This window comes from Microvirga makkahensis (assembly GCF_009830105.1).
GTDB classification, from domain to species: domain Bacteria; phylum Pseudomonadota; class Alphaproteobacteria; order Rhizobiales; family Beijerinckiaceae; genus Microvirga; species Microvirga makkahensis.
Window position 1 is genome coordinate 52,455 of the sequence record NZ_WURB01000008.1, and the last position, 55,719, is coordinate 108,173.

The following is a 55,719-nucleotide window of genomic DNA, read 5'->3' on the forward strand; positions in this document are numbered from 1 at the left end:
GCGCCATTCGCACGCCGATCAACAGGGAAGCCTGGGAGACGCCGGAGGGGCTTGAGAAGCTGCTCAGGCTGATCCCCTATGGGCGCATCGGCGAGCCTGAGGATGTGGCCAAGGCCGCCGTCTGGCTCGCATCCGATGAGAGTGACTACATCACCGGCACGAGCCTTTTCGTCGACGGAGGCATGACGCTCTACCCCGGCTTCGAGGATAACGGGTAAGCCGGAGGCGCCTGCCTTCTGATCTCATGTGACCGTTGTGCTAGGGAGAACCTAAGCCGAGGAAATCATCCTGACCCGGTATCACTTCGCAGCTCTCGTCCTGATCGCAATCGGCCCGCTTCTGGCGCTTTCGCGCCTGATCCGTGTGCCGGAGTCGCTCCTGCTGTTCGCGGTGGGCGTCCTCTCGGCCTTCATCCCAGGGCTGCCGGAGCCCAACATCGATCCGGATCTGATCCTGACGCTCTTTCTTCCGCCCTTGATCTATGCTTCGACGGTTCGGGTCTCCTGGCATCTCCTTCGCTTCACCCTGGTGCCGGGAGTTGTTCTTGGCACCATCCTCGCTCTGACGACCATCGGCGCCGTCGTAGTCGCGGCACGCACCGTGTTCCTGTCGGACCTCTCCTGGACTGCGGCTGTGCTGATCGGCATCGTGGCCTCGATCTTCGATACCGGGCTGTTCCACGAGGCCGAGGGAAGGCCTCGTGTTCCTCGCGCGATTGCCGACACGCTCAAGGCGCGTGAATTGGTCGGCCGGATCTTCATTCTCGCCACCCTGTCGGTGGTGGAGGAGGCGTTGCCCTCCAGGGAGGTCGCAGCAGGCTCCATCCTCGCCAACTATGTCCTGGATATTCCCGCAGGGGCCCTGGTCGGGCTTGCTGTCGGGCAGGCCGCCGCTTCTCCTACGCCGCAGCGAAAATGCCGCCGATTGCCGGAGCTCTTCGGCGCTGTCAGGGGGAGGGGCGCTCCCGTCTGGACGCCGCAGGGGTGATGGCATGGTCCTCGACCCGTTCGGTCATCGCCCTTCTGATTGTCCTCTCCGTGCCGGCGATAACTTCCACCGGTGAGCCAGTCCAGGATCGGGATCTCGTGCTCGTCATGGCCGCCTTCATGGTGATCGGCTCGGCGGTGGTGCAGGGTCTGAGCCTTCGCTCCATCGTCGGGTTCGCGGCCTTGAGCGATCCGGGCGAGGCAGACCAGGAGGTAGAGGAGGCCCGCTCTGCGATGAGGAAAGCCTCTGAGGCTCCTGGTGCGGAGCATGCATCGTCGCATGACGCGGCGCGCCAGGTGCTGGTGAGCCTTCGTGAACGGGATGTCATCGGCGACGAGGTCCTGGTTCGCATGCTGCGCGAGACGGATCTGCATGCCCGGGCTGCCGAGGAGAATGCTCTGCCTGGGGCAGGGCCGCCCCAGCCATGATGGATGTCGCTCTTGTGAGATCAGCCTCACGGCCAGCGGCAGATCTTGCTCTTCCAGTCATGTTGGACCTGCCGCTTACGGCAGGCTAGTCCTCCGATCTGGGTAAGCCCGCATACGAATGGTTGTTTAATCACGGGACGCGGGAACATTGGTGGGGCGCCAAGGTTTGTATGCACCCAGGCCCGCACCCTGAGTAGCCCAGCAACCTTTAGTCCCGGTATGAGCCCGTTCGCGCCTCGCGGACGGCGTTCGCCTTCTTGTGCCGATGAACGCCCACTCGGAGCCAACAGCATGATCCGTGATACAGCGGACACCCCGAACGCCAACCCTTCAGGTGCCCTGGCCGAAGCAGGGGATGCCTCCCTGCATCCTGCCGAACCTGGGCAGCCGCCGTCCGCACTGCCAATGCGGGTTCTTGAGCGGGGCGTCTATCGCGGCGCCAACCTCTTCACATCGATGCCCATGATCCGCATTCAAGTGGATCTCGGAGCGCTGGAGGAATGGCCGTCCAATCGTGTTTCGGGCTTCAACGAGGGGCTCCTGAAGCTGCTGCCCGGACTGGGTCGGCACGGGTGCTCGTATAAGGAGCCTGGCGGGTTCGTGCGGCGGCTGGAGGATGGGACATGGCTTGGCCATGTGGCCGAGCATGTGGCGCTGGAACTCCAATCGCTCATTGGCCCTCGCGTGACACGCGGCAAGACGCGATCCGTGAAGGGCAAGCCCGGCGTGTACAACGTGATGTTCGCCTACGAGGAGGAAACGGTGGGCCTGCTTGCCGGGCGTCTGGCCCTGCAACTCGTCGACTCCCTCCTGCCGCCGGGCCTGCGTGGCGTCAGGGGTCTCGACCGCATCTGCGAGGCGGAGGTCCCGATCACACGCGAGGGCGCATTCGACCTGGATGCGGCGCTCGACCAGCTCCAGCGCCAGCATCGCCGCGTGGCCCTCGGCCCGACCACCCAGTCGCTCGTGCGCGAGGCCGTGCGGCGCGGCATTCCTGCCATCCGTCTGGACGACAAGAGCCTGGTACAGCTCGGAACCGGACGGCACCAGAAGCGCATCCGCGCCAGCATCACAAGCCAGACAAGCCAGATCGCCACGGATGCTGCGGGCGACAAGGACCTGACCAAGCAACTTCTCAGGGACGCGGGGCTTCCGGTCCCGCGTGGCGTGATCGTGCGCCGTGCCGACGATGCCGTGCGAGAGGCCAGCCGTATCGGCTATCCCGTCGTGACCAAGCCCCTCGACGGCAACCACGGGCGTGGCGTGAGCATCGGCCTTGTCACCCCGGAGGCGGTTCGCGACGGCTTCGAGGAGGCTGCCCGGCACGGGCGGCGCGTCATCGTCGAGCAGCAGTACCAAGGGCGTGACCACCGTATCCTGGTGGTGAACGGTGAGGTCATTGCCGTCGCAGAGCGCGTTCCGGCCCACGTGGTGGGCGACGGCAGCCGCAGCGTCACCGCGCTCCTCGACGAGGTGAACCGGGATCCCCGAAGGGGTGACGGGCACGAGAATGTCATGACGCGCATCAGGCTCGACAGCCACGTGCACGGTGTGCTCGCCAAGGCCGGGCTGAGCGTCGACAGCGTCCCGGCGAGAGGTCAGGTCGTGTATCTGTGCGACACGGCCAACCTGTCCACCGGCGGCACGGCCATCGACCGCACCGACGACATTCATCCCGACAACGCCATGATTGCCCGTCGCGCCGCGCGAACCATTGGCCTGGACATCGCCGGCATCGACTTCATCGCGCCTGATATCACCCGCTCCGTGCATGAGACCGGCGGCGGGATCATCGAGGTCAACGCAGCGCCCGGCTTTCGCATGCACCTCCAGCCCTCGCAAGGACGCGCCCGCAACGTGGCCCGTCCGGTGATCGAGATGCTGTTCCCGCGCGGCACACCGACCCGCATCCCGATCCTTGCGATCACGGGCACCAACGGGAAGTCCACTACAGCCCGGATGGTGGGGCATATCATGCGGGCCCATGGGCTGTGCGTGGGAATGACCTCGACGACCGGCATCTACGTCAACGACCGCAGGGTGGTGGAGGCGGATGCCTCGGGGCCGTGGAGCGCCCGTGCGGTGCTGCGGGAGCCAACCATCGACGTGGCGGTGCTGGAAACCGCCCGCGGCGGCATCCTGCGCGAGGGCCTTGGCTTCCCGGAGGCCGACATCGGCATCGTCACCAATGTCCAGCCGGATCATCTCGGCCTCAAGGGCATCGAGACCATCGAGGATCTCGCCTGGGTCAAGTCGGTCGTGGTGGAGGCCGTGCACCGCAACGGCACCAGCATCCTCAATGCTGACGATCCGATGTGCGTCAGCATGCGCCGGCGCGCCGGCGGCAGGATCGGCTACTTCTCCCTTCGCGGGGGTTCCGACATGCCGGACTTCCTGCGCGAGCACGTCGAGGGCGGCGGGCTCGCGGTGGTGCGAGAGTCCGGGCGCGCCTCAGGCGGCGACATCATGATCCACGACGAGGGCGATGCGATTCACCTGATGCCAACCGCCGAAATCCCGGCGACCTTCGACGGGCTTGCGGAGTTCAACGTGCAGAACGCGCTTGGTGCCATTGCCATGGCCTATGCGCAGGGCGTGCCGGTCAATGTCATCCGCAGGGCTCTCTCAACCTACACAACCTCGTTCGAGCACAATCCGGGACGCCTCAACGTCTTCGACGGGCACGGCTTCCGGGTCATCCTGGACTACGCCCACAATCCGGCCGGCCTTCAGGCGCTTGGAGACCTCATCCTGAAGATGCGGCCGCGGCACCGGCGCGTGATCGGGATGATCAACATCCCGGGCGACCGCCGGGACGAGGACATCCGCGAGATGGGTGCGCTCGCGACCCGGTACTTTGACGACATCGTCTTTCGGGAGGATCCGGCGCGGCGGGGACGCAAGCCAGGCGAGATCGTCGAACTTCTCGTGGAGGGGGCGCTTGCCGCCGGCTTTTCCGAGGATCGCATCCGCCGGGTCATGAACGAGGAGGACGCTGCTCCTGTGTGCCTGGAGATGGCACGCCAAGGAGACCTGGTGGTGCTCACGCCGACTGAGGTCGAGGCGATGTGGCAGCAGGTGCTCGACTTCCGCGTGTCACCTGAAAGTCGTCTTGAGGCAGAGATCGAAAGGCGAACCGACGGAACAGAGCCGTGGCGGAGAACCGCGTGACCTGGGCGCTTGTCGTCCATGGCGGCGCCAAGGAGATTCTTCCGGAGCAGGAAGAGGCCAACCGACGTGGTTGTCTCGACGCTCTTGCCGCCGGACGCGTGATCCTGGAGCAGGGCGGGACCGCCGTGGAGGCGGTCGAAACCGCGATCCGGATCCTGGAGAGCGACCCCATCTTCAACGCGGGATACGGCTCGGACCTGAATGCCGACGGTGAGGTCGAGATGGATGCTGCCCTCATGGATGGGAGCAGCCTCGCCATCGGCGCCGTTGCCGCGATCCGGGGCGTGTACCACCCCATCGCCGTTGCACGGCGGATGCTAGATGAGCCGCCGACCCTGCTGGTGGGCGAGGGAGCGCGCCGCTTCGCGGCCGCGCGAGGCGTAGAACTCTGCGACCCAGGAGAGCTGATCTCGCCCCGTCAGGACGGTTCAGTCCAGGGGACGCACGACCACGACACTGTCGGCTGCGTGGCCTTGGACAGCTCTGGCCGGATCGCAGCCGGCACGTCGACCGGAGGCCTTGACGATACGCTTCCAGGACGCGTCGGGGACTCACCGTTGCCGGGCTGCGGATTCTACGCGGACGATCTGGTCGGGGGCGTGGCTTTCTCCGGTGACGGCGAGAGCATCGCTCGTGTCCTGCTCGCCGCCCGTGTCATGCAGGCGCTTGAGGGGGGCGAGCCAGCGCAGGCTGCTATCGAAGCCTCGCTGACGCAGCTCGAAAGGGTCGGGGGAGAGGCCGGAGGGATCGTTCTCGACTATCTCGGCCGGGTCGGTTGGGCGCATAACAGCTCCCACTTTGCGGTTGCCTGGGTAACAGACAGCATGGGCGCTCCCTTGGTCCGCCTGCGCCAGAATGAGGAGTGACGGCATGGCAGACCACGGCAGCAAAAGGTCGAAGGGACTGCTAATCATCATCGGAGGCGGCGAGGACAGGGAGGGTGAGCGCGTGATCCTGCGGGAAGTCGCGCGGCATCTGAACGGCGGCAAGCTCGTCCTGGCCACGGTGGCCTCGCATCAGCCTGAGGGCTACTTCGAGGTCTACCAGAAGGCCTTTGCCGATCTGGGTATCGAGGACCTGGTTGAGCTTTACGTGGAGGACAGGGCGGAGACGCTCGACCCTGAGAAGCTGCGCCTGCTGGATGGCGCGGCCGGCGTGTTCTTCTCGGGCGGCGATCAGTTGCGGATATCGAGCCAGGTCGGTGACACGCCCATCGAGCAGCGCGTGCGCGAAATCCATGAGAGCGGCGGCGTGATCGCCGGGACCTCCGCCGGTGCCTCAATGATGAGCGAAACCATGCTGGTAAAGGGAACGAGCGGGGAGTCGCACAAGATCGGGGACTTGCACATGGCTCCCGGACTTGGCTTGGTGCGCAACGTGATCATCGACCAGCACTTCGCCGAGCGCGGCCGTTTTGGGCGGCTGTTTGGGGCCGTGGCGCACAATCCACGCGAGCTCGGCATCGGGATCGACGAGGACACGGCGCTGGTGCTCGAGGATGACAGGTTCGAGGTGATCGGGAGCGGTTGCGTCTACGTGGCGGACGGGGCCGGTGTGACGCACTCCAACATTGCCGAGGCACGGCCCGAGCGGGCTTTGTCCATGTACGACATCCGCTTGCACGTGCTGAGCTCCGGCGACTCATTCGACTTGGCCAAGCGCCGCCCGGCGGTGGTGCCCGACGTCAGGACCAGCCATGCCATCGAGGCGCGGGCGGCCGAGTGAGCCCGTCGCGTGCCACACGGCATCCCTCGGGGTCAGGCGGCACCGGTCAGACGCGGCGCGCACCTTCGTAGCGCGCGAAGGTCGTCCGGCCCGTCGGCATCCGGCCGTGTGCAGCGCGGCTTCACCTTTGCCCAGACCGACTGCGCCAAATGTCATGTCATCGGCCGTTACGGCGCCCGCCCCGTTCCCGAAGCGGCGCTGTTCCGGACGCTTCATACTCTCTTTCCGGTTGAGGATCTGGAGGCTTTTGCCGAAGGTATCACGACTGGCCACCCGTCGACGCCGCAGTTCCAGCTCGATCCAGCCCAAATCAAGGATCTGCTCACCTACCTGCAGTCCATTCAGGGATAGGGTGAGAACTTGAAGTTCCGTTATTGTCGTAAACGAGGGGCCAGTGCCAGAATGAACTCCTTGAGAACCAGCGGTTCGTAGGGGAAAACATGTCGAGACCACCAGGAGTGCGCCGCCCGAGCGATCCTTTGAAGGCGGCAGAGGCGGCCTTCAAGAAGGTGACAACCAAGCCGGCTGAGGCTCCTCCCAAAGCTCCGGCCATCCCAGGTGTGAAGGAGATCGTCACCTTGCGGATTGACCAGGATGTGCTCGAATACTTTCAGCAGGATGGCCCGGGATGGCAGGACCGCATCAATGCGGCTTTGCGCAAGGCGGCGGGCAAGTGAGGGATGGTCCCGTGAACGGAGGAACTTCGGTCCTGGGCCAGACGATCATGACGGCACTCTTGCTGGTGGGGGCCGCCGCAGGAGCGCTCGCCCAAGATGCTAAACCTGTTCACTACACCTGCGCGGACGGAACCAAGCTGCAGGCCACGTTCTCGCCCCCAAGGGCCTCCATGGGATCGGTCAAGCTGGTCTATCCTGGATCGCCGGTAGAGACGACGCTCCCGCAGGCCATCTCGGCGGATGGCGGTCGGTATACGCACGGCGGTGTCGAGTTTTGGATCAAAGGAACCGGCGCCACCCTGACCCGCGGCGGACAAGCGACGACCTGCCGGACTGGCAGTTAGACCATACTGTAGGATCAGCCGGACGAACGTCCGTATCTTCTCGGCGAGCAGACCCTTGCACGGCTGGATCTAAAGGCCGTTGACAGAGCTGATCCTTCGTCCGAGCGGGCAGAAGGCAACTCACGCCCGCGCGTCACGGCCGTGCCAAGTCGAGATTGCCTCGGATTCGATGAGGTGCTCCCCGGGTGGGCCGGTGACCGCGGCCTCCAACAGGGTCCTGGCGATCCACTCATGCGACACGACCCGGTAGCGGCGGGGTAGAAGCGGGTCGGCCAGCCGCAGGAGCCGCATGGCTGCGAACTCGGCGGGCCGGAACTCGTCCCGGTCGCCCCCGATCAGGGCAGGGGGCACGATGGTCAGGGACGGGAACCCGACGCCACGGATGGCCTTCTCCACCTCGCCTTTGACCTGGTTGTAGAAGAAGCGCGAGCATGGGTCGGCGCCCGTTGCGGAGTTCAGCGTAAAGGCACGGGCGTCATGTTGCCGGGCCAACCGCGCCACAGCCAGCGGGTAGTCATGGTCGACCCGACGGAACGCCTCCTGCGAGCCCGCCTTGCGGATGGTGGTGCCGAGGGTGCAGACCACGCTGTCCACCACCCACCACGCTCATCGGCGGGTAAGTGCTCGAAATCACGAGCGGGTTTTCGAGCTTCGGATGGCGCGGCAGGGGCCGACGGGTCAGGGCGACGACCCGGCTCACCCGGGCATCACCCTGCGCCTGCCGCAGGGTGGCTCCGCCCACCAAGCCGGTCGCTCCGACGAGCATCAGGGTCGTCATTTCGGTTCCCCGGCTTCCGTGCCCCTTGCGAATTGTATTTCAATCCCCATATCAGGATTACCCAGCGGACATCGTATGTGGACTTCGAAGTGGCGGGCGTCACCGCCAGCTTCGATGAGGCCGTGCCAGGACGGATGTAATCCGGCCCGGCCTGTTGCTGCGCTTGCCTGACGATGCAGGCGCCCGTCTGGTACCCCATCAGCCCAGGCCCATAGTGCGCGAGGCAGAGATGCGATGGCATCCCGTCCGTTCGCCCTGGAGCCTGGGCTTTTTCATGACTGTCTCCGCGGGGTTGAGGTCAGGTCATCTCTGAGGCTGCAGATGCAGCAATGAGGCGGCACGCTCCCACCACTGTGCCAGCGTGCGGGAGCATGGGGAATGACCTGAAGCGGTGGGCCAGACCATCGAACTTAGCAACAAATGGATCATTTCGTCCCCGGCTGCTTTTTGGACTTAGTGAGGGCGCGCTTTGCGGGTGGTCTCCTTTTGGCCGCTGCGGCTGGCCTATCTGCACCGCTCATAGGCGGGATTGAGCGGCAGCGTGCCCGTCGTTTCGGGGATGTCACACAGCTTTTGGGACGGAGTGGATTGCCGGATCCCCAAACGTCATGAGTTCGGCGTATCTCGACCGTCGGGTTCCTTAGCGACGCCTTTATATGGCCCAGGGGTCTGCTTGACTTCCATCATGCGGCCGGTGCGCTCGTTACGTTTCTGAAACAGGCCATCGGGACGCTGAAACTGAGTACGTGCAGTCACGGCACCCTTGCGATGTCCATCACCAGTGTTCTTAGCCATGTTACCCCCGAACTTTTTATTCACGGTTTGTTCGAGTTAGGAGGCGGGCGACCCATACCGGGTCGCCCGCTTTCCTCTGCCGGCTTCTTAAGCCGTTTTGCGGGAGGCAAAGCTCAATTGGGCCGAACTTCGCCTCTCATTTCACAGGCGATGTAGAGGCCCCCAAAGGTTGCCGCACCCATTCGGTTAAGTGATTGAAGATTGAGGGATTTATTATCAGAGTTGCCTCAGTGAGTGGGAGTTGTGAGCCATCAGTCCGCCTCACCTGCCAGTGCATCAGTTGGCCTCACTGTGAGGCATACCTTGTCAGGACAAAAAAGCCCCGGCGGTGCCGGGGCTTCTGTCGCGATGAACCCAGATAATTCGTGGGTCAAGTGTTCGATCTTCGGGGGGCACCTACTGGCTCAATTCCGCAACTACATTCCGCTTGTAGAAAGTGGCATGCACCTCATCCCGTGGAAACACTGGATTGATTCCCGCAGATGCCAACATTGCCTTGAGTTGCCGAAAGTGGACGCCTCTCTCATTCGCCGCAAAATGCAACGACACGAACCGAGACATGAAGTGCTCTATGTCAGCGCAAGTGACAACCTGCTGTGGACAGCGGTTCACGGGATTTATCTCGATCCGAGAGGGCAGGTGCCCATGCTCGACCAATGCCTTCACAACCCGCGTGGAGGTTCCGAGCTTCCGTTCAACCTCAGGAAGTGAGAGGCTGTCGCTCGCCTGCTCCTGCACCAACGGCATCACCTCCTCGGGATCAACCAATACTGACAGGTATCCCGCTATGTCGGCCTGACGTCCGATGCGGGTCAGCTTCCGATCGAGGATCAACTGCACGATTTCCATGGCGGAACAGCATGCCCGCTTCGCTGCGGACTGGATCGGCACCAGGACCTTGTCCTCGAGTCGGGCGTCAGATGCCCCTGCTAGCAACTTCTCGAGAAACGCATCGAGATCGCGCCTTGCGAAAGCGTGGTCCTTGAGGGTTTCGGTGCCGCCACGGACGAACGGCTGGATAAACCCAGCCTCGAACAGCAACCGCTCATGAGGGCGAGGTGCATTGAGGTACTCGCCCGCCTGCTTGAGGGACATCGTCTCCGAAATGCGCTCAACGAAGGCCTGCGCCTTCGCCGCGTCAAACAGGACGCGCTCGTCGGACAGCGACAAGGACTCCGCCGTTAAGTATCCGGCGGCATGAAGGAGCTTGCGCAGCCGCTTGGGGTGCGCACCGGTCTCGAGAGATGCAGAGCGAACGGAGTGAAGGCGGCGCACTGTTACCTCGCGGCCAAAGACATCGTCGCCAGGTCCGACGGGCATGGTCTCGACCACGTGCCGCCGGATAATGTCGCGCAAAGGATCGTAGGCTGTGTCTTCGGATTCGTGCGCGAGCCACTCGTAGAGACGGCCGAATACCAGACGCGGCCCCCAGTCTCCCTTTGTCGACATGAAGCGATCCTGAAGTCTGGATAGAAAGGTTCTGATGCTGTCCTCCCCCGCTGAGGTGATCTCGTATCCAGCGGCCCCGGCCTCGTGCCACTCGGCATCGGAGAGACGCTCCGTACGGAACCGGATGCCTTGAGTGGCAATCGCGCCGATCACCTCGCAGGTCTTTGCGGCGGCGTAGAAGGGCAAGCCCCCGAGGAAAGGTGCCTCGTTCGTTTCCAAGCCTTCGCACCGGGCGAGGAGATGCCGCTCGAATGCCGTGGCGCTCCGCCGCCAAGCTTCGTCTGCGAACTGTCCCATCCTGGGGATAGCAGGCTGGATCAGGGCTGCGAAGTCGTGCACGCGCTTAGGATGGTCGTCCTCAGCCACGGCCACGAGCGCGACCTTGTGCTCCGGACAGGTGCGGATCGGCTCGATCAGCCATGCAGTCCGACCGAACGGTCGCACTGCCAAGGGCTCGCTCCGCTCCTGAAGATCATTCAGGATGCAGTGAGGGCAAACACGCAGCGTCTTGCGGCTCAGGGTTTCGCGGACGAGCGCCTCGCCGCGGATCGAGTAACTCCGTTCCCCGACTTTCACGATCGCGCTTGCAGCCAGAAGCCCGAGGTCAGCGCGGGTGCGGAGGGCCATAGCCTTAAGGGCTTGGACGTCGCCGTCCACGATACCTTGGAACGGAATATCCATGTCGCGGCAGAAGTCACGGGCTGAGCGCCCAAGCAGGAGCGCAGTGCGTGAGCAGTGGCTTGAAGGGGTTTCGCAGTGACCGATGCTGACAATCATCGAGGGATGCAGTGGCGTCATGGATTTCTCCTGTCACGAGGTTTGGCATTGCGGCTCGGTTTGCTGGTACGACGTGTCTTCGGCTTCTCGTCCCCGCGGTCCCCTTCGTCCTCCGGCTCCTCGCGCACGAGCCCCTCACGCGGCCTGATGAGCCACCAATCACCTGAGGCCGTGAAGACGTTTGCGTCTGCCGGGCATCCGGTCCTAGCCGAGTAGGCTGCCTCGAAATGCTTGATCTGGAGACTGTTCGCCCCGCCCATGAGCGCCTCCCTGATCGCGTCTTGGATGACCTCGATCACAATTCCGAACCGGCCGAGCGCGGCATGGAGGAGGCGGGCGATGAACGGGTCGCCATTGACCTCGTTCACCGACAGTTTGGCTTTCTCCTTCCCGTAATCGGTGATGAGACGGCGCACGAGCTCCGCGTCCGCCTCAAGCGTCAAATCATTGAGTACGACGTGGCGGGAACGGCGCCAAACCTGCTCGTCATCTGCGAAGAAGCGGCCAATTTCGGGCAGGCCCGAGAGGATCAGCCATACAGGCCAAGTCTTGTTCTGCATCAGCCGCTTCAAGGTGTCCTGGACCTTACGGATCTCGACCGGATTCCTGGTCTGGAGTACATGCTGGAGTTCGTCGATGTGGAGAAAGTGAACGCCACGCAGGGCCATCTGGTGCTGCACCATTTCCCATACGACGTTCTCGTCAAGCTTTCGGGTGGTGTCGTAGCCAAGCTCGTCGAGCACCTCTTGCCCGAGGAGCCGTAGCGTGCAAGGCGACGGCGTCGAGACAGAGATCAGGACGCAATCGGAGTTCCGGTCTCCATACCCGGCAAATTCCTCCCGCTTGAGGAAGTGGCGCTCCAGCGTCCGGGTCTTGCCTGCGCCCGCCTGCCCGGTGATCGTCAAGGCCCGTCCTTCGCGTAGCCGGCCTACCTGGCGGGACGCGCCGCCATCGGAAGCTTCCTGCACAAGCAGGAAGCTGTCGATAAGACTATCTAATTCGGTCTCAAGTACCTTGTCGCGCGTCGTGGTGATATAAACGGACAGAACACCTGCCATCAACGCGCGGCTGCTGGTGCGCCGCTCCAACTGGAGACGGCGCATTCGGCTAACAGCATCCGCGTCGCGGCCGGAATTTGGTTGATTCGTATCCATATTCAGTCCTCCATCCCGTAGTTATCCTCGCCCATACCGTCAGCGCCCGAGGGGCCCTCGGGTGCGGTGCTTTCGTGACTGCCTATCTGAGCGCCGTAACGGTCAGCGCCAGACAGCGTGCCTGCCTCGTCCTCAATCACAGCGTTGAGGGACTCGAGGACAGCCGGGCCGTCCTCCACGCCACGATCGAAGGCGAATGTCCGGAACACGTTCCGTTCGAGACGGTCGACATCAGCGGAGGTGATGATCGGAGAGGCAATGCCAGCGCGCTTCGTGGCAGCATCAGCGATCACCTTGATCTCGCTAAGCGCTTGGAACACGACATCTTCGGAGAGCCTTGCCATGTTGGCGTGCTCCCGGCGGAGAGCGCGCTCCGTCGCAATCCACCGCCCCATCGAGACACCGTCGAAGCCCGACCGCATGCAGCGCACGGTCAGCCAGCCCTCCTTGGTTCGGACGGACACGTAGCCGAGGTCGCCCTCGTCGATGCGCACGAGTACGGGTTTCTGCCGGGCAACCCGACGCAAGCGCTGGAGCTCCTCGCTCTGATAGTGGAGGCCGAGTATCCGCACGCCAGAATTCGTAATCCGGCGTTCAACTGTGATGCCAAAGATATGGCGACTTACAGCCGCGTCCGGCGGAGGCAGAACAGGATGCAGGCGGGTTGTCCGGATCCAGCAATTCCGCGGAGTCTCCCCGCCTAATCCTTCGTGCGGTGTGTTGTGGTACACGTCAACCAACCAACGCACGATTACGTGTCCCAGCTCCTCTGGAACGAATATGGCATTGACCTCAGAGTTGTAGTCGCCCTTCGCGGTGACGTTTTCGAAGCTACGACCGTGGAAAAGCGCTATGAGTTGATCGTGGATCGTCCTGAACAGGCGCTCGACCCGTGCCCGGTTCTGCGGAGTGCCCGCAGGCGGGAAAAGGATCTCAGCACCAAGGTCCGTGACTGCCGCACGGGTTTCGTGAGCCGTGTAAACGGTGGCATTATCCGTGCTAAGCGTCTCCATGCAGCCATAATAGTCCCACGGCGTCTGGCATCCCGCTGCGACGGCATAGCGAGACTTGTCGTTCACAGCCATCTCGATGGTCGCGACAGCTGCCGCAGATGAAGATGCGTCGATTATACGTGCCGCGAGAACACACCGCGTATAGGCATCGATGGCCACTGCGAGCCACAGACGTTTGCGATTAACCGCTGCCTTGAGCTCTGGAGAGAGCGATGCCCAAACACCTGCGTCCTCAAGGATGACCTGGAGCGGAATTAGCCAGTCATCCATCTCGACCCGCTCGAGCGGACGCGACACATCCAGGCCACCGCGCACGATGAAGAACTTCTTGCGCGCTGCTGCCTCACCCTCACGTCCGGCGTAGACGAAGAAGGGATCAAGACTCGCTAGAACCCGCTCAAACGCCGACCGGCTTGGCTTCTTCAGAAGGCGCTCTCCGGTTTTGCGGCGCTCCAGGTTCTTAATCCTGATTGCATCGACGAGCTCGATGTAGAGGGACGCTTTGGTCGGTTTGAGGCGGCTCGCATAGCGCTGAGCAATCTCATGCATCAGCGCCCGCTCCTCGCTCTCTAGCCTAGGCGCACGATTGCCACTGCGGCCGTAGCCATCCCGCAAAGCCATCGCGTCAAAGCTACAAGCCTCGTACTTGCGGACCCACTTTCTCAATGCTGTCGGGCTCGGCGGGCGCTTGACAAAGATGTCGTCTTGGCCGCAGCGGCCGTCGCTTAGCGCTTGGTCCACGAGCTTAAGCACGTAAGCTTTGATGAAAGCCCTCATAGATGCGTCAGACCGAGTAGCCCTGTCTGCATTCTCCTCCCGCAGGAAAGCATCTACGATGTCCTTGCGAGCGAGAAGCCTCTCCCTGCGCTTAGGGCTGAGTTCCGAGATCAGATATTCCGACCCCTCCAGGCGCAGAGCCGCCGCGGAGGCGCTATGATAGTCTCGGATGATGTTCAAGCGGCCTTCACGCCGAAGCTCCTCGAACTGCTCGTGCGTGAACGATTCGCACAAATTGAGATTGTCGAGACGACGCAGGACGTGGCCGAGATCGTCGCTGGATTTGGCAACGAGTTCCAGGACGCCATCGATAACATATCGGGCGTGGGGCTCCAGGCGATAGCGAGGAGTGAGGGGAACGGGGAGGCCCTTCGGAGCCTCAGGGAGGTATGAAGTGGTCATAATGCTCTCTTAATCAGCGATTGGGATTGAACTTGCGGGTAGATCGGACGGCGCTGTCGTAGGAGATGCGCCCCGGGCTGACGTGCTCGAGCAGGCCATCGCCGATTAGTCTCACCACGGCCATGAAGCCGTGACCGTCATTGCGGGAGACCGAGAGCAGGTCGCTGATCCTGACGGCACCGCGCAACGTGGATGCGATCTCCTTGACCTCCGCGATAGCGCTGACGTTGGACATACGGCGGGACTTCAGGATAAGGCGGGCATCGGCTGCGCGATCACGGGTGATGTGATCGCCGGTGCGAACCGCAAAGTGGTCAGCGAATGACGGCGGGCATTGAGCGCGGATAAGGTCCAGGGTTTCCGCAATACCGCTCGACACCAGCTTCGTTGCCGGCTTCACGGCGACCGCGGTGCGGGTGCCATCGGTACGATGCGCAACAAAGTCGAAAGTATGCTCCCTAACGACGCCGTCGCTATCGATGTAGCTCACGGCCTCCGGCTGATCATGAATATCCTCAACGGAGGGATCGGCGAGGAGGATATAGGCGAGGTCGCGCTCCAGCGTGCTTTCGTAGACAATCTCCCGATTGGTGGCCGGGTTAACGAGCGCACCTCTGACGGAGGTCGTCGACTTGAGTGCAGGCCTGCGGCTTGCCTTCGAGGCATACGGCTGAATCCAAACTTTCTCTCGGCTATCTTGAGCCGTTGCTTGTTCCGGGGCTCGAGCATTGTTACTATTCATGTCACTTCCTTAGACATGGCTGCCCGTTCGCGCTCTGGAGCAGAGGCGTTGGGCATGCGTGAATCCAATTTGGCCAGGTCGAGGCACAGCTCGACCAACCGCGCTCAGAGAGCGACGGCCAATTGGGCGATGTGGTTGTGAGTGGGATGCGTTCTATGAAATAGAGAAATCGCTTGTCCTGTCGGACACAGCATGCAAGTCTCTATGTAGCTCTTACCAGAGCTCGGTCGTACGTGAAGTTTCCTAGGCCTCGGCGTACGTTCATCGCAATCCCGAAGTGCACGTCCTTAGAGACGTGCGCTTCCAATTTTAAGTTTTAACCTGCTTTGTGATGGCGCCTCCTTCGTTGGGCTGTTGGCACGAATCCAACAACTGATTCGAGGGTCAGGGCAGATGGCGTTTCGATCAAGCCATAGCCAAAAAATTTATCCTCTTGACGCAAGATCAAAGTTTCATCTGCAATGTTTTGGATTCGTCATCGTTCGCTTGTAGCTCGATTTATCCGAGCAAATCATCACTTTGAAGGTGAGGAATACCCTCAACTTAGGAGGGTTGATCGCAAGTAATTGGGGTTATTCTAAAGTTGTTCGCGATACTGTTTTTGATGCGGGCCCGAATACAAGAACGTGATTGTTGAATGTGACGCTACGTAAGGTGCGCCAGGTTTCTTTGACAGCCACGAAAATGAGTGCTCCGAGATAACTCGCGTCAATTGAGCCTGTTGTTCCGGATCGACTGAATGATGCGGCTAATTTCGCTTCCAGATACGTGCCCATTCACCATCAGACTGCGAGCAACTTGCATCGTCGCGTCCCTGTGCTGTCGAATGAGATCCAAGGCACCTTGGTAGGCGCTTTCGAGCTCAGTCGATATGGCTGTTCGCATGTATGGCTGAGATAAAATTTCCTCGGTAGCGTCCGGCAGCGCGATGTGGACGAGGGGATGAGGGCCACTCAAGCCGAAAGATCCGGCAAGCGCGGCAGCTATCCTTGTCGCTAAGGCGAGATCAGAAGCTGGTCCCCCTCCGGACCCAACGCCCGGAGATCCCAACAGAACCTCTTCAGCAGCTCGCCCCGCTAGGATCTCCAAAAGCACTTCCTTCCACTCTGAATAGGTGTGCAGGCACGCAAGATCATCGCGGAGAGAGCGGCCAGCAGCTGTCCCGTTTTGATGGATGGCAACTTTAATTCTGTCAGCGCTGCCATGGAGAGCCATGATGACCCTGTGCCCTGCCTCATGGACGGCAATTCGCCAGAGCTCATGCTCCGAACGAACGGCGGGCTCTCCGCCGACTGCCCGAATAAGATCGTCCAAGTTCATCGAGCGTTGGGATTGCCGTGCGATGCGGCGTGCATCCTTAACTGCCCTCTCGACATCGGCTCCAGCAAAGCCCTGTGCCAGAGTTGCTATGCCGCTCAGGTCTACATTGCTGAGATCTGCCCGCAGCCGAACCCGAAACATCTTCTCCAAGTCCGCCGGAGAGGGCAGTGAGACCTGAATAATCCGGTTTAGGCGTCCTGCGCGAAGTACTGCGGGCTCACAGCGAGCAACATTGTTCGATGCTGCGATAAAGATTAGCCCTTCTCGACCGGCTATACCGTCCAAAAGCTCCAGAAATCCATTCACAACTTGGACCGCGTAATCACGGTGACTATGAGTGAGTTCATCTCTGGACGCGAAGGCGTCGACCTCATCTATGAATACTACGCAGGGGGCATTACTTCGAGCCTGAGCAAAATCTTGCCTCATAGCCCTTAGGAGATGTCCGAGGTGCCCCTCGTCGGCGGACTGCCATTTCGCAAGAGATCCTGTGATAATCGGTAGACCGGCCTCGCTCGCAAAGACCTGTGCAAACAGCGTTTTTCCAGTTCCGGTTGGTCCATTTAAGACAACGCCATGATCAATTTCCTGCCAGGCTAGACGACCTTCCCGATACAGCTGTAGATCGGTGAGCGTCGACCGCGCCCAAGCAACGGCCTCATCAAGCCCGTGCAATTCATCAAGTGCTAAGTCGCGAGATGCCCTATTCTGCTGTCGCGTTTCTGCTGCACTCTGCAAGAGTCTCAGGCACTCGTCCGGAGATCTGTCATAACGCACATACAGGGCGAGATCCTCTACCGACATCCCTGCCGCTAGATCAGAGCGCAGCGGTTGCGCACACGGTTTTCCAGTGACGATCCGGATCGTTCGGGTGATCGTTGCCAAATCCAGAGGGGGGATCGAAAGTCTATATGTTGTGATTCTTCCTAATTCTTCAGGAAGGTAACTCTGAACCTGTGGTGCGATTGCAACGACTGGGATGGCAAGTTGTGCAGCGATCCGAACGCTTTTTCTATAGGCCTGTAGGTCTGCAGGCTTGTTTGGAGAGGTCGCGATATACGAGATGACAGTCCGCTTACCGTGGTACACGTCCTTCAGACCCCACCCAGGCACTATCAAATAGCCGGGCGGCAGTAGCACTTTATCCCATATTGTCGCGAGGCCCTCCAACGCACCAATGTCGTTCGCCGTGACAAGTACGACCGGAGCGCCGCCCGCTTCAATCTCATTCCGGAGACTAGGGGCACTATCCAAGACCCGTGCGAACATTAGCCGAAGGGCAGTTCTGTCCGGCCGTGGTGCAGCAGCAAGTGGCCGAATGTTAGCATCTGCCTCACCTTGGAGGTCGTCGATCAATAGTTCAGCTGCACGCTTCGTATGCGCACGTCGCCCGCGGTGAGTTGTAGCTTTGCCAGTCTCTTTTGCCCTTGGCTCCTTTTGGTGAGTACCTCCCTCGGCTGCTTCGGAGGCAAGACGACGGCGGAATACATCTGCTTCTCTAACGAGCTTGCGATACTCCTGACGCGCGAGTGGCCCAAGAGCATTTGTTCGACAGGGCGAAGAAGTAGGAGCTAGAGGCACGGGTGATATCTCGGATTGCAGCTGGCGTTTATGTTTCATGGGAGGCTCGCAAACTGGATTTCTGGGGGGCACCGATCAGCGATCTGGCTGTAAAGGGATACGCTCGCCATGTGATCTTGGACGCGGAGTTAACAATTGAGAGGAGGTGGCGGCTTGCTGCACCCTGTCATGGGACGGCCGTTAACGGGTGGCGAATGCTTTCCATGCATCTTTTAGTGTCTGAGACGGGGTATTCGTCTCGGCGGATCTGGTCGCTGGAAGATGCCGATCAAGCACAGATGCAATAAACCAAGCGCATGCTCGGTCGCCAGCTAGTGCGCAGGAGGTGACCCGCGACATGTGAGCGTCCAACTCTTCCATTGATACGCTAGTCCGGCCCCAGATCACGGCGATTGCGCTGCCAAGGGCCATTGCAGGGTCATCGATTGGGGAGGGGAACCATCGACTGGCTTCTATAACGGCGGTCCGAAGACGGTCGGTTGCGTCTTTGGACATGAACTCACGTGGTGACACGAGCCGCCACCACGTGAGAGGACATTGAGGTTCCCTTACGTCATCAGACTGCCTCAGCGAGGCAGTCTGGACCACTGATGTACCATCTTCGATAGAGATGATGGACCTGCAGGATAGTTGGGGATTGTCCGCCATTTTTATGATCCAGCCTTGTTGCCTCTGGGCATCAGCGAAATGCACGGGTGGCTGACACTTCGCGCGGTGAAGCGGGTGGGGGATGACGGGTCAATTTGAGCTGAGACGTCGGTCTGATCGGCCGATTCAGATCAAGCTCGAGGTCTCCCGCGGCCACGAGACTTAGGATCGCTGACGCAGCGTCTCGCCGCCGCAAGCGTGATGCAACTTCCGTTAGGGAAGAGTAGGGTGCCGAATAAAGGTACGTAGCAATAGCTGAACGCTCCTCGGGCATAACCCGAACTCCAGCGCACGAAGCAATCCAGCGGGAGTTGTCGAGGCGCGGTTGGCGGGTAATAGACCTCGGTGGGATAAGTAGTATGCGGTGTCCAGCATGCTCTGCAGCGCGTTTCAAGACATGTAATCGTGCCTTTTCGCCAGGAGCGCGCCACGCTCGTGGGCTTGCCGCGACGACCGTAAAGGAATTCTGGCGAAGGCGAACACGCAGTATCACGAGGCCAGCATCTGCAAGCCCGCAGAGTTTCTCAAGATTCTCAACGAGCGGATCGGGGCCGATGATCCGCATCCCCGGGAAGGCTACTGCAAGCCGTCGCAGGTCGGTGGCTCTATTTAGGAGTTCGGTCGCACGACGCCGGCCTGCGGCATCCGGAGAAGGAAGTGTTGGGCTCTTTAGACGTGGCTTGGCTGCACGCATGAGTAAGCATCCTTTTGCCAGGACTATGTCCCAGCCTGATTAGCTGTGATGAGAGGTTGGGAGTGCGCCACGTCTCGGCGGAGGCTCCGCTCCGGGACGTGCGTGCCTTCGACGAAACGAAGGAGTGGGCTCGCATTCACAAATGGAGCCGATGGAATTGCATCCCGATCCTTTCGGCCGGAAGACAATCCTTTGTTATAGTCCCTGTCAGCGACTCAATCCGCTAAAGCTGATCGCTCGCTGATACTTACTCAAAACGAGCAAGCATGACGCCGTCAAGAAGAGCCTCGGAATATGGTTAATGCAGCCCAAATAAAGGCAGCCCGCGCCTTACTCGGCTGGTCGCAAGACGAATTATGCGAGCGGGCCGACATACATAGGCGTACTCTGACCACACTCGAGTCGGGCAAGGTTCCCACCTACGACGCAACCGTGAATCGTGTTGTTGCAGCGTTGCAGAAGGGTGGAATTCAGTTTCTTGAGCACGAGGGAGGCGCGTATGGCGTGCTTATACGACCGCCCGCTGGCTCCTAATCAACGATGCATAGAGGAACCGTTGGCTTCTAAAGAGGGCAGGCAAACGAAATCGGCTTCCCAAGCTGAATGTCGTGGGTTCGATTCCCATCGCCCGCTCCAATTTTTCTCTTGTGAATTCAGGCGCTTGGAGAGGTTGGATTAGCGGTAGTCTGCACGAGCGGATCCAAGTGATACAACGCTGATACAACAATCCTTCCCCACCACTAACCGAATCGGTGCGTCAATCCGTCATCGCCAGATATAATTTCGAGACGCTCCCATATCTAGCTTTTGCTCAATCGAGACGGGTTCCGGGCGTCATATTTGGCAATGTATGCCCTGGGGAAGGCTGGTTAGATTGCTTGCCCGCCTAGAATGTGAGCGATACCGTTCCAAGAACATGATGCAGTAAACTATATAAAGTAGGGGTGGCGTACTGTGGCGAGAGTCCGAAGAGCATTCTTTGCGTATCCGGGGCAGCCTGAGGATCTAGTCAGCTCGATCAACTCTGCCTCCAAAGTCCTTCGGGAAGGTCCTGATCAGCTAGACTTACAGACTTGGCCTCAGATGGAGATATTCGGGGCCAACATTCCAGACCAAGTGCGGGCGAGCATCGAGGGAGCAGACGTTGTCATTTGTGATGTGACCCGTCCAAACTTGAATGTTTACTATGAGGCTGGTTTTGCGATCGGGAAAGGAAAAGCAGTCGCACCGGTTGTGAATGCCTCATTTGCGAATGCGGTTACTGACCTGCAGCGCGACGGTCTATTTGATAACATCGGCTACAAGACTTATGAAAACTCAAACCAACTAGCGCAGCTGATTGTAGACCTTCCATCCTCAAGTCTTTCGGAACTTTATTCGAAGCCAGTCAATCACCAGCAACCGCTCTTCCTACTGGATTCATTCCGCAAGACTGATTTCAGAAATGCAATTGTTTCTGCTGTCAAAGCGTCGAAGGTTTTTTATCGTAGCTTTGATCCCGTCGAGGTTCCTCGCTTCTCAAGTGTTGCGATGATAGCGGAGACTACAGCATCGTCAGGTATCATTATCCCAATCCTTGGGCAGCATGTCGACGACGCAGATCGCCACAATTTAAGAGCTGCCTTTCTTGCTGGACTTGGTCACGGTTTGGGCCGCCAAACGTTACTGCTTCGTATGCTCTCGCAGGAGCAAGTGGGACCCACGGACTATCGCGAAGTAATCAAAGCGGTTCGGGACGAGGCTCAAATCGACGAGCTTGTGCGTGACTTCGCGCGAAACTCGCTATTAGCGAGCCAGTCTCTCAATGCTGTCGGTGGTAAGGCAGCAAAGAGTGCGTTGCAGCGGCTCACGCTCGGCGCGTCTGCGGCAGAAAACGAGTTTCGTACTCTCGAAGAGTATTTCGTTGAGACCGCCGAGTACCTTAGAACTCTACGAGGGGAAATCAATGTAGTTGCTGGGCGAAAGGGATCTGGGAAAACGGCAATATTCTTTCGTGTCCGCGACAGTTTCCGTCAGGAGCGAGACTCTATTGTCACAGATTTGAAGCCCGAGTCCCATCAGTTGAGCTTGTTTCGCGAAGAGCTGCTCAAGATTGTTGATTCAGGTGTATTTGATCATACGCTAGCGGCGTTCTGGTATTTTGTTATTCTTTCAGAAATCTTATTGACTATTAAGCGAGAGGCTGATCACCGGTCGAAGTTTGATAGCCGGGCACTTAGCGTTGCGCGCGAGATTGGCGACCTACTTGAGGAGACCGGCGTAGCGGATAGTGGCGACTTCACTTCTCGGATCAATCGCCTTGGAACTTTCATCCTCCAAGAGATTGAACAGGCTAACGCAGCACGTGAAAAGTTGTCGCCAGAACGGCTGACCAACATCGTATTTCGAGTTGGGATTTCTCAGATCAGGCAGCTGATCCATAAGCACACTAACAGTCGGACTCAGATGATCCTGTTGTTCGATAACATCGATAAAGGTTGGCCGGCGAACGGTGTTCATCCCTTTGATGTTCGACTTGTACGCTTACTAATCGAGGTGCTCGATAAGATCCGCCGCGACTTCAACGTGGCAGAGCGTGACTTCATGTCAGTCGTCTTTCTTCGCAACGACATTTATGAGTTGCTCGTCGAAAACACACCGGATCGGGGTAAGGCTGGTCAGCTTCGGATCGACTGGACGGATCGTGCTAAACTTCGGCAGGTTATTTTTCGTCGTCTTCAAGCATCACTGAAAGATCACACCTCGACCTTTGAACAAGTCTGGACCCGACTTTTTGTGCCAAATGTCGGTGCGCGGGAGTCATTCGACTATTTCGTCGACCACTGTCTGATGAGACCACGTTTTCTGATCAATATAATCGAAAACGCGGTTGCGAATGGCATCAACCGTGGGCACCTGCGAGTTGAGGAGGACGATTGCGTAGATGCTGTGCGCCAGCACTCGCTCTACCTAGTCGAGGATTTTGGTTATGAGATTCGAGACGTCTCAGGCTTATCAGCCGACATTCTCTATTCGCTCGTCGGTGTGGCAAAACACCTGACGAAAGAAGAGGTAATCAACCGCTTCAAGGAGGCTGGAGTAGAGGTCGCCGAGCAAGAAACGGCCTTCCGTTTAATGCTCTGGTATGGCGTGCTCGGAATCGTGACCAAGGACGCCAGGGAGAAATTCATCTACGATTACGAGTACAACATTAGGCGATTGGAAGCAGAACTCCGACTGATGAAGGATGAGACGCTTTACGTCGTTAACCCAGCACTTCACGTAGCTCTTAGCACTTGAGATTTCCATCTGCTCAGTCCAGATGAGGTTACTCAATGGCGATATGAGAGACATCTTTGGCTGTCTACAAGATCCTGAGGTTCATAGTCGGACCCCAGGAGGCTATTTGGCAGGTATACGGGGAACAGAGACGTCCAGTGTATCGGGTCGATGCTTCGTCAGGCTAGAAAACTAAGGGTTGGGTCGGGCAATGTCCGATAAGTAGGGATTATCGGACATTGCTGCAGGCACACGGACCCGTGGCTCGGATCCAGTTTGGATCTCCAACAGCGGTGTACGTGGGCATCTCAATGGTGTCGGCCGTAATCGCGCCCTAGCGGGATTTAGACAAGCCCTAGGACGCGCTGTGCTCTCCTATGGTTGAGCGCAGCTGAAATTCGCAGCCTCGTCGATGTTCCCGGTGCCAGAGTACGTCGCCACCTGCGGATACGGGCATAGCGGGCGGGTTCGCACGACCTGCGAGCTTGACACCTGCCGCGCCTGCAGGGACTCAGGGGCTTTGCCGCTCTCGACCCAGTTGATGAGCGGCGTCATGGCGTCGAAGCGATCAGGGCCGAAGCCACCGCGGCAATGGAACATGCCAGGCACCATAAACAGCCGGTAGAAGTTGCTCGTCCGGTCCTCTCCCATCGTCCGACGGACCCGCTCGTAGTAGTTCACCCCCATCATCGGGTTCAGGGCAGGGTCGGCCCAGCCGAAGTAGGTGATGAGACGCCCACCGCGCTTTTCGAACTCGGACAGATCCGGGTTGTTCGCATCAAGGATCTCCCGGATCCGGGAGATCGGCTCGACATCCTTGTCGAAGTTGAACTGCTTCCAATCCAGGTTGGGCTGCGAGGCGGGTATATTGGCAAAGTACTTCAGGAAGCTCTCGCCATAGGCCAGCTGACGGCTCTTGGGTCCCTCAGAGACGATCCACTCTTTCCAGCCACTCGCGCCGCTGGCATCCGCAAGCTCCGCCCCCGGAAGCTGGCCCGGGAAGATGACCTCGCCCTTGCTCTTCACGCCACCATAGATGGTCTGGAGCGTCTCGACTTGGGCTTGGGTGAAGCACTGATCACCGGTCTGGCCTTCGGCGCATTGCGGCAGGTCCTGAGCTGGGTTGAAGGAGCATTGGCGTGGGTCGGCCAACAGACCGTCCTTGGCACCGTCCACGGCATCACACTTGTCCAGCACGGCCTTTGCGATCACAGGAAGCTGCCGGAGGGAGATCGGCGCCTTTGCCAATGCCTGAGCGTTCCACACGCCCCAGAGCTGGGTTCCGGTGAAATCGAGAACGGGAGCGCCGGCGAGGATGCCGTCGAAGTCGCCCGGATAGCGCTGAGCCGACATGAGACCCTGTCGCCCACCGGTAGAGCAGCCCTCCCAGTAGGAGTAGGAGGGGGGACGATCATAGTAGGCCTGGATGAGGTCCTTGGCCCTGGTGACGGTCACGTGGACCCCGCGGGAAGCATAGTCCACGAGCTTGCCGAGGTTGTTCTCCGCAAAGCTGCCGAGCGGTTGGGCCCGGGCATCGTGTCCGCTGTTCTGCTGAACCACGGCAAAACCCTGCCGCAGAGCGGCGTTGCGGGTGTCCTGCCGGCTGGCTTCCGCCAGATTTTCGCCGGCATAGCCGCCATTGCCGAACATGTAGAGCCGCCGGTTCCAGGCATCTGGAAGGGTGATCTCGAACTGGATCTCCGGCTGGATCACGCCCGTGACCTGACAGTGGGCAGGGTGCCGGTCGGTCGCCTCCACAGATCTCGATTTGAGGAAGGACACCTCCGGAAGCACCAAGCGCTCGATGGCCGTGCAGGCCACCTGCGGGGATATCGGCGTGGAGCGAAATGGGGCATCGGGCGGTGCCGCGGTGAAGCTGGAGGCGTTCTCTGCGTGAACCGGGATGATGCCAGCCCAAAGCACAGCGGCCGCGAGAAGCGGGCGTTCGAAGGCGTTCATGCGCGTTTCTCTCCCTTGGCTGCGGCCATCATTGCCGCTTGTCCATGTTCAGGAGGAAAGAGGGTAGAGAGCCGCGTATGCTTCTCAATGGATCAGATACGCAATGGATTGGACAAACCGCACATTTGGCTGGGTATCACACCGCTACCCCATGAAGCGGCGAGGTTTGACCATCCGAATGATGTTTCAAATCTTCCCCAAGCCGATCCAAGTGGAGCCCCTAACAGTGATCTGTTGGCACGGAGCTGAAGTAGGACGAGGGTCCGCTGATGAGAGGAACACCGGACATTCGCGAAGGGCAGGGGATCGGCAGAGAATGACCCAGCCTGTGTCAAAACACGAACGGGTCCGCTCTCGACGAACTATTTGTACAACATCAGCCTTGTATGCTGTGGATTCTCCGGTCCAATCGGCCTCGCGAGACATAGAATTGCTTTAGCGAGCGACACGTTAGCGTTTTTACACAACCAAGACCCTGAGCTGACTTTGGATTGCCGGTGCGTCGCCAGGTCCTCCAGGCGCACAGTCATCGAAGCTGCTACCGAGAGCACCGGCAGGCCATGCTCGTTCCTGACGTTTGCATGAACCTCTTCCCGGCTTGATCATTGATCTCCTGTCGAAGCTAAGGGAGACAATCATGTCTGACACGCTGTCTGCCGCAGCCATCGCCACAAGCCAGGATGAGAAGATCCGCCAACGCGCCTACGAGATCTGGGAGAGGGAAGGCCGCACCGGCAATCCTGAGGACCACTGGTTCAGGGCGCAGCGGGAGCTTGATGATCAGGGTCGGGAACGCTCGGATGCGACGGTGGAAGATGCTCCCCCGGCCGCTGCGGCTGAAGCTAGCTCTGCTGCCTCTGGCGAAGTCCCTGACGAGCGGTTTGCGGAATAGCCGATCGGACGCCTAGGGAAAGCCTGACCGTATCCTCCTGAGGTGGCAGGACATGCCTCAGCCTGTCCTGCGCCTCCACATACGACTATCACAGGTTAATGGCAGCATGCCTCCGGTGACGTAAAGCCAGGACGTCCTCCACACGCCACATGGCCAGAGGGCAGCCTGCCCGTGTCTGGAGAAGCGAGCGTGTCGACCAACAAACCCCACACCAGCACCTTTCTCGAACAGCCGGATCCGCTTGAGGAGATCTTCGACGTCCACGGCGATCCCGGTCCCGAGCCGATGCTGCCGCCCCACGTGGCGACCTTCCTGGGTGAGCAGCTACAAGCCTTCTACGCCCATCTTGTGAGCGAGCCGGTGCCGGATCGCTTCGTGCAGCTCGTTCAGCAACTGGATGGGAAAAAGAAGAGCCACGATGGCGAGTGAGGATCCTGTCCGCCAGGCGATGCTGGATGCCGTTCCGCACCTGCGCGCCTTTGCCATCTCGCTGACCGGCAACGTGACCTACGCCGACGACCTCGTGCAGGCGGCGCTTCTGCGTGGGCTCGAGAACCTGGACAAGTTCCAGGCTGGCACGAGCATGCAGGCTTGGCTCTTCACGATCCTGCGCAACCAGTTCTACACCGATATGCGCCGCAGTCGCCGGGAGGTGGACGACCCGGAAGGGGCGCTGGCCGGCAAGCTGGCGATCATGCCGGAGCAAGGGGCACGGCTGGACTTCACCGACATGCAGGCTGCTCTGGCCAAGCTCAGCGCGGAGCAGCGCGAGGCGCTGCTGCTGGTGGGCGCCGAGGGCGTGTCCTACGAGGAGGCGGCCCAGATCTGCGGCACTAACCTCGGCACCATCAAGAGCCGCATCAACCGGGCCCGCACCCGCCTGGCGGAACTCCTGGCCCTTGATGCTGAGGAGGACCTTGGCCCTGACCGTCTGGTCAAGGCGGCGCTGTTCGTCCACTCAGCTTCGTAGTCTCGTGAAGAGCTTGGTCGGGAGCAGAGGTGCTTGGCCTGAACGTGTTCTCGGCCGGACTGGTTCGGCCGTTCCGTCATTGGCAACAGGATGCGGATCTTGGGGTGCTGACGCAGCCTTCGCGTCAACCTGCATGTGTATTCTGCGGCGATGCCATGCTTCAACCAGTTCCTGCCGCGCGGTTGGTCTCGGCTTCGGAAGCGTACGCCAGATCAGCAGGGTGCAGGCCTTGCCGATGGCCAGCACCAAGGCCATGCCATAGATCAAGCCAGTCCGGGAGTAACTCTCGTCCATTTCGCTCCCCATGGGACGCCGGATAGAAGGGGTTGATCGTTGTTATTCGGCCGTTTCGCTGTGAACAGCCGCCAGCAAAGGCCGAGTCTCGGTTACATGGGTTAATGCCTGAAGTCAGCCGCCCGAATAAAAGTTAACAATCTGTTAACTCCACTGTGCCTCGCCTAAGTATCAGAAATCAGGAGGCACAGTGATCTATAGCCCCGGAAGCCCGTCCATGCCGACCAGCGAGCGTAAGCGCCACATTCTCGTTGTGGAGGATGAAGCGATGATCAGCATGTTGCTTGAGGACATGGTTCTGGACTGTGGCGCCGAGATCGTAGGTCCGGTCGCCAAGTTTGCTGATGCTCTTGAGCTTGCTCATAAGGCAGAGTTCGAGGTCGCGGTTCTCGACCTCAACCTGAATGGTACCCTCAGCTATCCCATTGCCGAAGTGATCCGCGAGCGCGGCATTCCAGTGATCTTTGCAACTGGCTACGGCACAGATGGACTGCTCGACAGGTTCAGCGACTGCCCGACGCTCCAGAAGCCCTTCAGCCAGCAGGACTTTGCTGAAGCAGTAGCGGCAGCGTGCCACCAGGATGCTGCGGATCGTTGTGGTTCGTGACTTATCGGCTTCTTCCCTGGTCCTCCTGTCTCATCCTTTCCCTGACACCGCCTTCCACCGTCGTGCCGGAGCGCATTGGCTGGTGCAACGTCCCTGATGTCGGAGGAGCCGGAGGCGCCGTCTCAATCTGGACCCTGTGGTAGATATCCCCGGCGACGTGCTCGGTCAGATCGGGCAGGAGCCGGTGGGCCGTGACCGCCGTCTGAGCCTTCCACCCGACCGCGACCTCCTTGGTCGGGTGGATCGAGGACCAAACGATAGAGTCGACCACCTTTTGGGGGTCGTCCATCAAGATCATGCGTGGAGTGCCCCCACTATAGTTCGCCGTATGCTCGAAAAACGGCGTATCGGCGGCCCAGGGCATGACCGTGACAACCTTGATGTTGTCCAAGCGATTGAGCCGGATCTCCTGATTCAGAGCCGCACCGAGACCATTCACGGCATGTTTCGAGGCGGAGTAGATTGCCTGATAGGCCAGCGGCACCTCGCCCTCCACTGAGGAGATGTTGACGATTGTGCCGAAGCCCTGCTGGCGAAACAGTCGCATCGCCGTGTGGCTGCCATAGACCACACCCTTGAGGTTGACGTCGATCACCCGGTCGTAATCCCGAAGCGGCACGTCCTCGAACCGGCCAATTGCTCCAACGCCTGCATTGTTGATCCACACATCGATGCGACCGAACCGGTCGACCGCAGCCCTGGCGAGCCGATCCATATCCCTCGATTGGCTGACGTCTGTGGTCACAACCAGCGGTGTGCCGCCTGCGGCACGGACCTCGGCCGCAACTTCCTTGAGAACCTCAGTTCGGCGGGCAGCAAGAACAACGTTGGAGCCATGGCTGGCCAGCTTCAGGGCCACACCGCGACCGAACCCGCTGGAGGCGCCGGTGACTACGTAGGTGCGGCCCACCAACCACTGGCGTTCGGGGTGCATGAGCTGTGACGGGGCCGCGCATCCTCCTAAAGAAGCGCCTAGTATCACCATCGCCAGGACTGCCAAAAGCGTCTCTCGTCGGAACATGGCCGCTCGACCCTCATCGTGCAGCGATGCATGGCTTGTGGCAGCCGATCGTGTTGTGGCACGACTCACCGCGCGGCCAGACACCCAGAGCCACCAACGCTAAAGGATACTTGAGTCCCACGGCAAGCTTCACCAGCAAGACAGCGGCAAGTGCGGGTGGCAGACGGACAGCGGGCTGCTTATGACACGGACTGGAACCTTGGGTCTTCAGGCGGTGATAACAACGTCCATCAACGCATAGAGCCTCGCTCGCTGTTCCGTAGAGGCTACTGCGAAGTGAGGCAGCCTAACGCGCCAGGGTTTGTTCGACCCAGGCTCCAGCCTCTTCGGGTGTCTTGAACAGGGGCGCGTGCTGACTGTTGCACTTGCCAAAACCCGCTTCCAGGTACCACCACCCCTTGTTCTCAGAGGCGTGGTGTGTCCCGTCGAGGCGCACGAACACGGCGGCGAGCTGGCTGTCGGCAAGGACAAGCGTGCCCTCGCTGTCATGGCCGTCGATGAGCACGCGCATGGGCTGGAATGAGATGTCGAGGGGCATAGCCTTCGCCTTCATGTTGGGGCGAAAGGTCAGTGCCAAGTGGCCGGACACCCTAAAAATCTAATCTGATAAAGCAACTTACTTGCAGCCCCTTTACATAGCTTTATCTAGCTGTCAAACAAGTATTTTGATAAAAAATCTCAAATGAATCCTAAAATTGTGCGTCTCGCCGATGATGTTAATCTTGGAGATTAACATACACCAATGACAGGTATTCGCTTGTGTGCCATGGTGTGCTCATTGTCAGCAACTGATCTTGGGCGCTGATACCTGAGAGATACGACGTGCTCCCGCCTGCAACCGAGGGAGCGCCATCGTGTCCGCACCTTTTCATCCTGACTACAATCCGCTCATCCTTAAGCTGGAAAGCATCTTCGATCTGACCGACGAGGAGCGGCAGGCGCTTGAAAAGCTGCCGATGCAGGTGCAGGTCATCAAGGCCGACCAGGACATCGTGCGTGAGGGGGATCGTCCCTCCCGGTCCTGCCTGCTTCTGAGCGGCTTTACCTGCGTCTACAAGATCACGGCAGGCGGCAAGCGCCAGATCGTCTCCTTCAACATTCCCGGTGACATTCCCGACCTCCAGAGCCTGCACCTGAAGGTGCTCGACAACAGCGTGGCCACCATCAGCCAGTGCCGGGTCGGGTTCATCACCCATGACGACCTACGCGACCTCTGTAACCGCTATCCCCGGATCACGAGTGCCTTCTGGCGCGAGACCCTGATCGATGCGGCCATCTTCCGCGAGTGGGTGACGAATGTCGGCCGACGGGAAGGCGTGAGTCGCATGGCCCATGTGCTGTGCGAGCTGCTGGTGCGCCTCAAAGCGGTGGGCCTAGTCGAGGACCATGCCTGCGACCTGCCAATCACCCAGAGCGAGTTCGCCGATGCGCTCGGCTTCACCACGGTTCACGTCAACCGGGTGCTCCAGCAGATGCGGGCCGAGGGCCTGATCGAGCTGAAAGGGGAACGGCTGACCATTCCCGATTGGGAGAGGTTGAAGCAGGTGGGCGAGTTCGACCCGACCTACCTGCACCTGGAGAATGATCAGGCCGCCGCATGAGCCTCACCCTTCAGCCCATCCGCGTGGCGACCGGCTTCGACGAGGAAGGTATGCTGGTCCTCGATGAGGAGCAGCGGCTGCTAGCGGTGCTGACCCATCTCTCGAACCAGTATGACGGCTTGGCCGGGCATTGGTACCTAGAGGCCAAGTTCGGTGTGCTGGAAGGCCTGGGCCAGCCCACATACCCTGATCTGGATGCCGCCAAAGAAGCAATCGCCCAGCACCTTGCCAGACGGCGCTAGGCGGCTTGGCAGTTCCATAAACGGCCTTACCCGAAATTTTCGCCGTAAGCCATTGATGATATAGCACGCGATAGTCCCCACGCTCGGAAGGTCTCAATTTGGCACGCCTGAGACCTAAGCTCGAAGGCAGCAATCCTCATCGAACCGGACGTTCCGAAAACGCACGGAGTCTCGGTTCCTGACCCAGAGGCGACATTGAAGCTTCCTTTGCATCCTTGAGACACCCGGAACTCGGCAGCGGGAACGAAGCGAGCGGAACAAGGAGGAAGCTTGGCCGTTGACACGGGCCATTGCTTGCCAGGATCTAGCCATGCTTCTGAAAGTCGCCTATTTCATCCTGGCCCTGATCGTCTTTGGGCCTGCTACGGCTCAAGAGGATCAAGCTATCAGGATTGGTCTGCTCAGGTTCGGAACTGTCGCCTGGGAGATCGATACCATCCGGCATCATGGATTGGACCGCAGGCATGGCATTGCCGTAGTCCCGGTGGAGTTTGCCTCCAACGAGGCAGCCAAGGTAGCTTTGCAGGCGGGCGCCGTGGACATGATCGTCACCGACTGGCCCTGGGTCGCTCGGCAGAGAGGCGAGGGAGCAGCCTTCAGCTTCGTGCCCTATTCAAAGGCTGTGGGCACGTTGATGATCCCGCATGCCTCGGCCATCCGGAACCTTGCGGATCTGAAGGGGAGGAGGATCGGGGTTGCCGGCGGCCCGCTCGACAAGAGTTGGCTGCTTCTCCGGGCCTATGCCCAGAAGGAGCTGGGTGTCGATCTAGCAGGGGTTGCCGAGCCCGTCTTTGGGGCTCCGCCGCTCCTGAACGAGGAGCTGGCCCGCGGACGCATCGATGCCATTCTCACCTATTGGCACTACGCCGCTCGTCTTGAATCCGGCGGCGCCAAATCACTCCTGACCGTTGCGGACATGATCCGCCGTCTCGGCATCAATGGTGAAGTGCCGATGCTCGGCTATGCGTTCCGAGAGGAATGGGCCGAGGACAAGGACGCTGCTCTCCAAGGCTTCACTGCCGCCTCACGGGAGGCAAAGGCGTTGCTTGCAGGCTCGAAGGAGGAGTGGATCCGCCTCGCGCCTCAGATCGGAAGCGACGACCCAGCGGTGCTCGGTGCAATCCAGGCGGGCTTCCGTGCAGGCATTCCGGATCGGTGGTCGGCGCCCGAGCGGCAGGCGGCAGGAAATCTTTATACTATCCTGGTCGAGATCGGAGGGGACAACTTTGTCGGCCGGGCGAAAATCCTCGATGCGAAAACCTTCTGGCCCCACGTGTCCTATTGAGGCTGCCGATGCGTGCGGCTGATGTTGCAGGAAGGGAGATGTGGCAGGGAATCGCCTCCGTGCTGCTGTTCCTCTGCCTGTGGCAGGTTGGTTCAGGATGGGCCGAGAGCCGTCTGTTCCCGGGGCCGCTCACCGTCTTCCGGAGCCTGATGCGGGAGGCTCTGCACGGGCCTTTGATCGATCATCTCAGCATCACCCTGGCGCGGGTCAGCATCAGCTTCATCATTGCCATGGCCATCGGCACGGTCCTCGGTGTTGCGCTTGGTCGCCTGCCCTGGCTCGACCGGTGGATTAACCCATGGCTCGTCATTCTTCTCAACGTGCCAGCGCTTGTCGTCATCATCCTGACCTATGTCTGGCTCGGATTGGTGGAAACGGCGCTTCTCGTGGCAGTCGCCGTCAACAAGGTCCCCAATGTGGCTGTCACACTCCGCGAAGGGGCGAGAGCGCTTGAGAGGGATTATGCGGAGGTCGCGCAGATCTATCGCTTCGGTCCCTGGCGAACGCTGCGGGAGGTGATCATCCCGCAATTGGCGCCCTATCTGCTGGCAGCCGCGCGCAACGGCCTTGCGCTCATCTGGAAGATCGTTCTCGTGGTGGAGCTCCTTGGACGGTCCAATGGCGTCGGTTTTCAGTTGCAGAGTTATTTTCAGCTCTTCGATGTGCCGCGGGTCATGGCGTATGCGGCAGCTTTCGTTCTCTGCGTGTTGATCATCGAAGTTGTGCTGTTCGCGCCGCTCGAGCGCCGGGCAGGCCGGTGGCGGCGATGACGATGCGAGTTTCGATCGAGCGGAAGGTCTATCCCAGGCGAGGAGAGGCTCCGGCTCGCGTGCTGTTCGAAGATCTGTCTTTCGAGCTGGCCGATGGCGAGGTCTGTGCCATCGTCGGTTCCTCAGGCATCGGCAAATCCAGTCTCCTGCAAATCGTAGCCGGACTCGACCGGGAGTTCGAAGGTGTGATCACGGACCTGCCGCAGCCTGTCGGCTACCTCTTTCAATCGCCTCGACTACTGCCGTGGCGAACAGCGAGGCAGAATTTGGAGCTTGTCCTTCCGGAGCAGCCCGGGAAAGCAGGGGAGTGGTTGGCGCAGGTGGGTCTTGCCGGGGCGGAGGATGTCTACCCTCAGCGCCTCTCATTGGGCATGGCGCGCCGGGTGGCTCTTGCCCGAGCGCTGGCGGTCCAGCCCAAACTTCTCCTGCTGGATGAGCCGTTCTCCTCTCTGGATGACGAGACTTCGCGAGACATGCAGAACCTCATGGCGACGCATGTGAAGAAGCTGCGTCCGACGACGCTGTTCGTGACCCATCACTGGCACGAAGCTGCCGCGCTCGCCCAGAGGGTGATGACTCTCGATGGCTCCCCGGCACGAATTGTCGATGACCAGCCCATTCGACAGGCAAAGGCGGCTGAATGAGAGCTTTGCTGGTCCTTCTCTCAGTGCTCTTGGCCGTCCCTGTCTTAGCCAACGACACAGCGATCAGGGTTGCGATCATCACGCAGGAGCGCGATCCCATCCTGCCCGTCTCGCCGCTTGATCGGGAGATCCCGGACGAGGGCTTGGCGGGTGCTCGCCTCGGGGTCGCCGACAATGCGACCACCGGTAGGTTCACGAAACAGCGCTTTGTACTGGTGGAGCGTACCATCTCTAAAGACGGCAATCCCGCGGACACGATCCGCACGCTTGCAGCTGAAGGTATTCGGTTCGTGGTCACCGATCTGGACGCGCCGGCCCTGCTTGCCGCGGGGTCGAATGAAAAGGCCCACGAGATGCTGATCATCAATGCGCGTGCGCCCGATGACGAACTGCGCAACGAATCCTGCCGCGCGAACGTCCTGCACACCGTTCCAAGCCGCGCCATGCTGGCGGATGCCTTGGCGCAGTACCTTATGGCGAAGCGCTGGCGACGGTGGTTTCTGGTGACGGGAAGCCGCCCCGGGGATAAGTTGCTGGCTGAAGCCTATCGTCGGGCTGCAAAGCGGTTCGGCGCCCAGATCGTGGCGGAGAAGGACTGGACATTCAAGCCGGGTCACGCCCGCACCGACACGGGCCATGTGACACTGCAGAGCGAAATTCCGGTCCTGACTCAGGTTGCGGATCACGACGTGCTCGTCATTGCCGACGAGGCAAACGAGTTCGGCGATTACCTGCCCGGACGTACGGCGCTGCCCCGCCCCGTGGCAGGGACGCATGGACTGATCACAGCAGCGTGGAGCGCCGTATCGGAGCAGTGGGGCGCCACGCAGTTGCAGGCCCGTTTCGATAAGCTGGCTGGCCGCCGGATGGGTGCAGTCGACTATGCCGCCTGGGCTGCCGTGCGGGCCATCGGAGAGGCCGCGATCCGTTCGCGCAGCAGCGATCCTTCCGCGATCATGGCCTACTTGAGAGGTCCAGACTTTATACTCTCAGGCTTTAAGGGGCAGGGGCAAAGCTTCCGCCCGTGGGACGGACAGATGCGCCAGCCAATCTTGATTGCAGGACCACGCCTCCTCGTCTCCGTCTCGCCGCAGGCAGGATATCTGCATCGCGGCTCTGAACTCGATACCTTAGGCACTGATCGTGAGGAGAGCCGATGCAGGTTTTAATCCTTGCTGCACTTTTTGCGTTCGCATCGCATGCCGCTTTGGCTGAGACGGTCTATGTCTCAAATGAGCAAGATAATACCGTATCGGTTATCGACGGCGCGACATCGAAGCTGATCGACACGATCCCGGTCGGACGGCGGCCGCGTGGCATCGGCCTCAGCGCAGACAAGCAGAAGCTCTATGTAGCTGTCGGAGATGACAACCGCATCGACGTGGTGGACCTGAAGACCCGGAAGATGGAGGACCCGCTGCCGTCCGGAGAGGATCCGGAACTCTTTGTCCTCCATCCCGACGGGCGCCGCCTCTTCGTGGCGAACGAGAACGACAACCTCGTGTCCGTTCTCGATATTCCCGAGCGGCGCATCGTGACCGAGGTCGAGGTAGGCGTTGAGCCGGAAGGCATGGGCGTGAGCCCCGATGGGCGCTTCGTGGTCAATACCTCCGAGACCACGAGCATGCTGCATGTGATCGATGCCGAGACGCTCGAACTCGTCGACAATGTACTGGTGGGCACCCGCCCTCGCGTGGCGCAGGTTTCGGCTGACAGCAAGCAGATCTGGGTCTCATCCGAGCTGCGGGGTACGGTCGAGGTCTTTGATTCCGAGACGCGGGAGCCCATGGCGACAATCGGCTTCGGGGTGCCCGGCGTTCCGCGCGAGCTCATCCAGGCGGTCGGAGTTCAGCTCACGCCTGACGGTTCGCGCGCCTATGTGGCGCTGGGTCCCGCCAACCGGGTGGCCGAGGTTGATGCCAAGACCTTCAAGGTGCTGCGTACCTATTTGGTTGGTCAGCGGGTCTGGCACATTGCGCTATCGCCGGACGCCAAGCGCCTTTACACGGCGAACGGCAATTCGAGCGACGTGTCGGTGATCGATCTCGAAAACCAGGAGGTGGTGAAGTCCATCGGCGTGGGGCGCTCTCCCTGGGGGCTCGTCGTTGCGCCATGACCGCTCTCGTCATCGACAACCTGAGCCACGGCTTCGGCGCCCGGCAGGCTCTGTCACAGGTGAACCTGTCGGTGGAGCCTGGATCCTTCACTGTTCTCCTCGGACCCAACGGTGCCGGCAAGACGACCCTCGTCTCCCTCGTGACAGGGCTCTACAATGCGCAGCAGGGCGACATCCGCATTTTCGATCACTCGATCCGCCGTAATCCTTTGCCCGCTTTGGCCAGTCTCGGCGTCGTTTTCCAGATGCCGACCCTCGATCTCGATATGAGCGTCGAGCAGAACATGGCCTATCACGGTTCCCTGCACGGCCTGTCCCGTCGAGAGGCCAATGAGCGTGCAGGTGAGGAACTAGATCGGCTCGGCGTCGGTGACCGGAGCCGGGACAAGGTACGATCCCTCTCGGGTGGGATGCGCAGGCGTGTGGAAATCGCCCGGGCGCTTCTGCATCGGCCGAAGTTCCTGATCGTCGACGAGGCGACCGCCGGTCTCGATGTTGCCGGACGGCAGCTGCTTCTCAAGCATGTACGGTCTCTGTGCAGCGAGGGCTTGAGCGTGCTTTGGGCCACCCACATGCTGGAGGAGGTGGATCCTGCCGATCAGCTCTTCGTGCTGCACAAGGGACAGGTGCGCTGGGCAGGGCAGGCAAGGGAGCTCGCCTCCGGCCGAACCCTGGAGGCGGCATTCCTGAACCTTACAGGCCATGCATCATGAAGATGCGCTACGCCATGCACGCGCTTGCCGGCATCATGCGTCGGGAAATGCTGCGTTTTATCGGACAGCAGGGGCGGTTCGCTGCAGCCATCGTGCGGCCGCTCGTGTGGCTCGGCATCTTCGCCGTCGGCTTCCGCTCGGTGCTGGGGCTGTCGATCATCCCCCCCTACGAGACCTACATCCTCTACGAGGTCTATATCGTCCCAGGCCTAGTCGGGATGATGCTGCTGTTCCATGGTATGCAGAATTCCCTCTCCATGGTCTACGACCGGGAGATGGGATCAATGCGGGTGCTCCTGACCGCACCCCTGCCGCGATGGTGGTTGTTGGGAGCCCGGCTTCTCGCCAACACCGTCACGGTGCTGCCCATCGTCTATCTGTTCCTGCTGCTCGCCCGCTTCTGGGATGTCCGGCCGCCCGCTTTCGGCTATGGAGCAGTTCTGCCGGCGCTCATCCTTTCCGGGCTTATGCTCGGAGCTTTCGGGCTTGCCCTCTCATCCTTCATCCGCCAGCTCGAAAACTTTGCGGGCGTGATGAACTTCGTGATCTTTCCTATGTTCTTCGCCTCGACGGCACTCTATCCGCTCTGGCGGCTTGATGAGGTCAGTCCGACACTGGCAGCTATAGCCTGGGCCAATCCGTTCTCCCATGCAGTCGAGCTGATCCGCTTCGCGCTGTATCTCCAGTTCGAGCCAATGGCCTTTGCGATTTGTGCTCTGGCCTCGGCCGTTTTTTTCGGGTTCGCGGTCTGGGGCTATGATCCCGGTCAGGGGTTCTGGGCCAGGCGGGCACCCGAATGATCTTTGCCGACCGAGGAACATGGGCACCCGTTCTCAGTTGGCTCGTAGGGACAACCATTTTCGGCAGTCAGCCATGGCAGGGCCACCCAGCAGCTCGTTGCGAAAGGATTTCCGCATATTCCGCGATCCAGGATTTCTGGTCACGCTGGTCCTGATCGGGCTTCTGGCTGCCGTGGGAACCTATATTCTTATCCATGCCTCCAATGAATACGGCATCCCCATCCGGGAGTACTGGCGCTGATCCGGTTCCCACAGACTGCAATCACAACTTCGGGAACATTGTTAAAGCTCAGCTGTTGGAGTCGAGCCGCAGCTGACGCGGTATACCCTCGCGTTCGGGAGAACTCATCTTGGGTGGAGCCCGCCTTGCCCTTGGCCTGACCCTCTCGCTGATCCTTCAGCCCGCTCTTCCGATCTTTGCTCAGCCGACACCACCTCAGCCTGCCGCACCCCCCTTTGTCACCGGGCCTGAAGATGGCCAGTGGGTGATCCCGCAGAAGAACTTTGCCAATACCCGCTATAGCGATCTGTCCGAGATCAACACCGAGACCGTGAGGAACCTCCAGGTCGCCTTCACCTTCTCGACGGGCGTGAACCGGGGGCAGGAATCGGCGCCGCTCGTTGTCGGCAGCACGATGTACGTGCTCTCGCCCTATCCGAACATCCTCTACGCCCTGGACCTGACCCAGCCCGGCGCCCCGATGAAGTGGCAGTACAACCCGAAGCCGGCCGCGGCTGCACAAGGGGTGGCGTGCTGCGATGTGGTTAACCGCGGCCCCACCTTCGCGAATGGGCGGATCTACTTCACAACGCTCGACGCTCATGTGGTTGCGGTGAATGCGGACACCGGCGAGGAGGTTTGGAAGACCAAGCTCGGCGACATCAATCGGGGCGAGACCATGACGATGGCGCCCCTTATCGTCAGGGACAAGGTATTTGTCGGCATTTCGGGCGGCGAATACGGAGTCAGGGGTTGGATTGAAGCGCTCAATGCTGAGGACGGTAAGAGCGTCTGGAAGGCCTACAACACCGGGCCCGATCAGGACGTGAAGATCGGCCCTACTTTCAAGCCGTTTTACGACAGCGACAAGGGCAAGGATCTGGGCGTCACCACTTGGCCGGCGGATGCCTGGCAGCAGGGTGGCGGCACGGTCTGGGGTTGGCTGTCCTATGATCCCGACCTGAACCTGCTCTATCACGGCACCGGCAATCCGGGTCCTTGGAACCCCAATCAGCGCCCCGGCGACAACAAATGGACTGCCGGCATCTTCGCCCGTGACGCGGATACAGGCGAGGCGCGGTGGTTCTACCAGACCTCTCCTCACGATCTTCACGACTGGGACAATGTCAACGAGATGATCCTGCTTGACATGGAGTGGGAAGGGCAGCCCAGGAAGGTGATGGTGCACCCGGGGCGCACGGGTTTCGTCTACGTGATCGACCGTACCAACGGAGAGGTGCTCTCCGCGAAGCCCTTCCACGCGCTGACCTCGGTGACAGGCGTCGATCTCAAGACAGGTCGGCTTCAGACCAATCCTGAAAAGGAACCCGTGAACAATCGCGTGATCCGCGACATCTGCCCGACCGCGCCCGGTGCGAAGGATTGGAACCCGAGCGCCTTCTCGCACAAGACCGGCCTTCTTTATATCCCCCACATGAACATGTGCATGGACTGGGAGAGCGTGGAGCCGAACTACATCGCCGGAACGCCCTATATCGGCGCCGAGGTGCGGATGATGCCGGGCCCGGGCGGCCATATGGGTGAGTTCACCGCTTGGGACATCAGGGAGGGCAAGGAACTCTGGACCATCAACGAGCGCTTTCCCCTCTGGAGCGGCGCGCTTGCGACCGCAGGCGACGTCGTCTTCTACGGCACCATGGATGGCTGGTTCAAAGCCGTTCACGCCCGCTCGGGCGAGGTGTTGTGGCAGTTCAAGGTTGATTCCGGCATCATCGGCCAGCCGACCACCTATCGCGGCCCTGACGGCAAGCAGTACGTCGCCATTCTTTCGGGCGTTGGCGGCTGGGCGGGCTCTATTGTTTCTGCCGATCTCGACCCGCGCGACGGCACGGCCGCCAAGGGCTTCGTCAATGCCATGCGGGAGCTGAAGAACGTCACCACCAAGGGAGGAACGCTCTATGTGTTCAAGCTTCCTTAAGTGGATTGTTCTCGCAGGCTCTATGCTGCTCGTCGGTGCTGTCCAAGCCCGCGAGCTTCGCGTCTGCGCCGATCCCAACAACCTGCCGTTTTCCAACGAAGCTGGGGAAGGGTTCGAGAACAAGCTCGCTTCGCTGATAGCGGAGGAACTCGGCGCTGAGGTTCGCTATACTTGGTGGGCGCAGCGCCGCGGTTTTCTGCGCAACACCCTCAAGGCCGAAGCCTGCGATCTGGTGACGGGTCTGCCCGCTAATCTTGAAGGCGTGCGTACGACGGCGCCTTATTACCGCTCGTCCTATGTCTTCGTGACCAGGACCGGCGGTCCTGAAGTTCAGTCCCTCAACGACCCGGTTCTCCGTCAGGCGAAGATCGGCGTTCACCTTATCGGCGACGATGGCTCGAACACGCCTCCAGCCCATGCGCTCTCCCGCCGTGGCATCATCGAGAACGTGCGCGGCTACATGATCTATGGCGACTACAACGATCCGAATCCGCCGGCCCGGATTATCGAGTCGCTGGCGAAAGGCGAGATTGACGTGGCCATCGTCTGGGGGCCTCTCGCCGGCTACTTTGCCCAGCGTGAGGGCGTGCCGCTCAAGGTGACACCCGTCCGGCCGATCTTTGACGGGCCGCAGCTACCGATGGTGTTCGATATTTCCATGGCCGTGCGCAAGGAGGATGAGGCTATGCGCCAGGAGGTGGATGCGGCACTCGCCCGGCGGCGCGGGGACGTGGATGCCATCCTTGCGGCCTTCGGCGTTCCTCGTCTCGACAACAACCTGAAGCGAGCGGGACGCGTGCCATGAGACAGCTTCTGATCCTGTCTCTGTCCGTGCTAGCCCTTGCCGCCTGTGAGCGGGAAGATCGTGAATACCGTGCCAATCCCGTCACCTCTGAGACAGAGGAAAAGATTGCGCTATCGCCCCTGTCTGCAGGCCCTAGTGGGCCGACGGAGCAGCGGTCGGGCCTGGGCCAGCAATACGAGGAAAACGCCTATCACATTGCTCAGGGCAAGAGGCTCTACATCTGGTTCAACTGCAACGGCTGTCACGCCCATGGCGGCGGTGATTCCGGGCCGCCGCTTTTGGACGACCGTTGGATCTATGGCGGGCAGATCGAGAACATCGTGCAGACGATCCGGGAGGGCCGCCCGAACGGCATGCCGTCCTTTCGGGGCAAGGTGCCGGATGACCAGATCTGGCAAATCGCGGCGTATGTCCGTTCCATGGGACGAAACGTGCCGAAACCGGCAGCGCCTGGCCGCAACGACGACATGCACCCTGGCCCTGCTGAGCAGCGCAGGCCACCGGGCGAAGTGATGGATGGCGGTCAGATCCCGCCTGCTGCGCAGATGCCACAGTGAGGTGCGGATGAGAAGGATCGCACCTGCTCTCCTGCTCCTGTGCCTGCCTCTCGGAGGATGTCAGCATTGGCAGTCGGTTCTCAATGCCCGGGGACCTGCGGCAAGCACGCTCGCCCACATGTTCTGGATCTTCGTCTCAGTGCTTGCCACAGTGTGGGTCCTGACCATGATCGCTCTTCTCCTGGCGTTGCGCAGGAGACGCCCCGAGGATGCGGACCCGCTCGCGACGAACCCCACAACCGAGCGGCGCATGACCATCACGATTTCCGTTGCCATCGGTCTGACGCTCCTGACAGTCATTTCCTTGACCGGATTGAGCTACGCGGCCCAGAAGGTGCTGTTTGCTCATAAGGATGGAGCTCTGACGCTGCTGGTCACGGGGCAGCAATGGTGGTGGAAGATCACGTACGAGGATTCCCAGCCGAACCGGGTCTTCACCACCGCGAACGAGATCCACATCCCGGTGGGCGAGCCGGTGCTGATCAAGCTCGAATCCTCCGACGTGATCCACTCCTTCTGGGTCCCGAGCCTCACCGGCAAGATGGATGCCATCACCGGCCGGCAGAACCAGATCCAGATTCAGGCTGACCGCCCGGGTATCTATCGCGGGCAATGCGCCGAGTATTGCGGGCTCCAGCATGCCCATATGGGCCTCATTGTCGTTGCCGAGAGCAGGGAGGACTTTGAGCGCTGGCGTGAGCAGCAGATATCCTCGGCCATTCCTCCTGGTGACGAGGAGCGCCAGCGGGGCATGGAGATTTTCATGTCAAAACCCTGCATCATGTGCCACCAGATCCGCGGCACGGATGCGGGCGGCAAGATCGCGCCCGACCTCACCCATGTGGGCAGCCGCCGCTATATCGCGGCCGGAACCCTGGAGACGACCCGAGGCAACATCGCCGCGTGGATCGTCGATCCGCATGGCGTCAAGCCCGGCGTGAACATGCCGACAATCCAGCTCGAACCCGATGAGGTTCAACCTCTTGCAAGCTATCTGGAGGGGTTGAAGTGACCCGGGCCCTCACGTCCCATGAATTCGATGCCGTTCCCGAGGTCACCCGATTGGCCACCGGCGAGCGCGGCGGCCTGCCGGGCGTTCAGAGCGAGGCGGATGCCCCGCCGAGCCCGGATGAACTGCGTGACGATCAGGTGGATGGGCCGGAGCTCTCAGCACGTCTTGCCAAGACCTGGGGGACCGAGAAGGGCCTGATCGGCGCACTCTCGACAGTCGATCACAAGATCATCGGCCGCCGCTACATCATCACGGCCATCATTTTCCTCTTCCTCGGCGGCCTGTCGGCGGTGGCCATGCGCCTGCAACTGGCTCAGCCCGAGAGCAAGCTGATCAGCCCGGATCTCTACAATCAGCTCTTCACCATGCATGGCACGACGATGATGTTCCTCTTCGGCGTGCCGATCGGGGAGGCGTTTGCGGTCTATCTCGTGCCGCTCATGGTCGGGGCTCGCAACATCGCGTTTCCGCGCCTGAATGCCTTCTCCTATTATGTCTATCTGTTCGGCGGCATCATGATCTGGGTCGCCTTTATGTTGAACATCGGGCCCGATACAGGCTGGTTCTCGTACGTGCCTCTCGCCGGGCCGGAGTTCTCACCGGGCAAACGTGTCGACTTCTGGGCGCAGATGATCACGTTCACGGAGGTGGCCGGCATCGCGGTCGCGATCTCGGTGATCGTCACCGTTTTCAAGATGCGCGCTCCTGGGATGACACTCGACCGGATCCCGCTCTTCGTCTGGGCTGAACTGGTCAACTCCTTCGTGATTGTCTTTGCTCTGCCGGCCGTCGTCACCGCGTCTGCCATGCTGATCCTGGACAGACTGGTAGGCACTCACTTCTTCAATCCGGCGGAAGGCGGGGATGCGCTGCTTTACCAGCACCTGTTCTGGTTCTTCGGCCACCCGGAAGTCTACATCATCTTCCTGCCGGCTACCGGATGGGTGTCCGCAATCGTGGTCACCTTCGCAAGGCGCCAAGCCTTTGGCTACATCGCCCTCGTGCTCTCTCTCATCGCAACCGGCTTCCTGTCGTTCGGGCTTTGGGTGCATCACATGTTCACCACGGGCCTGCCGCAGTTGGGCGCCAGCTTCTTCACTGCGTCGAGTATGCTCATCGCGATCCCGAACGGCATTCAGATCTTCTGTTGGATCGCGACGCTTTGGGATGGGCGGCCCGTTTTCCGCACGCCGCTTCTCTTCGTGATCGGATTCTTCTTCATCTTCGTGGCGGGAGGCCTCTCGGGCATCATGCTCGCCTCCGTGCCGCTTGATACCCAGGTGCACGACACGTTCTTCGTCGTTGCCCATTTCCATTATGTGCTCATCGGCGGCAACGTGTTCCCGCTTCTCGGCGCAATCTATTATTGGTTCCCGAAATTTGCCGGCCGCATGATGAGCGAGCGGTTGGGCAAGTGGCATTTCTGGCTCGCCTTCATTGGGTTCAACGTGACGTTCTTCCCCATGCACATCACGGGCCTCATGGGCATGCCCCGGCGGGTCTACACCTATCTGCCGGAAATGGGCTGGGGAAGCCTCAACCTGATCTCGACCATTGGTGCGGTCCTGTTCTTCGCCAGCTTCGTCCTCTTCCTATACAATATCATCTCAAGCGCCCGTCGCGGCCCCGTCGCGGAACCCAATCCCTGGAATGCCGGAACCCTCGAATGGGCAGCGGCATCCCCGCCGCTGCCGCAAAACTTTGATCGCGTCCCCGTCGTCACGAACCGGGAACCGCTCTGGGCCAACCGTGACAGCTTGCCCGTGGTGGCGGGGCTGAGCGTCGAGAACCGCGAGCAGATCGTCTCCACGATCACCCATGGACGGGCAGATCTTCGCGAGTCCTCGCCTGAGCCGTCGATCTGGCCCTTCCTGACGGCAGTGGCGACGACAATCACCTTCGTTGGGTCGATCTTCACGCCTTGGGCCGTGGTCTGGGGCAGCATCCCGCTGGCTTTGGCCCTGATCGGATGGTTCTGGCCGAAGACCAGCACGGAGGACGAGCGATGACGGCAGGGTCCCCTGATCCTCAGGTGCCATCAGGTCTGCTTCCGCACCGGATCGTGCTGAACGCCCGGCAGATGCCGAGCTATTCCTACGGACCGCGCAGCCCTATCTGGTGGGGCACCCTAGGGTTCTGCGCCGTTGAGGGCATGGGCTTCGTTCTGGCCGTCGGCGCTTACTTCTATCTCGTCTTCGTCAATGGCACCTGGCCGCTCAGCGCACCGGCTCCGGACCTCTTCTGGTCGAGCCTGCATACGGTTCTCATGCTGGGCAGCCTCTATCCCAATTACCTCGCCAAGCGGAACGGCGAGCGGGAAGACCTCAGGAAGGTTCGCCGGGATCTCGTCATCATGAGTTTGATCGGCGTCGCTCTCCTGGGATTACGTACGATGGAGCTTGGGACCACGCACGTGAAGTGGGACCACAATGCTTATGGCTCCATCGTCTGGCTGCTCCTCGGGCTTCATACCGCGCATCTCCTGACCGACGTTGTCGACACCATCGTTCTTGCTGTCCTCATGTTCACGCGGCACGGCCACGGCAAGCGCTTCTCGGACGTGGGTGACAATGCGTTCTACTGGTACTTCGTCGTGGCCTCCTGGCTGCCGATCTACGTGATCATCTATTGGTTCCCGAGGTGGTGGTGAGATCATGGCGGCATGGCTCACAAGAGGCGTTCCATCTGCCGGTATCTACGCCGGGCCTGTCGCCTGGCTGATCGACACGCAATTCAACTACGCCGCCGTACCATGGGTCTGCGCCCATCAGGTGCCGCTCGTCCCCATCTTTGCTCTCATCATGGCAGCCTTAAGCCTCTTCGGCGGCTTTCTCTCTTGGCGCGGCTACGCCACCGCTCCACTGACGCCCCCGCCGGACTCGACAGGGGCTGGTCGGCCGCACCATTTCATGGCGCTGATCGGCATCGCCATTGCGGCCCTGTTCACAATCATCATCCTGCTTCACGGCATGGCGGGCCTCGTTTTCCATGGGTGCGAGCGATGAGGGCGGCGGCAATCCTTCTCGCACTCCTTGCCGCCAGTGAGGCGCAGGCTCATTCAGGCCATGTGCACTGGTTCGAAATCGGCACCACATGGACTTGGGATCCCTGGGTCGTCCTTCCTCTCGCGCTTTCTGGCGGCCTCTACCTGACGGGTCTTGCAAGGCTTTGGCGCCGGGCCGGGATCGGACGCGGCGTCAAGCTCTGGCAGGCGATCTGTTTCGCTTGCGGATGGGGGCTTCTCGTCTTCGCCCTGGTCACACCCCTTCACTGGCTCGGTGAGCGCCTGTTCGTCGCGCATATGATCGAGCATGAAATCCTCATGGCTCTGGCCGCCCCGCTCCTCGTCGTGGGCCGCCCCGTCGCCATGCTCTGGGCTCTCTCGGCGGCCATGCGACGCCGGGCCGGTGGCATCGGGCAGACACCCGCTGTCGCACGATCCTGGAATTGGCTCACTTATCCCCCCGTCGCAACCTTGGTGCACGGAGGCGCGCTCTGGATCTGGCACGCTCCCGCGTTCTATGAGGCAGCCCTGGCCGATCCCTGGATCCATTGGCTCCAGCATCTCAGCTTCTTCGTCACGGCTCTTCTGTTCTGGCGTGCTCTATTGCAGGGGCGCGAAGGGGAACGGGCTTATGGCGCGGCCATCTTTTACCTGTTCGTCACCTCGCTCCATACGGGCTTTCTGGGCATCCTGCTCGCCTTCTTTCGGCGGCCCATCTATCCGACCCAGACATCCCAGGCCGCCGAGTGGGGGCTGACGCCCCTGGAAGACCAGCAGCTTGCCGGCCTCTTCATGTGGATCCCGGCGGGACTCGTCTATGCCGGGGCGGCTCTCATTCTCGCTGGGCTCTGGATCGCCAGCTCAAGCTCCTCGCGGTTCAGGGGAGGGCATCATGCCACTGCAGCGCGGTAGAGCTCTTATTCCCGTAGCCGCCGTGCTGCTTTTGCGCTTGACCGGCATCGTCTTGGGTCTGAGAAGCGGGGGGCATGCCGGCCAGTCCAGGCCAGTCCTCCGGCACGACTTCGATCCCCGGGCGCACGTGGCAGATATTCGTATGCTTGGGCCAATCAGGCTGCGACGGAGATCGGTCGCCATCGCACTTGCTTTCGTCCTGCTTCTGGGGGTGGGGATCTATGCCGGCTATCAATTCAAGTTCATGCAGGACGCGCGAGCCCGCGCCATTGCGCTGACCGCCGGCGATCCGGATTTCGGCCGAGAACTCATGCAGCGCTATGGCTGTGCCGGCTGCCATACCATTCCTGGCGTTCCGCGGGCTCAGGGCAAGGTTGGCCCCACTCTCCAGGGTTTTGCAGCTCGCGTCTATATTGGTGGCGTCGCCACCAATTCTCCGGAGACCTTGATCCAGTGGATCGAGAACCCTCGTTCAATTGATCCGATGACCGCTATGCCGATTACAGGCATCTCCCGCGCTGAGGCCCGGCATGTCGCAGCCTATCTCTACACGCTGCGTTGACATCATCAGCAAATGCTGCCGGAGTACCACCGAGGCTGATTTGACGAGGTCGCCGTCCGGTCGTGCCCATGACAGCCGATGGCGATCTCGACCTGACAGGTTTCGAGGCCATGCTGACTGAGCGTGTCCGCATGCTGGCGATTACCTATGTGTCCAATGTCACAGGGACCATCTTCCCGATCAAGCACATGACCTGACTGGCTCATGCCCGTGGCGTCCCGGTGCTCGTGGATGGCGCCCAGGCCACGCCGCACATGCCTGTCGACGTGCGCGACATCGGCTGCGACTACTACGCGGGCTCCGAGCACAAGATGGGTGGCCCCTCCAGCGTGGGCTTTTTCTACGGTACCGCCTCTCGCCTGGAGCAGGCGCCCTCGGTAAGGGCCGCTTGATAGGACAGCGGCTAGGAACGAGACCGTGGCGCTCTCGTTGGCAGGAGGGCCCAAGGTGGACAATGCCATGGCTGCTCATATGCCGAAGCCGATTTCTCCGCAGACCCATCGCCGCATCGACATGCTGGTCTTCCCGACAACAGTTGCCCTGGTGGTGTGGATGTTCCGTCGGAACCGCCGGGCTGCGGCATTGATTGCGGCAGATGCAGCCATTCAGGGCAGTGCACTACTAAGCACGGACTATCCTCCTGCCTTCATTCCCGCGATGAGCTTTCGTGATCATCTGCGGTTCGCTAACCTCCACGCGGCCTGCTCGGCGGCGCTGACGCTTCTGATCCCGGGCATTCCGCCAAGGGACCGGCGCATTCTCCTGGGGCTGTCCCTGGCGCCCTTGCTTCTGAATGCAGCGAGCAGGGTCGAAGACTGTCAGGGTGTCCTGCATCGCAAGAGGGTGAGGGTGCTGATGAAAGCCCGGTTTCAGCGATCCGGGTTCATTGATCAGCGACACCGCGTCTGGTGAACGACATCAGAACCTCGGCCAGATCCGAAGGAGCCCGGCAATGGTGAACAGCCTGCGCAACAAGACCGTCGTGATTACCGGTGCCTCCAGCGGCATGGGACTGGCAGCGGCGCACGCCTTTGCACATCGTGGAGCGAACCTGGTCCTGGCGGCTCGCCGCGAGGAACCGCTCAGGCAAGCGGCCCGTGATTGTGAGGCGATGGGCGTGCGGGCCATCGCAGTGCCCGCAGATGTAACGGATCCGGCCCAGATGTGTGCGCTGGCGCAGGTCGCCGTTGATAGGCTCGGTGGCATCAATGTCTGGATCAACAACGCGGGCCTGAGCCTCTGGGGTCCGTTTGCCGGCATCTCGATTGAGGCGCAGAACCGGCTGGTCGAGGTCAATCTGATGGGAGTAATGAACGGCACGCACGCGGCTCTGCCACACATGCTGTCCAGAGGTGGGCAGGGAGTAATCATCAACATTGCCTCGATTGGTGGGCGCCTTCCCATACCGTTTGCGGCCGCCTACAGCGCGAGCAAGTTCGGGGTGAAGGGCTTCACCGAGGCGTTGCGCTACGAGCTTGCAGCAGAGAGCGACATCGAGGTCTGCGGCCTCTATCCCAGCTTCGTCGATACCCCGACCAACATTCACTCTGCCAACTACACCGGACGGGCGCTGCGTCCCGTGCCGCCTGTACTCAGTCCGGAGCGCCTGGCGGAGGCCATGGTGCGCTTGGCTCTGCGGCCCCGCCGCGCGCTCCACGTGGGCATCCATCACGCCCTGGCGGCGCCCTATGCTTTTGCGCCTGAGGAGACCGGACGGATCATGGGCCGTATAGCGCGCAAGTTCCTCCTGGAGGCCGGACCTCCTGCGGAGGCGTTCGACGGTACGCTGTTCGAGCCAGTCCGCGAGGGTATCGGCGTTCGCGGCGGGTGGGGTCTCCCCGAGCGCAGACGCACCAGGAATGTTAGTCTTGCCGCACTGGCCGGGATCGCCGGAGCCTCGGCGCTCCTGGCAGGAGTTTGGGGCCTCAGCCGGCAGGGGCGCAGGATGACGCCGGCGGGTGCCGCAACGAGGCACCCGCATGCCTCCTGATGACAACCGGGCGGAACGGCAGAACAAGGATCCCGTCCCGCAACTGGGCCAGAGCAGGCGGGGAGTGGATCCTGTGACCGACTGGATGGATGAGATGCGACGGCAGATCGGGCGAGGCCTCGACGCCCTCGGCCTTGAACCGCAGGAGAGGCCCTATCGCGTTGCGGCTGAGTTTCAGGGGGCCAGAGTGAGGGCCTATCAGGATCAAGGCGAGGGGCGAGGGCCTGTGCTCCTTGTGGTTCCCGCCCCGTTCAAGCGGGCCTACATCTGGGACCTCCTGCCTCCGGTGAGTGTATTGCGCCGATGCCTCGAACAAAACCTCCGGGTGTATCTGCTTGAATGGCTCACCCCCACGCAGCAGGAGGATGAGTTCGGCCTGGCCGAGTACGCCGATAGGCTGATCAGGGAGGCACATCGCGCCATTCACTCTGAGACAGGCTGCGGGGCTCCCATCCTGGCCGGACACTCCCTCGGCGGCACATTTGCAGCGATCTTTGCCAGCCTGCACCCTGCGCGTGTCGGCGGTTTGGTTCTCGTGGATGCGCCTCTGGCTTTTGGTGCTGACGGGGGACCGCTGGCGCGGGCTGTTGCGATGATCCCCCATGCCCGCATGATCCGCAGAATGGCAGGTAGTCCCATCCCGGGTTCCGTGATCAACGCGCTCAGTGTTGCAGCTGCACCGGATGCTTTTCAAGGGCAGCGCATCGCGGACCTCGCTGCGAGCTTGTCCGATCCGCAGGCCCTCGCGATCCACGGGCGCGTGGAACGCTGGACCTATGATGAGTTTTCGCTTCCGGGACGGCTCTTTGAGGAGACGCTTGAGCGTCTCTACCGGGAGGACCAGTTCCTTGATGGCACCCTCCAGGTTGGGGATCGGCAGGCCGGAGTTGCGAACCTGCGCTCGCCTGTCATAGCCGTGATCAATCCTGTGGGCCGCATCGTGCCGCCCCGCTCGCTGCTCAAGGGCCTGGGGGCTGCTCCGAACCTGTCCCTCCAGGTTCTCGAATACCAGGGTGACCGTGGGCCAATGCTGCAGCATGTTGGCCCCTTGGTAGCGCGTGCCGCGCACGAACAGCTCTGGCCGAAAATCCTGGATTGGGCCTGCAAGCTGTGAGGGGCTGCAGCTACAATGATGACAATGACCGCAGGGATCAGGACAAGGCAATCTGGTCATGGGGAACAACAATTCGTCTGCCACGTAGAGGGAGCAAACGAGGATTTCCGCGATGACCCAGGACAAGCAGCAGACGCAGTCGCAACCCGAGCCGAAATCCGACGACACGGAGCCTGGGAAGGCTGCTCCGGGAATGGCACAGGTCGGTAACCAGAAGGTGCCGCGTCCCGACAAGGTGAGCGACCGCTCGGTGCCGGACGACATCGACGAGTAATCGGCCCCTGCACGGCAGGAGGAGATATTGCTCACGGGCTTGGGACGATGGAGCCTTGCTCTCGGCCTGATGTTCAGCGTGGCCGCCTGTGATCATGGCGATGTTCCCGCTCTGCGAGAGCGGGCGCAGCAGGCCTGGAGTGAGGTACAGAGTCTCTACCGCCAGCGAGCCGACCAGGTGCTGCCGCTGGTCGAGGCCGTGCGAAGGCAGGCTCCCGCCGAGCGCGAGGTGCTCGACGAGGTCATGGCCGCTCGCGATGAGGTCGTGGCGATCCTGAACGCCGATGGGTTCATCGCCGAACCGGAGCGGTTCCGGCACTACGAGGAGGCACAGCGTCGCCTCACTGCCGCTCTCGGCATGTTGGACGAAGCCACTGAGCGCTATCCTGAACTGACCGGCGACACGCGTTTCGTGACGCAGCTGGCTGAGTTTCAGAGGTTGGAGGACCGGCTTGTGGTCGCGCGCAGCGACCTCATCAGCGCGGTGCGGGCTCACAACGAGGAGCTCCGCGGGTTCCCGGACAGCTGGATTGCAGCGATGCTCAATCCGGACGCGAAACCTCTGACCGCCTTCGCCCAGGCTCAGCTGGAGCGTCCGTCGACGCACTCACCGCCATAGGTCGCAACAGCCGCCTCGTGGCACTCACTCATCAGGGCCGTTTGGGGCATTTGGATCGGCGACGTCCACGAGGAACATGACAAAGCCTCCGTCGTCGTCCTCTTCATCTGCCGCGGAGTTCTCGAACTCGGCCCGTTCGTCGGCGGTGGCCTCGCGCAGGCTCATTGCCGCCTGCCCATCCCAGAGGGGACGGCCCTCGGACTGCAGGGCGGTGAGATCGTTCCGGAACTCCTTGTCCCCCAGCAGCTCCTCCGCGTCGGCGACGGTCGGGAGGTTCAGGACGGCGACAGGCCGACCGCCAATCTCCAAGGTGAACATCAAGCCCCTTCCTTGTCCGATCCCTGCGGCTCCGGCGGGATGACAGCGTCGAGCGGATTGGGCCTGCCGGCGGTCACCGGGTTCTCGCCGACCACCTCCTGGTAGTCGCGTGTCGAGCCGCCGCTGCCATAGCCGGCAGAGTCGCCGAAGTCGCGTCCGGACGGATCCGAGGTTGGTCCAAGGTTCGGAACGTCACCCCCGGTTTGTGCAGGCTCTTGTTGTTCCTCAGCAGGAGAGGGATTGGGGTTCGGGTCGTCTGGATCTGGCATCGGAAGCCTCCATAGCTTCGGGTGGTCAGGCCACTGGAATGGTTGCTAACCATGACCGCGGTTCTGCTTGCGGTTGTCCACGCCCTCGTTCGCCTGTCCCTGGCCCTGCGTCTTGGGAACGCCACCGCCGCCATCGCCATGATGCGGATGGTGGCCGGCGTCCTTGCTGTGGCCTTTCGGAACAGCCTCGTCGCTCCGGTCGGGCACGTGGCCCTTCTGCTTCTCGCTGCGGTTATTGTGGTTCCGAGTGGTCATGGTCTGCCTCTAGCTGCGCTTCTGGGTGACTTTCTCCGCACGCGATCCCGATGGCTGGCTCTTGATCCGCTTTGCCTTCTTCCACGACGGTCTCATGCGAGCTTTCTTGGCCATGGCAATTCCTTGTCTCTGCAGTGATCAACGAATGTTGAATGTGTCCTAGCTCCGGCCGCCGGTCATATCGCTCGGTGCCCGGCCGTCCGTCCCAGTCCCGGGATCCAGCGGCTTGGCTTCCGTGTTTCCGTCTCCGGTTTGATCCTCCTGCCGACGCTTGCTGTCTGCGCTCTTGTCCTGGGTCTTGTTGACCCCACCCTGATTGGCGCCTGCGTTCTGTGCCATCTGGCTGCTCCACGTTGCTGTGATCGGACTGAGCCAACTTCGATGGGATCGCGATGTTCCGCGTGCCGGCTTGCACTGAGCGGGAACAACTCCGGCGTGGGCTGCTTCTCCGGTGAACGCCTCACCTCACGGGACAATCTCATGCCCAAGCTCCAGAACAAGATTGCTGTGATCACAGGGTCTGACTCAGGCATGGGCCAAGCCATGGCCGAGGAGTTCGCCAGGGAGGGGGCTCATGTTGCCGTCACGTTCCATACCGATGAGGAAGGAGCCCAGGAGACCCGCAGGCGGGTGGAAGCCGCAGGGCGCCGCGCACTCGTCCTGCAAGTCGATGTGCGTGACGAGACCAGCGTGGCAGCCCTGTTCGAGGCGGTCGAGCGGGAACTCGGCACGCCGGACATCCTCGTCAACAATGCCGGCATGGGCTCTGACGGCTCGCCAGTCTCTGATACGAAGACAGAGGAATTCGACAAGGTGATCAAGACAGACCTTTATGGTCCGTTCTTCTGCTGTCGCGAGTTCATCCGCCGCCGCAAGGCTGCGGGCCCCGGTGGAAAGATCGTCAACATCACGTCCGTGCACGATACCATCCCAAGCCCGATGAATGCGGCGTATGGGGCCGCCAAGGGCGGTCTCCTGACCTTCACCCGCAGCCTTGCCCTCGAACTGGCGCCCGAGCGCATCAACGTAAACGCCATCGCTCCAGGGCTGATCAGGACGCCCATGACGATCCAGCGCACCGATGACCCGGACAAAAGACGGGAGGAGATGCCGAACATTCCTTGGAGCCGGCCGGGCGAACCATGGGAGATTGCCAAGCTGGCCCTTTATCTCGTCTCCGAAGATGCGGACTACGTGACCGGCCAGAGCTTCACCATCGATGGGGGCCTTGAGATGAACTGGGGGCAGGGCGCGTGAGACGGGAGGCGAGCCGTCACCGGCTGGAGAGGCGCCCATGACCCCGAACATCGCAGGCAAGGTTGTTGTCATCACTGGGGCCAGCAGCGGCATCGGCGAGGCCACGGCCCGGCTCTTGGCCGGCATGGGTGCGCAGGTGGTGCTCGGAGCACGGCGTCTGGAGCGGCTGGAGGCGGTTGCCGCCGAGATCCGGGCCGAAGGCGGCAGGGCTGAGATCGCCGCGACCGACGTGGCCCGGCGTGAGCAGGTGGAGGCGCTGGTCAGGACGGCCGAGACGGCCTTCGGACGGCTCGACGTCATGGTCAACAATGCAGGGCTTATGCCCCCTGTCCCGGCTCGACCAGACCAGGGTTGAGGACTGGGAGCGCATGATCGACATCAACCTGAAGGGCGTGCTCTATGGCATCGCGGCCGCGCTCCCAATCATGCAGCGCCAGCAGGGCGGCCACATCATCAACATCGCCTCGACTGCGGGTCTGCGGGTCCGGCCGACCATGGCCGTGTATTCCGCAACCAAGTTTGCCGTACGGGCGATTTCCGAAGGGCTGCGCCAGGAAGCGACCCCCTACAACATCCGCAGCACGATCATCTCGCCGGGCCCCACTGCCACGGACCTGCCCGGCAGCGTCACAGATGAGGCCGCAGCGGCGGCTACACGGGAGCAGCACGAGATGGCCATCCCGGCGTTGTCGGTGGCCCAGGCCATCGCCTTTGCGATCAGCCAGCCTGCGGAGGTGGACGTGAACGAGATCGTTCTGCGCCCGACGGCCATCTCGTGATTGCCGCTCCTGCAACGCCCACGCCGATCAGAACTGGTACGTCACGTTGGTCAGTTCCTCGGAGGCCGACCAGAGCCGTTCGGCCGCTTGTCGATCCAGGGCATGCGGTGCGATCTCGGCGTCAGTCGGGTAGCCGCGCATTTCCCGGAATCCATCCGGGCCATAGTAGCTCCCGCCCTTTGCCTCCAGCGATGTCGCCGCAAACAGCAGCGGCAAGGCGCCCTGAGCCGCGGACTGGCCGATGACCCCGAAGACAGCCTGTCCGAGAAACCGCTGGATCGGGCCGGCCCGGTCGCCGCGACGGGTGATGTCCGTGCTTGCCACCCCGGGATGCGCCGGGATGGACCGGACCGGCGAGCCGGCGGCGTTGAGCCTGCGGTCGAGCTCCAGGCCGAACATCAGCATGGCGAGCTTCGACTGCCCGTAGGCATCCATCGGTTTGTAGGAGCGCCCCAGCTGCAGATCGTCAAGGTGGAGCCGGGCCCGTCGGTGGGCGATGCTGGCGACTGGGACGATGCGCGAGGACGCGTCCCGCCGGACGTTCGGGAGCAGCAGCCCCGTTAGGGCGAAGTGGCCCAGGTAGTTGGTTGCAAGCTGGCGCTCGAAGCCATCGTCGGATTCCTCCCGCTGCGGGACGGCGGAGATGCCGGCGTTCAGGAGCAGGATGTCGATGGGGTGCCCCCCGTTGTGCCAGCGCGCGGCGAACTCCCGAACCGAGGTGAGGCTCGCAGTGTCCAGTTGGCGAAACTCCAGCCGGGCGCTGGCATGGACCTGCCGGATTGAGGCCATTGCCTGCTGCGCCTTGGTCTCGTCGCGGGCAGCAAGCACAACCCGGGCGCCCGCGCCGGCAAGCGCCAGCGCCGCTTCAAAGCCGAGGCCGCTGGTGGATCCGGTCACGACGGCAAGCCGCTCGGTCTGGGGTGGAATATCAGCTGCCGTCCACTTGCGAGTGGCCATGGTTGAGCCTGCCTTTCTCCAAGCCCCGTCAACGCGGCATGTGAGGCAGGTGTTCTCCGCGCGACGCGTCAAAGGCTAGATTGGTCCTGATCCAGTAGCTCGAAATGCGCGGATGTCCGAGGGTAGGCAGTCAGCGGACCTTTGAGAGACTACGTGTACTTCGTTGGATGACCCGTTTCGGACCTTCCGGTGTTTGGCCAGATGCTGGGATGACGCGGAATACCGTTGGCGCTGCATCCCATGGTGTCCCGTTATCGTGGCTCAGCTTTCAGGCTCAGGAAGGTTGGGTCGAACTCGGCGATCCCTTGCAGGCGTGGCCAATCCTTGATGACCACGGTGTCACCATGCCAGGTGATCACTTCTTCCTTCCGAAGTTCCTGGATAACCCGGTTCACGTGAACGGTTGAGAGGCCAAGGGTGTCGCCCAGCTCGGCCTGGGTCAGGGGGAGCTGAAAGCTATCATCTGTGGTCAATCCGACAGCCCGAAGACGTAGGAGAAGCTCGCAGAGCAGGTGAGCGGTATGCTCAAGGGCCGAGCGCCGCCCCATGCTCACGAGCCACTGACGGTGGATGGCAGCATCGACGGCAATGCTCACCCCCAGCAACCGGGTCAGATGGGGGTGGGTTTCGGTGATCTCGCGGAGTGCCTCGTGGGGAACCATGCCGATCGTGCAAGGCGTGACCGCCATGACGGCGTGGTCCATCACCTTCACCAGAAAGCTGTGGAGGTCCACGAAGTCGCCCGGCACGTGAAGGGCCGTGATCTGGCGTTTCCCATTGCGCAGGACGTTGTAGCGCGCAGCAAAGCCCGTGATGAGGAAGATACTCTCGGAGGGGCGGTCACCTTCTCGGACCAGTTCCTCCCCCTTTCCTATCGCTCTTTGCCTGACGACAGCTCTCTCAAGAACTTCTCGTTCCGAGTTTGAGAGATGATCGTACTGCTCAAGCTTACGGATAAAAGCGGCGCTCAGGACGGGCTCCTGCGAAGGACGGTTGCCAATACTCCTCAGCTTAGCGGACCACGCGCAGGAAGACGAGAGCGACTGACATGACCTTGTCCGCCAGGGATTTTCGAACCCAAGCCCCGGCTTCCTGGTGCCAACACCCTCATGCTCAGCCACCTACGAGGGTACCGCCGCTCGGGTCAGGCAACGGATAGGCTAAAGCCTGACGCTGCTGGGCTAGCCTAGCGGAACGAACCAATGAGACGTTCATATTCCGCCTCTGGCACGCCATAGCTGTCCCCGGCTGTTTCCTCCAGACCAAGGCGATCCAGAACGACGATATTGCCCCGATTGGTTTGGATGATCTCCCGCTCTTCGAGGATGTTGAGCGCCTCCGTCACACTGGCCCGGCGCACTCCCAGCATCAGCGCGATGAACTCGTGCGTGAGGGCCAGGTCATCCCCATCCATGCGGTCGTGGCACATCAGAAGCCAGCGGGCGAGACGCTCCTCGATCCTGTGGCTGCCGTTGGACAAAGCCGTGTGCGATGTCTGAATGGTAAAGGCCTGAACATACCGAAGCAGCAGGGAATGCAGCGAGGAACTCTGCCGGATCGCCTGCCGCAGGCGCTCCGTCTCGATCCTCAGCCCTGACCCTCCGATCTGCATGAAGGTCTCGTGCGGGGTGCTGTCGACCCCGAGAAGAACAGGGGTGCCCGCCAGACCATCACGCCCGGTGAGGCCGATCTCGATCCGGCGCCCGCCTGCGGTGTTCGCGATGATCGAGGTGATGCCTGCCTCAAGGAAGTAGACGTACTCAATCGGCTGGTTGGGCGTGATCAGCACATCACCCCGGTTGAGGGTCACAGGCTCAAGATGCGGCTTGAGGAGGTCAAAGTCCTCGGGGCACAGCTTCGCCAGCAGCCGATTGCGAACAGAGGACTGGGTCAGATCAGGCATGAGGGCAAGGAGTTCAGAGCAAGGCGAAGGTTGTGGTTCTGGCTGCCCAGGTGGTCAGCAGGAGCGGATATACAGGCGGATGGCGCCAGTTCAAGCAAGGAGGTCGGCGGCAGGCGGCGTGCGGCAAATGTGCGGTACCGTACATTTGCCGGCAACTTCGGCTCAGCTCTGACGTTGGGTGTTGGTGCAGAGCGGCTGATGATGGGGCAGCGTATGTCGATTACTGAAGATCGCGGCCCCCCTTTCGAGCCCTTTCCGTTCATCCGACCCGGTGAAGAGACTAGCCCAGTCCTCGGTCCTATGGCCCAGCGCCACATCGCTTCCAATCTGCGAACAATGT

59 protein-coding genes and 2 pseudogenes (2 of these 61 running past the window's edge) are annotated in these 55,719 nt (G+C 61.3%); 44 read left to right on the forward strand and 17 right to left on the reverse strand.

Annotated features, from left to right (window positions below; genetic code table 11):
* The 9 genes from GR328_RS12870 to GR328_RS12905 all read left to right on the forward strand — a co-directional run.
* Positions 1–218, forward strand: partial view of an SDR family oxidoreductase gene (locus GR328_RS12870; RefSeq protein WP_205789951.1) — the final stretch only. Its footprint begins 580 nt before the window's first position; the window shows 218 of its 798 coding nt (coding positions 581–798); its start codon lies beyond the left edge, outside the window; the stop codon is at positions 216–218.
* 109 nt (positions 219–327) lie between these two features.
* Entirely contained in the window at positions 328–987 is a 660-nt protein-coding gene (locus GR328_RS27355; RefSeq protein WP_425487039.1) for a cation:proton antiporter domain-containing protein, read from the forward strand.
* Positions 987–1,415 carry a cation:proton antiporter gene (locus tag GR328_RS27360; RefSeq protein WP_246215849.1) on the forward strand — a complete coding sequence of 143 codons (429 nt, stop codon included), beginning with the start codon at positions 987–989 and terminating at the stop codon, positions 1,413–1,415. Before GR328_RS27355 ends, GR328_RS27360 begins: the two co-directional genes overlap by 1 nt.
* Positions 1,416–1,706: 291 nt before the next feature.
* The gene (gene cphA, locus GR328_RS12880) at positions 1,707–4,586 is read left to right on the forward strand and encodes a cyanophycin synthetase (protein WP_246215850.1); all 2,880 of its coding nucleotides are present in this window, start codon (positions 1,707–1,709) and stop codon (positions 4,584–4,586) included.
* Entirely contained in the window at positions 4,568–5,452 is an 885-nt protein-coding gene (locus GR328_RS12885) for an isoaspartyl peptidase/L-asparaginase family protein (protein WP_343039374.1), read from the forward strand. The genes cphA and GR328_RS12885 overlap by 19 nt, the downstream gene beginning before the upstream one ends.
* A gap of 4 nt (positions 5,453–5,456) precedes the next feature.
* A complete protein-coding gene (locus GR328_RS12890; RefSeq protein WP_160884939.1) occupies positions 5,457–6,311 on the forward strand; it encodes a cyanophycinase in 855 nt (284 codons plus the stop codon).
* Between the two features lie 108 nt (positions 6,312–6,419).
* Positions 6,420–6,662: a c-type cytochrome gene (locus GR328_RS27365; RefSeq protein ID WP_343039375.1), complete on the forward strand. Its 243-nt coding sequence runs from the start codon at positions 6,420–6,422 to the stop codon at positions 6,660–6,662.
* Positions 6,663–6,751: 89 nt separating this feature from the next.
* Entirely contained in the window at positions 6,752–6,988 is a 237-nt protein-coding gene (locus GR328_RS12900) for a BrnA antitoxin family protein (RefSeq protein ID WP_160884940.1), read from the forward strand.
* A gap of 11 nt (positions 6,989–6,999) precedes the next feature.
* Complete coding sequence (locus GR328_RS12905; protein WP_343039376.1) at positions 7,000–7,332, forward strand: MliC family protein; 333 nt, start codon at positions 7,000–7,002, stop codon at positions 7,330–7,332.
* A 120-nt stretch (positions 7,333–7,452) separates the two neighbouring features.
* Here the strand turns inward: GR328_RS12905 and GR328_RS12910 are convergent, their stop codons facing one another.
* The 5 genes from GR328_RS12910 to GR328_RS12925 form a co-directional block, all read right to left on the reverse strand.
* Entirely contained in the window at positions 7,453–7,929 is a 477-nt protein-coding gene (locus tag GR328_RS12910) for a Rossmann-fold NAD(P)-binding domain-containing protein (RefSeq protein WP_205789954.1), read from the reverse strand.
* A complete protein-coding gene (locus tag GR328_RS26860; protein ID WP_205789956.1) occupies positions 7,847–8,110 on the reverse strand; it encodes a Rossmann-fold NAD(P)-binding domain-containing protein in 264 nt (87 codons plus the stop codon). The genes GR328_RS12910 and GR328_RS26860 overlap by 83 nt, the downstream gene beginning before the upstream one ends.
* Before the next feature lie 1,191 nt (positions 8,111–9,301).
* Complete coding sequence (locus tag GR328_RS12915; RefSeq protein WP_160884941.1) at positions 9,302–11,152, reverse strand: TniQ family protein; 1,851 nt, start codon at positions 11,150–11,152, stop codon at positions 9,302–9,304.
* On the reverse strand, positions 11,149–12,285 hold the full coding sequence (locus tag GR328_RS12920) for an ATP-binding protein (RefSeq protein ID WP_160884942.1): 1,137 nt from the start codon (positions 12,283–12,285) through the stop codon (positions 11,149–11,151). The genes GR328_RS12915 and GR328_RS12920 overlap by 4 nt, the downstream gene beginning before the upstream one ends.
* Before the next feature lie 2 nt (positions 12,286–12,287).
* Positions 12,288–13,847, reverse strand: a complete 1,560-nt coding sequence (locus tag GR328_RS12925) for a Mu transposase C-terminal domain-containing protein (protein ID WP_160884943.1) — start codon at positions 13,845–13,847, stop codon at positions 12,288–12,290.
* A 384-nt stretch (positions 13,848–14,231) separates the two neighbouring features.
* Between GR328_RS12925 and GR328_RS12930 the strand changes: the two genes are divergently transcribed.
* Positions 14,232–14,468, forward strand: a complete 237-nt coding sequence (locus tag GR328_RS12930) for a hypothetical protein (protein ID WP_160884944.1) — start codon at positions 14,232–14,234, stop codon at positions 14,466–14,468.
* A gap of 22 nt (positions 14,469–14,490) precedes the next feature.
* On the opposite strand, the gene GR328_RS12935 is transcribed toward GR328_RS12930, so the two are convergent.
* Positions 14,491–15,219: a TnsA endonuclease N-terminal domain-containing protein gene (locus GR328_RS12935; RefSeq protein WP_160884945.1), complete on the reverse strand. Its 729-nt coding sequence runs from the start codon at positions 15,217–15,219 to the stop codon at positions 14,491–14,493.
* Positions 15,220–15,927: 708 nt separating this feature from the next.
* The gene (locus GR328_RS12940; RefSeq protein ID WP_160884946.1) at positions 15,928–17,793 is read right to left on the reverse strand and encodes an AAA family ATPase; all 1,866 of its coding nucleotides are present in this window, start codon (positions 17,791–17,793) and stop codon (positions 15,928–15,930) included.
* A 1,963-nt stretch (positions 17,794–19,756) separates the two neighbouring features.
* On the opposite strand from GR328_RS12940, the gene GR328_RS12945 reads away from it, so the two are divergent.
* Entirely contained in the window at positions 19,757–19,996 is a 240-nt protein-coding gene (locus GR328_RS12945; protein WP_160884947.1) for a helix-turn-helix domain-containing protein, read from the forward strand.
* Positions 19,997–20,545: 549 nt separating this feature from the next.
* On the forward strand, positions 20,546–22,741 hold the full coding sequence (locus GR328_RS12950; RefSeq protein ID WP_160884948.1) for a P-loop ATPase, Sll1717 family: 2,196 nt from the start codon (positions 20,546–20,548) through the stop codon (positions 22,739–22,741).
* Between the two features lie 354 nt (positions 22,742–23,095).
* On the opposite strand, the gene GR328_RS12955 is transcribed toward GR328_RS12950, so the two are convergent.
* The gene (locus GR328_RS12955; protein WP_160884949.1) at positions 23,096–24,679 is read right to left on the reverse strand and encodes a DUF6351 family protein; all 1,584 of its coding nucleotides are present in this window, start codon (positions 24,677–24,679) and stop codon (positions 23,096–23,098) included.
* Between the two features lie 637 nt (positions 24,680–25,316).
* Here GR328_RS12955 and GR328_RS12960 point away from each other — a divergent pair.
* From GR328_RS12960 to GR328_RS12975, 4 genes are all read left to right on the forward strand, one after another.
* On the forward strand, positions 25,317–25,571 hold the full coding sequence (locus GR328_RS12960) for a DUF2934 domain-containing protein (protein WP_160884950.1): 255 nt from the start codon (positions 25,317–25,319) through the stop codon (positions 25,569–25,571).
* Positions 25,572–25,760: 189 nt separating this feature from the next.
* Positions 25,761–26,000: a NepR family anti-sigma factor gene (locus GR328_RS28240; RefSeq protein WP_343039377.1), complete on the forward strand. Its 240-nt coding sequence runs from the start codon at positions 25,761–25,763 to the stop codon at positions 25,998–26,000.
* Positions 25,990–26,541: a sigma-70 family RNA polymerase sigma factor gene (locus GR328_RS12970; RefSeq protein WP_160884951.1), complete on the forward strand. Its 552-nt coding sequence runs from the start codon at positions 25,990–25,992 to the stop codon at positions 26,539–26,541. Before GR328_RS28240 ends, GR328_RS12970 begins: the two co-directional genes overlap by 11 nt.
* A gap of 511 nt (positions 26,542–27,052) precedes the next feature.
* Positions 27,053–27,442, forward strand: a complete 390-nt coding sequence (locus tag GR328_RS12975; protein ID WP_160884952.1) for a response regulator — start codon at positions 27,053–27,055, stop codon at positions 27,440–27,442.
* 1 nt (position 27,443) lies between these two features.
* Here GR328_RS12975 and GR328_RS12980 read toward each other — a convergent pair whose 3' ends face one another.
* A complete protein-coding gene (locus GR328_RS12980) occupies positions 27,444–28,463 on the reverse strand; it encodes an SDR family NAD(P)-dependent oxidoreductase (RefSeq protein ID WP_205789958.1) in 1,020 nt (339 codons plus the stop codon).
* A gap of 286 nt (positions 28,464–28,749) precedes the next feature.
* Entirely contained in the window at positions 28,750–29,040 is a 291-nt protein-coding gene (locus tag GR328_RS12985; protein WP_160884954.1) for a hypothetical protein, read from the reverse strand.
* 277 nt (positions 29,041–29,317) lie between these two features.
* Here GR328_RS12985 and GR328_RS12990 point away from each other — a divergent pair, with 277 nt between their 5' ends.
* The 25 genes and pseudogenes from GR328_RS12990 to GR328_RS13105 all read left to right on the forward strand — a co-directional run bounded on the left by GR328_RS12990 (position 29,318) and on the right by GR328_RS13105 (position 49,641).
* Positions 29,318–30,064 carry a Crp/Fnr family transcriptional regulator gene (locus GR328_RS12990; protein WP_343039378.1) on the forward strand — a complete coding sequence of 249 codons (747 nt, stop codon included), beginning with the start codon at positions 29,318–29,320 and terminating at the stop codon, positions 30,062–30,064.
* Positions 30,061–30,306: a hypothetical protein gene (locus tag GR328_RS12995; protein ID WP_160884955.1), complete on the forward strand. Its 246-nt coding sequence runs from the start codon at positions 30,061–30,063 to the stop codon at positions 30,304–30,306. The genes GR328_RS12990 and GR328_RS12995 overlap by 4 nt, the downstream gene beginning before the upstream one ends.
* Before the next feature lie 310 nt (positions 30,307–30,616).
* On the forward strand, positions 30,617–31,591 hold the full coding sequence (locus GR328_RS13000; RefSeq protein ID WP_160884956.1) for an ABC transporter substrate-binding protein: 975 nt from the start codon (positions 30,617–30,619) through the stop codon (positions 31,589–31,591).
* A 38-nt stretch (positions 31,592–31,629) separates the two neighbouring features.
* Positions 31,630–32,361 (forward strand): ABC transporter permease, encoded by a 732-nt coding sequence (locus GR328_RS13005; protein ID WP_160884957.1) that lies wholly within the window; start codon positions 31,630–31,632, stop codon positions 32,359–32,361.
* Positions 32,358–33,005: an ABC transporter ATP-binding protein gene (locus GR328_RS13010; RefSeq protein ID WP_160884958.1), complete on the forward strand. Its 648-nt coding sequence runs from the start codon at positions 32,358–32,360 to the stop codon at positions 33,003–33,005. Before GR328_RS13005 ends, GR328_RS13010 begins: the two co-directional genes overlap by 4 nt.
* The gene (locus GR328_RS13015; RefSeq protein WP_160884959.1) at positions 33,002–34,174 is read left to right on the forward strand and encodes an ABC transporter substrate-binding protein; all 1,173 of its coding nucleotides are present in this window, start codon (positions 33,002–33,004) and stop codon (positions 34,172–34,174) included. Before GR328_RS13010 ends, GR328_RS13015 begins: the two co-directional genes overlap by 4 nt.
* Entirely contained in the window at positions 34,162–35,121 is a 960-nt protein-coding gene (locus tag GR328_RS13020) for a PQQ-dependent catabolism-associated beta-propeller protein (protein WP_160884960.1), read from the forward strand. The genes GR328_RS13015 and GR328_RS13020 overlap by 13 nt, the downstream gene beginning before the upstream one ends.
* Entirely contained in the window at positions 35,118–35,834 is a 717-nt protein-coding gene (locus GR328_RS13025) for an ABC transporter ATP-binding protein (protein WP_160884961.1), read from the forward strand. The genes GR328_RS13020 and GR328_RS13025 overlap by 4 nt, the downstream gene beginning before the upstream one ends.
* Positions 35,831–36,634 (forward strand): ABC transporter permease, encoded by an 804-nt coding sequence (locus GR328_RS13030; protein WP_160884962.1) that lies wholly within the window; start codon positions 35,831–35,833, stop codon positions 36,632–36,634. Before GR328_RS13025 ends, GR328_RS13030 begins: the two co-directional genes overlap by 4 nt.
* 73 nt (positions 36,635–36,707) lie before the next feature.
* Complete coding sequence (locus tag GR328_RS13035) at positions 36,708–36,875, forward strand: hypothetical protein (RefSeq protein WP_160884963.1); 168 nt, start codon at positions 36,708–36,710, stop codon at positions 36,873–36,875.
* Positions 36,876–36,984: 109 nt separating this feature from the next.
* Entirely contained in the window at positions 36,985–38,793 is a 1,809-nt protein-coding gene (locus GR328_RS13040; protein WP_160884964.1) for a methanol/ethanol family PQQ-dependent dehydrogenase, read from the forward strand.
* Complete coding sequence (locus GR328_RS13045) at positions 38,774–39,598, forward strand: substrate-binding domain-containing protein (protein WP_160884965.1); 825 nt, start codon at positions 38,774–38,776, stop codon at positions 39,596–39,598. Before GR328_RS13040 ends, GR328_RS13045 begins: the two co-directional genes overlap by 20 nt.
* Positions 39,595–40,155, forward strand: a complete 561-nt coding sequence (locus tag GR328_RS13050; protein ID WP_160884966.1) for a c-type cytochrome — start codon at positions 39,595–39,597, stop codon at positions 40,153–40,155. Before GR328_RS13045 ends, GR328_RS13050 begins: the two co-directional genes overlap by 4 nt.
* A gap of 7 nt (positions 40,156–40,162) precedes the next feature.
* Positions 40,163–41,167, forward strand: coding sequence for a cytochrome c oxidase subunit II (gene coxB / locus GR328_RS13055; protein ID WP_160884967.1), 1,005 nt, complete (start codon positions 40,163–40,165; stop codon positions 41,165–41,167).
* 74 nt (positions 41,168–41,241) lie between these two features.
* Positions 41,242–43,176 (forward strand): cytochrome c oxidase subunit I, encoded by a 1,935-nt coding sequence (gene ctaD / locus GR328_RS13060; protein WP_160885121.1) that lies wholly within the window; start codon positions 41,242–41,244, stop codon positions 43,174–43,176.
* Positions 43,173–43,817, forward strand: a complete 645-nt coding sequence (locus tag GR328_RS13065; RefSeq protein WP_160884968.1) for a cytochrome c oxidase subunit 3 — start codon at positions 43,173–43,175, stop codon at positions 43,815–43,817. Before ctaD ends, GR328_RS13065 begins: the two co-directional genes overlap by 4 nt.
* Positions 43,818–43,821: 4 nt before the next feature.
* On the forward strand, positions 43,822–44,172 hold the full coding sequence (locus GR328_RS13070) for a hypothetical protein (protein ID WP_160884969.1): 351 nt from the start codon (positions 43,822–43,824) through the stop codon (positions 44,170–44,172).
* Entirely contained in the window at positions 44,169–45,083 is a 915-nt protein-coding gene (locus tag GR328_RS13075; protein ID WP_160884970.1) for a cytochrome c oxidase assembly protein, read from the forward strand. The genes GR328_RS13070 and GR328_RS13075 overlap by 4 nt, the downstream gene beginning before the upstream one ends.
* Complete coding sequence (locus GR328_RS28245) at positions 45,064–45,645, forward strand: c-type cytochrome (RefSeq protein WP_343039379.1); 582 nt, start codon at positions 45,064–45,066, stop codon at positions 45,643–45,645. The genes GR328_RS13075 and GR328_RS28245 overlap by 20 nt, the downstream gene beginning before the upstream one ends.
* A gap of 68 nt (positions 45,646–45,713) precedes the next feature.
* Positions 45,714–46,037, forward strand: a pseudogene (locus tag GR328_RS27370) (aminotransferase class V-fold PLP-dependent enzyme).
* Positions 46,038–46,092: 55 nt separating this feature from the next.
* Complete coding sequence (locus tag GR328_RS26670; protein ID WP_170304122.1) at positions 46,093–46,557, forward strand: hypothetical protein; 465 nt, start codon at positions 46,093–46,095, stop codon at positions 46,555–46,557.
* Positions 46,558–46,597: 40 nt separating this feature from the next.
* Positions 46,598–47,635: an SDR family oxidoreductase gene (locus GR328_RS13090; protein ID WP_160884971.1), complete on the forward strand. Its 1,038-nt coding sequence runs from the start codon at positions 46,598–46,600 to the stop codon at positions 47,633–47,635.
* Positions 47,625–48,749 (forward strand): alpha/beta fold hydrolase, encoded by a 1,125-nt coding sequence (locus tag GR328_RS13095; RefSeq protein ID WP_246215851.1) that lies wholly within the window; start codon positions 47,625–47,627, stop codon positions 48,747–48,749. Before GR328_RS13090 ends, GR328_RS13095 begins: the two co-directional genes overlap by 11 nt.
* Positions 48,750–48,861: 112 nt before the next feature.
* Entirely contained in the window at positions 48,862–49,023 is a 162-nt protein-coding gene (locus tag GR328_RS13100; protein WP_160884972.1) for a hypothetical protein, read from the forward strand.
* A gap of 27 nt (positions 49,024–49,050) precedes the next feature.
* A complete protein-coding gene (locus GR328_RS13105) occupies positions 49,051–49,641 on the forward strand; it encodes a LemA family protein (protein WP_160884973.1) in 591 nt (196 codons plus the stop codon).
* A gap of 24 nt (positions 49,642–49,665) precedes the next feature.
* Here GR328_RS13105 and GR328_RS13110 read toward each other — a convergent pair whose 3' ends face one another.
* The 4 genes from GR328_RS13110 to GR328_RS13120 all read right to left on the reverse strand — a co-directional run bounded on the left by GR328_RS13110 (position 49,666) and on the right by GR328_RS13120 (position 50,822).
* Positions 49,666–49,959, reverse strand: a complete 294-nt coding sequence (locus GR328_RS13110) for a hypothetical protein (RefSeq protein WP_160884974.1) — start codon at positions 49,957–49,959, stop codon at positions 49,666–49,668.
* The gene (locus GR328_RS26675; RefSeq protein ID WP_170304123.1) at positions 49,959–50,228 is read right to left on the reverse strand and encodes a hypothetical protein; all 270 of its coding nucleotides are present in this window, start codon (positions 50,226–50,228) and stop codon (positions 49,959–49,961) included. Before GR328_RS26675 ends, GR328_RS13110 begins: the two co-directional genes overlap by 1 nt.
* 45 nt (positions 50,229–50,273) lie before the next feature.
* On the reverse strand, positions 50,274–50,483 hold the full coding sequence (locus tag GR328_RS13115) for a hypothetical protein (protein WP_134498986.1): 210 nt from the start codon (positions 50,481–50,483) through the stop codon (positions 50,274–50,276).
* Positions 50,484–50,642: 159 nt separating this feature from the next.
* Positions 50,643–50,822, reverse strand: coding sequence for a hypothetical protein (locus GR328_RS13120; protein WP_160884975.1), 180 nt, complete (start codon positions 50,820–50,822; stop codon positions 50,643–50,645).
* A gap of 141 nt (positions 50,823–50,963) precedes the next feature.
* Between GR328_RS13120 and GR328_RS13125 the strand changes: the two genes are divergently transcribed.
* Positions 50,964–51,740, forward strand: coding sequence for an SDR family oxidoreductase (locus tag GR328_RS13125; protein ID WP_160884976.1), 777 nt, complete (start codon positions 50,964–50,966; stop codon positions 51,738–51,740).
* Between the two features lie 37 nt (positions 51,741–51,777).
* Positions 51,778–52,519, forward strand: a pseudogene (locus GR328_RS13130) (SDR family oxidoreductase).
* 27 nt (positions 52,520–52,546) lie between these two features.
* Here GR328_RS13130 and GR328_RS13135 read toward each other — a convergent pair.
* The 3 genes from GR328_RS13135 to GR328_RS13145 form a co-directional block, all read right to left on the reverse strand.
* Positions 52,547–53,476, reverse strand: coding sequence for an oxidoreductase (locus tag GR328_RS13135; RefSeq protein WP_160884977.1), 930 nt, complete (start codon positions 53,474–53,476; stop codon positions 52,547–52,549).
* Between the two features lie 251 nt (positions 53,477–53,727).
* The gene (locus GR328_RS13140) at positions 53,728–54,597 is read right to left on the reverse strand and encodes a Crp/Fnr family transcriptional regulator (RefSeq protein ID WP_343039380.1); all 870 of its coding nucleotides are present in this window, start codon (positions 54,595–54,597) and stop codon (positions 53,728–53,730) included.
* A 65-nt stretch (positions 54,598–54,662) separates the two neighbouring features.
* On the reverse strand, positions 54,663–55,379 hold the full coding sequence (locus GR328_RS13145; RefSeq protein ID WP_160884978.1) for a Crp/Fnr family transcriptional regulator: 717 nt from the start codon (positions 55,377–55,379) through the stop codon (positions 54,663–54,665).
* 300 nt (positions 55,380–55,679) lie between these two features.
* Here GR328_RS13145 and GR328_RS28565 point away from each other — a divergent pair, with 300 nt between their 5' ends.
* On the forward strand, positions 55,680–55,719 hold the 5' end (the start) of the coding sequence (locus GR328_RS28565; RefSeq protein ID WP_160885125.1) for a NepR family anti-sigma factor. The gene runs 86 nt beyond the window's last position; the window shows 40 of its 126 coding nt (coding positions 1–40); it begins with the start codon at positions 55,680–55,682; the stop codon falls past the right edge of the window.

Coding starts and splice junctions, on each gene's coding strand:
- GR328_RS28245 (WP_343039379.1), top strand. CDS start 45,064: ATGCCACTGCAGCGCGGTAGAGCTCTTATTCCCGTAGCCGCCGTGCTG.
- GR328_RS13070 (WP_160884969.1), top strand. CDS start 43,822: ATGGCGGCATGGCTCACAAGAGGCGTTCCATCTGCCGGTATCTACGCC.
- GR328_RS13015 (WP_160884959.1), top strand. CDS start 33,002: ATGAGAGCTTTGCTGGTCCTTCTCTCAGTGCTCTTGGCCGTCCCTGTC.
- GR328_RS12975 (WP_160884952.1), top strand. CDS start 27,053: ATGCCGACCAGCGAGCGTAAGCGCCACATTCTCGTTGTGGAGGATGAA.
- GR328_RS13110 (WP_160884974.1), bottom strand. CDS start 49,959: ATGTTCACCTTGGAGATTGGCGGTCGGCCTGTCGCCGTCCTGAACCTC.
- GR328_RS13045 (WP_160884965.1), top strand. CDS start 38,774: ATGTGTTCAAGCTTCCTTAAGTGGATTGTTCTCGCAGGCTCTATGCTG.
- GR328_RS13120 (WP_160884975.1), bottom strand. CDS start 50,822: ATGGCACAGAACGCAGGCGCCAATCAGGGTGGGGTCAACAAGACCCAG.
- GR328_RS13135 (WP_160884977.1), bottom strand. CDS start 53,476: ATGGCCACTCGCAAGTGGACGGCAGCTGATATTCCACCCCAGACCGAG.
- GR328_RS12995 (WP_160884955.1), top strand. CDS start 30,061: ATGAGCCTCACCCTTCAGCCCATCCGCGTGGCGACCGGCTTCGACGAG.
- GR328_RS13145 (WP_160884978.1), bottom strand. CDS start 55,379: ATGCCTGATCTGACCCAGTCCTCTGTTCGCAATCGGCTGCTGGCGAAG.
- GR328_RS26675 (WP_170304123.1), bottom strand. CDS start 50,228: ATGCCAGATCCAGACGACCCGAACCCCAATCCCTCTCCTGCTGAGGAA.
- GR328_RS12925 (WP_160884943.1), bottom strand. CDS start 13,847: ATGCATGAGATTGCTCAGCGCTATGCGAGCCGCCTCAAACCGACCAAA.
- GR328_RS13005 (WP_160884957.1), top strand. CDS start 31,630: ATGTGGCAGGGAATCGCCTCCGTGCTGCTGTTCCTCTGCCTGTGGCAG.
- GR328_RS12900 (WP_160884940.1), top strand. CDS start 6,752: ATGTCGAGACCACCAGGAGTGCGCCGCCCGAGCGATCCTTTGAAGGCG.
- GR328_RS12915 (WP_160884941.1), bottom strand. CDS start 11,152: ATGACGCCACTGCATCCCTCGATGATTGTCAGCATCGGTCACTGCGAA.
- GR328_RS13050 (WP_160884966.1), top strand. CDS start 39,595: ATGAGACAGCTTCTGATCCTGTCTCTGTCCGTGCTAGCCCTTGCCGCC.
- GR328_RS13125 (WP_160884976.1), top strand. CDS start 50,964: ATGCCCAAGCTCCAGAACAAGATTGCTGTGATCACAGGGTCTGACTCA.
- coxB (WP_160884967.1), top strand. CDS start 40,163: ATGAGAAGGATCGCACCTGCTCTCCTGCTCCTGTGCCTGCCTCTCGGA.
- GR328_RS12890 (WP_160884939.1), top strand. CDS start 5,457: ATGGCAGACCACGGCAGCAAAAGGTCGAAGGGACTGCTAATCATCATC.
- GR328_RS12935 (WP_160884945.1), bottom strand. CDS start 15,219: ATGAATAGTAACAATGCTCGAGCCCCGGAACAAGCAACGGCTCAAGAT.
- GR328_RS12970 (WP_160884951.1), top strand. CDS start 25,990: ATGGCGAGTGAGGATCCTGTCCGCCAGGCGATGCTGGATGCCGTTCCG.
- GR328_RS12930 (WP_160884944.1), top strand. CDS start 14,232: ATGATAGTCTCGGATGATGTTCAAGCGGCCTTCACGCCGAAGCTCCTC.
- GR328_RS13025 (WP_160884961.1), top strand. CDS start 35,118: ATGACCGCTCTCGTCATCGACAACCTGAGCCACGGCTTCGGCGCCCGG.
- GR328_RS13065 (WP_160884968.1), top strand. CDS start 43,173: ATGACGGCAGGGTCCCCTGATCCTCAGGTGCCATCAGGTCTGCTTCCG.
- GR328_RS12980 (WP_205789958.1), bottom strand. CDS start 28,463: ATGTTCCGACGAGAGACGCTTTTGGCAGTCCTGGCGATGGTGATACTA.
- GR328_RS26860 (WP_205789956.1), bottom strand. CDS start 8,110: ATGACGACCCTGATGCTCGTCGGAGCGACCGGCTTGGTGGGCGGAGCC.
- GR328_RS13090 (WP_160884971.1), top strand. CDS start 46,598: ATGGTGAACAGCCTGCGCAACAAGACCGTCGTGATTACCGGTGCCTCC.
- GR328_RS13020 (WP_160884960.1), top strand. CDS start 34,162: ATGCAGGTTTTAATCCTTGCTGCACTTTTTGCGTTCGCATCGCATGCC.
- GR328_RS13075 (WP_160884970.1), top strand. CDS start 44,169: ATGAGGGCGGCGGCAATCCTTCTCGCACTCCTTGCCGCCAGTGAGGCG.
- GR328_RS27360 (WP_246215849.1), top strand. CDS start 987: ATGGCATGGTCCTCGACCCGTTCGGTCATCGCCCTTCTGATTGTCCTC.
- GR328_RS12955 (WP_160884949.1), bottom strand. CDS start 24,679: ATGAACGCCTTCGAACGCCCGCTTCTCGCGGCCGCTGTGCTTTGGGCT.
- GR328_RS12920 (WP_160884942.1), bottom strand. CDS start 12,285: ATGGATACGAATCAACCAAATTCCGGCCGCGACGCGGATGCTGTTAGC.
- GR328_RS12945 (WP_160884947.1), top strand. CDS start 19,757: ATGGTTAATGCAGCCCAAATAAAGGCAGCCCGCGCCTTACTCGGCTGG.
- GR328_RS13035 (WP_160884963.1), top strand. CDS start 36,708: ATGGCAGGGCCACCCAGCAGCTCGTTGCGAAAGGATTTCCGCATATTC.
- GR328_RS12960 (WP_160884950.1), top strand. CDS start 25,317: ATGTCTGACACGCTGTCTGCCGCAGCCATCGCCACAAGCCAGGATGAG.
- GR328_RS13115 (WP_134498986.1), bottom strand. CDS start 50,483: ATGACCACTCGGAACCACAATAACCGCAGCGAGAAGCAGAAGGGCCAC.
- GR328_RS13100 (WP_160884972.1), top strand. CDS start 48,862: ATGACCCAGGACAAGCAGCAGACGCAGTCGCAACCCGAGCCGAAATCC.
- GR328_RS12950 (WP_160884948.1), top strand. CDS start 20,546: ATGGAGATATTCGGGGCCAACATTCCAGACCAAGTGCGGGCGAGCATC.
- GR328_RS13030 (WP_160884962.1), top strand. CDS start 35,831: ATGAAGATGCGCTACGCCATGCACGCGCTTGCCGGCATCATGCGTCGG.
- GR328_RS13095 (WP_246215851.1), top strand. CDS start 47,625: ATGCCTCCTGATGACAACCGGGCGGAACGGCAGAACAAGGATCCCGTC.
- cphA (WP_246215850.1), top strand. CDS start 1,707: ATGATCCGTGATACAGCGGACACCCCGAACGCCAACCCTTCAGGTGCC.
- GR328_RS13010 (WP_160884958.1), top strand. CDS start 32,358: ATGACGATGCGAGTTTCGATCGAGCGGAAGGTCTATCCCAGGCGAGGA.
- GR328_RS13000 (WP_160884956.1), top strand. CDS start 30,617: ATGCTTCTGAAAGTCGCCTATTTCATCCTGGCCCTGATCGTCTTTGGG.